At 51.7% G+C, this 56402-nt stretch carries 60 protein-coding genes (2 of these 60 running past the window's edge); 29 read left to right on the top strand and 31 right to left on the bottom strand.

From position 1 onward, the window contains the following. A protein-coding gene (locus LH86_RS05675) for a bifunctional aspartate kinase/homoserine dehydrogenase II (protein WP_039299195.1) crosses the window boundary here: on the bottom strand, positions 1-311 show its 5' end (the start). 2122 nt of this gene lie to the left of the window's left edge; the window shows 311 of its 2433 coding nt (coding positions 1-311); it begins with the start codon at positions 309-311; the stop codon falls past the left edge of the window. A 2-nt stretch (positions 312-313) separates the two neighbouring features. After that, positions 314-1474 (bottom strand): cystathionine gamma-synthase, encoded by a 1161-nt coding sequence (gene metB, locus LH86_RS05670; RefSeq protein WP_039299193.1) that lies wholly within the window; start codon positions 1472-1474, stop codon positions 314-316. A 276-nt stretch (positions 1475-1750) separates the two neighbouring features. On the opposite strand from metB, the gene metJ reads away from it, so the two are divergent. Continuing rightward, positions 1751-2068 carry a met regulon transcriptional regulator MetJ gene (gene metJ, locus LH86_RS05665; protein ID WP_008457553.1) on the top strand — a complete coding sequence of 106 codons (318 nt, stop codon included), beginning with the start codon at positions 1751-1753 and terminating at the stop codon, positions 2066-2068. A gap of 105 nt (positions 2069-2173) precedes the next feature. Here the strand turns inward: metJ and rpmE are convergent, their stop codons facing one another. Next, complete coding sequence (gene rpmE, locus LH86_RS05660; RefSeq protein WP_008457552.1) at positions 2174-2389, bottom strand: 50S ribosomal protein L31; 216 nt, start codon at positions 2387-2389, stop codon at positions 2174-2176. Between the two features lie 206 nt (positions 2390-2595). Between rpmE and priA the strand changes: the two genes are divergently transcribed. The 7 genes from priA (at position 2596) to rraA (ending at position 10632) form a co-directional block, all read left to right on the top strand. After that, on the top strand, positions 2596-4794 hold the full coding sequence (gene priA / locus LH86_RS05655; protein ID WP_039299190.1) for a primosomal protein N': 2199 nt from the start codon (positions 2596-2598) through the stop codon (positions 4792-4794). 161 nt (positions 4795-4955) lie between these two features. Continuing rightward, positions 4956-5990, top strand: a complete 1035-nt coding sequence (gene cytR, locus LH86_RS05650) for a DNA-binding transcriptional regulator CytR (protein WP_008457548.1) — start codon at positions 4956-4958, stop codon at positions 5988-5990. 89 nt (positions 5991-6079) lie between these two features. After that, entirely contained in the window at positions 6080-7084 is a 1005-nt protein-coding gene (gene ftsN, locus LH86_RS05645) for a cell division protein FtsN (RefSeq protein WP_039299179.1), read from the top strand. Between the two features lie 89 nt (positions 7085-7173). Then, a complete protein-coding gene (gene hslV / locus LH86_RS05640) occupies positions 7174-7704 on the top strand; it encodes an ATP-dependent protease subunit HslV (RefSeq protein WP_008457544.1) in 531 nt (176 codons plus the stop codon). Between the two features lie 9 nt (positions 7705-7713). Next, positions 7714-9048, top strand: a complete 1335-nt coding sequence (gene hslU, locus LH86_RS05635; protein ID WP_008457542.1) for an HslU--HslV peptidase ATPase subunit — start codon at positions 7714-7716, stop codon at positions 9046-9048. A gap of 76 nt (positions 9049-9124) precedes the next feature. Next, positions 9125-10051 (top strand): 1,4-dihydroxy-2-naphthoate polyprenyltransferase, encoded by a 927-nt coding sequence (gene menA, locus LH86_RS05630; RefSeq protein WP_039299177.1) that lies wholly within the window; start codon positions 9125-9127, stop codon positions 10049-10051. A gap of 95 nt (positions 10052-10146) precedes the next feature. Continuing rightward, on the top strand, positions 10147-10632 hold the full coding sequence (gene rraA, locus LH86_RS05625; protein WP_008457535.1) for a ribonuclease E activity regulator RraA: 486 nt from the start codon (positions 10147-10149) through the stop codon (positions 10630-10632). A gap of 63 nt (positions 10633-10695) precedes the next feature. On the opposite strand, the gene zapB is transcribed toward rraA, so the two are convergent. Then, the gene (gene zapB, locus LH86_RS05620; protein WP_008457532.1) at positions 10696-10935 is read right to left on the bottom strand and encodes a septal ring assembly protein ZapB; all 240 of its coding nucleotides are present in this window, start codon (positions 10933-10935) and stop codon (positions 10696-10698) included. A gap of 436 nt (positions 10936-11371) precedes the next feature. On the opposite strand from zapB, the gene LH86_RS05615 reads away from it, so the two are divergent. From LH86_RS05615 to fpr, 4 genes are all read left to right on the top strand, one after another. Next, positions 11372-12226, top strand: a complete 855-nt coding sequence (locus LH86_RS05615; RefSeq protein ID WP_039299175.1) for an MIP/aquaporin family protein — start codon at positions 11372-11374, stop codon at positions 12224-12226. 21 nt (positions 12227-12247) lie between these two features. Continuing rightward, positions 12248-13762, top strand: coding sequence for a glycerol kinase GlpK (glpK, locus tag LH86_RS05610; protein WP_008457520.1), 1515 nt, complete (start codon positions 12248-12250; stop codon positions 13760-13762). Positions 13763-13868: 106 nt separating this feature from the next. Beyond that, entirely contained in the window at positions 13869-14879 is a 1011-nt protein-coding gene (gene glpX / locus LH86_RS05605) for a class II fructose-bisphosphatase (protein ID WP_039299172.1), read from the top strand. Between the two features lie 99 nt (positions 14880-14978). Continuing rightward, entirely contained in the window at positions 14979-15725 is a 747-nt protein-coding gene (fpr, locus tag LH86_RS05600) for a ferredoxin--NADP(+) reductase (protein WP_039299168.1), read from the top strand. A gap of 1 nt (position 15726) precedes the next feature. Here the strand turns inward: fpr and LH86_RS05595 are convergent, their stop codons facing one another. Then, the gene (locus LH86_RS05595; protein ID WP_008457512.1) at positions 15727-16146 is read right to left on the bottom strand and encodes a DUF805 domain-containing protein; all 420 of its coding nucleotides are present in this window, start codon (positions 16144-16146) and stop codon (positions 15727-15729) included. A gap of 117 nt (positions 16147-16263) precedes the next feature. Here LH86_RS05595 and LH86_RS05590 point away from each other — a divergent pair, with 117 nt between their 5' ends. Both LH86_RS05590 and tpiA read left to right on the top strand, forming a co-directional pair. Next, positions 16264-16863 carry a DUF1454 family protein gene (locus tag LH86_RS05590; RefSeq protein ID WP_039299165.1) on the top strand — a complete coding sequence of 200 codons (600 nt, stop codon included), beginning with the start codon at positions 16264-16266 and terminating at the stop codon, positions 16861-16863. A 108-nt stretch (positions 16864-16971) separates the two neighbouring features. After that, positions 16972-17739 carry a triose-phosphate isomerase gene (tpiA, locus tag LH86_RS05585; RefSeq protein WP_039289174.1) on the top strand — a complete coding sequence of 256 codons (768 nt, stop codon included), beginning with the start codon at positions 16972-16974 and terminating at the stop codon, positions 17737-17739. A 112-nt stretch (positions 17740-17851) separates the two neighbouring features. Here tpiA and LH86_RS05580 read toward each other — a convergent pair whose 3' ends face one another. The 6 genes from LH86_RS05580 to cpxP form a co-directional block, all read right to left on the bottom strand. Then, positions 17852-19324 (bottom strand): DASS family sodium-coupled anion symporter, encoded by a 1473-nt coding sequence (locus tag LH86_RS05580; RefSeq protein WP_039299162.1) that lies wholly within the window; start codon positions 19322-19324, stop codon positions 17852-17854. 173 nt (positions 19325-19497) lie between these two features. Beyond that, the gene (locus LH86_RS05575) at positions 19498-20802 is read right to left on the bottom strand and encodes an SLC13 family permease (protein WP_039299160.1); all 1305 of its coding nucleotides are present in this window, start codon (positions 20800-20802) and stop codon (positions 19498-19500) included. Between the two features lie 100 nt (positions 20803-20902). Next, entirely contained in the window at positions 20903-21892 is a 990-nt protein-coding gene (locus LH86_RS05570) for a sulfate ABC transporter substrate-binding protein (RefSeq protein WP_039299158.1), read from the bottom strand. Positions 21893-22043: 151 nt separating this feature from the next. Next, entirely contained in the window at positions 22044-23006 is a 963-nt protein-coding gene (gene pfkA / locus LH86_RS05565; protein WP_008457500.1) for a 6-phosphofructokinase, read from the bottom strand. A gap of 182 nt (positions 23007-23188) precedes the next feature. Next, a complete protein-coding gene (gene fieF / locus LH86_RS05560; RefSeq protein ID WP_039299155.1) occupies positions 23189-24091 on the bottom strand; it encodes a CDF family cation-efflux transporter FieF in 903 nt (300 codons plus the stop codon). Between the two features lie 123 nt (positions 24092-24214). After that, a complete protein-coding gene (gene cpxP / locus LH86_RS05555; RefSeq protein ID WP_039299152.1) occupies positions 24215-24724 on the bottom strand; it encodes a cell-envelope stress modulator CpxP in 510 nt (169 codons plus the stop codon). A 151-nt stretch (positions 24725-24875) separates the two neighbouring features. Here cpxP and cpxR point away from each other — a divergent pair, with 151 nt between their 5' ends. The 3 genes from cpxR (at position 24876) to trmL (ending at position 27517) form a co-directional block, all read left to right on the top strand. Beyond that, a complete protein-coding gene (gene cpxR / locus LH86_RS05550; RefSeq protein ID WP_039299149.1) occupies positions 24876-25574 on the top strand; it encodes an envelope stress response regulator transcription factor CpxR in 699 nt (232 codons plus the stop codon). Then, on the top strand, positions 25571-26941 hold the full coding sequence (gene cpxA / locus LH86_RS05545) for an envelope stress sensor histidine kinase CpxA (protein WP_008457485.1): 1371 nt from the start codon (positions 25571-25573) through the stop codon (positions 26939-26941). The genes cpxR and cpxA overlap by 4 nt, the downstream gene beginning before the upstream one ends. A gap of 102 nt (positions 26942-27043) precedes the next feature. Then, positions 27044-27517, top strand: coding sequence for a tRNA (uridine(34)/cytosine(34)/5-carboxymethylaminomethyluridine(34)-2'-O)-methyltransferase TrmL (gene trmL / locus LH86_RS05540; protein ID WP_008457484.1), 474 nt, complete (start codon positions 27044-27046; stop codon positions 27515-27517). On the opposite strand, the gene cysE is transcribed toward trmL, so the two are convergent. From cysE to LH86_RS05515, 5 genes are all read right to left on the bottom strand, one after another. Then, positions 27514-28329, bottom strand: coding sequence for a serine O-acetyltransferase (gene cysE, locus LH86_RS05535; RefSeq protein WP_008457483.1), 816 nt, complete (start codon positions 28327-28329; stop codon positions 27514-27516). The genes trmL and cysE overlap by 4 nt on opposite strands. A 78-nt stretch (positions 28330-28407) precedes the next feature. Next, positions 28408-29427, bottom strand: a complete 1020-nt coding sequence (gene gpsA / locus LH86_RS05530) for an NAD(P)H-dependent glycerol-3-phosphate dehydrogenase (RefSeq protein WP_039299145.1) — start codon at positions 29425-29427, stop codon at positions 28408-28410. Continuing rightward, on the bottom strand, positions 29427-29894 hold the full coding sequence (gene secB / locus LH86_RS05525; protein WP_008457481.1) for a protein-export chaperone SecB: 468 nt from the start codon (positions 29892-29894) through the stop codon (positions 29427-29429). Before secB ends, gpsA begins: the two co-directional genes overlap by 1 nt. A 56-nt stretch (positions 29895-29950) precedes the next feature. After that, positions 29951-30202 (bottom strand): glutaredoxin 3, encoded by a 252-nt coding sequence (gene grxC / locus LH86_RS05520; RefSeq protein WP_008457480.1) that lies wholly within the window; start codon positions 30200-30202, stop codon positions 29951-29953. Positions 30203-30223: 21 nt separating this feature from the next. Next, on the bottom strand, positions 30224-30655 hold the full coding sequence (locus LH86_RS05515) for a rhodanese-like domain-containing protein (protein WP_039299143.1): 432 nt from the start codon (positions 30653-30655) through the stop codon (positions 30224-30226). Positions 30656-30902: 247 nt separating this feature from the next. Between LH86_RS05515 and gpmM the strand changes: the two genes are divergently transcribed. The 3 genes from gpmM to LH86_RS05500 are packed head-to-tail and all read left to right on the top strand — an operon-like array spanning position 30903 to position 34661. After that, positions 30903-32450 carry a 2,3-bisphosphoglycerate-independent phosphoglycerate mutase gene (gene gpmM, locus LH86_RS05510; protein ID WP_039299141.1) on the top strand — a complete coding sequence of 516 codons (1548 nt, stop codon included), beginning with the start codon at positions 30903-30905 and terminating at the stop codon, positions 32448-32450. A 9-nt stretch (positions 32451-32459) separates the two neighbouring features. Then, positions 32460-33722 carry a murein hydrolase activator EnvC gene (gene envC / locus LH86_RS05505; RefSeq protein ID WP_039299139.1) on the top strand — a complete coding sequence of 421 codons (1263 nt, stop codon included), beginning with the start codon at positions 32460-32462 and terminating at the stop codon, positions 33720-33722. Between the two features lie 48 nt (positions 33723-33770). After that, the gene (locus LH86_RS05500; RefSeq protein ID WP_231562727.1) at positions 33771-34661 is read left to right on the top strand and encodes a divergent polysaccharide deacetylase family protein; all 891 of its coding nucleotides are present in this window, start codon (positions 33771-33773) and stop codon (positions 34659-34661) included. Positions 34662-34700: 39 nt separating this feature from the next. Here the strand turns inward: LH86_RS05500 and tdh are convergent, their stop codons facing one another. Together tdh and kbl are read right to left on the bottom strand one after the other, a co-directional pair. Next, the gene (gene tdh, locus LH86_RS05495) at positions 34701-35726 is read right to left on the bottom strand and encodes an L-threonine 3-dehydrogenase (protein WP_008457475.1); all 1026 of its coding nucleotides are present in this window, start codon (positions 35724-35726) and stop codon (positions 34701-34703) included. Between the two features lie 10 nt (positions 35727-35736). Next, entirely contained in the window at positions 35737-36933 is a 1197-nt protein-coding gene (kbl, locus tag LH86_RS05490; RefSeq protein ID WP_039299134.1) for a glycine C-acetyltransferase, read from the bottom strand. Between the two features lie 215 nt (positions 36934-37148). Between kbl and rfaD the strand changes: the two genes are divergently transcribed. The 3 genes from rfaD to rfaC are packed head-to-tail and all read left to right on the top strand — an operon-like array spanning position 37149 to position 40112. Then, complete coding sequence (rfaD, locus tag LH86_RS05485; RefSeq protein WP_039299133.1) at positions 37149-38081, top strand: ADP-glyceromanno-heptose 6-epimerase; 933 nt, start codon at positions 37149-37151, stop codon at positions 38079-38081. Positions 38082-38097: 16 nt separating this feature from the next. Further along, positions 38098-39147 carry an ADP-heptose--LPS heptosyltransferase RfaF gene (gene rfaF / locus LH86_RS05480; protein WP_039299131.1) on the top strand — a complete coding sequence of 350 codons (1050 nt, stop codon included), beginning with the start codon at positions 38098-38100 and terminating at the stop codon, positions 39145-39147. Continuing rightward, positions 39147-40112, top strand: coding sequence for a lipopolysaccharide heptosyltransferase RfaC (gene rfaC / locus LH86_RS05475; protein ID WP_039299129.1), 966 nt, complete (start codon positions 39147-39149; stop codon positions 40110-40112). Before rfaF ends, rfaC begins: the two co-directional genes overlap by 1 nt. 39 nt (positions 40113-40151) lie before the next feature. Here the strand turns inward: rfaC and LH86_RS05470 are convergent, their stop codons facing one another. The 6 genes from LH86_RS05470 to rfaQ all read right to left on the bottom strand — a co-directional run bounded on the left by LH86_RS05470 (position 40152) and on the right by rfaQ (position 46800). Then, positions 40152-41099, bottom strand: a complete 948-nt coding sequence (locus LH86_RS05470; protein ID WP_231562720.1) for a glycosyltransferase family 9 protein — start codon at positions 41097-41099, stop codon at positions 40152-40154. A 233-nt stretch (positions 41100-41332) separates the two neighbouring features. Beyond that, positions 41333-42352 carry a glycosyltransferase family 9 protein gene (locus tag LH86_RS05465; RefSeq protein ID WP_039299125.1) on the bottom strand — a complete coding sequence of 340 codons (1020 nt, stop codon included), beginning with the start codon at positions 42350-42352 and terminating at the stop codon, positions 41333-41335. Next, positions 42349-43587, bottom strand: coding sequence for an O-antigen ligase family protein (locus tag LH86_RS05460; RefSeq protein WP_231562719.1), 1239 nt, complete (start codon positions 43585-43587; stop codon positions 42349-42351). The genes LH86_RS05465 and LH86_RS05460 overlap by 4 nt, the downstream gene beginning before the upstream one ends. Before the next feature lie 234 nt (positions 43588-43821). Further along, positions 43822-44619, bottom strand: a complete 798-nt coding sequence (rfaP, locus tag LH86_RS05455) for a lipopolysaccharide core heptose(I) kinase RfaP (RefSeq protein WP_039299119.1) — start codon at positions 44617-44619, stop codon at positions 43822-43824. Then, the gene (locus LH86_RS05450) at positions 44612-45736 is read right to left on the bottom strand and encodes a glycosyltransferase family 4 protein (RefSeq protein WP_039299116.1); all 1125 of its coding nucleotides are present in this window, start codon (positions 45734-45736) and stop codon (positions 44612-44614) included. The genes rfaP and LH86_RS05450 overlap by 8 nt, the downstream gene beginning before the upstream one ends. Before the next feature lie 11 nt (positions 45737-45747). Further along, entirely contained in the window at positions 45748-46800 is a 1053-nt protein-coding gene (gene rfaQ / locus LH86_RS05445; protein WP_039305943.1) for a lipopolysaccharide core heptosyltransferase RfaQ, read from the bottom strand. Between the two features lie 391 nt (positions 46801-47191). Between rfaQ and waaA the strand changes: the two genes are divergently transcribed. Together waaA and coaD are read left to right on the top strand one after the other, a co-directional pair. Continuing rightward, positions 47192-48469, top strand: a complete 1278-nt coding sequence (waaA, locus tag LH86_RS05440; protein WP_039299113.1) for a lipid IV(A) 3-deoxy-D-manno-octulosonic acid transferase — start codon at positions 47192-47194, stop codon at positions 48467-48469. 8 nt (positions 48470-48477) lie between these two features. Beyond that, entirely contained in the window at positions 48478-48957 is a 480-nt protein-coding gene (gene coaD / locus LH86_RS05435) for a pantetheine-phosphate adenylyltransferase (protein ID WP_039299110.1), read from the top strand. On the opposite strand, the gene mutM is transcribed toward coaD, so the two are convergent. From mutM to radC, 4 genes are all read right to left on the bottom strand, one after another. Further along, positions 48958-49767 (bottom strand): bifunctional DNA-formamidopyrimidine glycosylase/DNA-(apurinic or apyrimidinic site) lyase, encoded by an 810-nt coding sequence (gene mutM, locus LH86_RS05430; protein WP_039299107.1) that lies wholly within the window; start codon positions 49765-49767, stop codon positions 48958-48960. Positions 49768-49835: 68 nt separating this feature from the next. Next, positions 49836-50003 carry a 50S ribosomal protein L33 gene (rpmG, locus tag LH86_RS05425; RefSeq protein WP_002436700.1) on the bottom strand — a complete coding sequence of 56 codons (168 nt, stop codon included), beginning with the start codon at positions 50001-50003 and terminating at the stop codon, positions 49836-49838. 20 nt (positions 50004-50023) lie between these two features. Next, positions 50024-50260: a 50S ribosomal protein L28 gene (gene rpmB, locus LH86_RS05420; RefSeq protein WP_008457442.1), complete on the bottom strand. Its 237-nt coding sequence runs from the start codon at positions 50258-50260 to the stop codon at positions 50024-50026. 214 nt (positions 50261-50474) lie between these two features. Beyond that, the gene (gene radC, locus LH86_RS05415; protein WP_039299105.1) at positions 50475-51152 is read right to left on the bottom strand and encodes a RadC family protein; all 678 of its coding nucleotides are present in this window, start codon (positions 51150-51152) and stop codon (positions 50475-50477) included. A 165-nt stretch (positions 51153-51317) separates the two neighbouring features. Here radC and coaBC point away from each other — a divergent pair, with 165 nt between their 5' ends. The 3 genes from coaBC to slmA all read left to right on the top strand — a co-directional run bounded on the left by coaBC (position 51318) and on the right by slmA (position 53682). Then, entirely contained in the window at positions 51318-52529 is a 1212-nt protein-coding gene (gene coaBC / locus LH86_RS05410) for a bifunctional phosphopantothenoylcysteine decarboxylase/phosphopantothenate--cysteine ligase CoaBC (RefSeq protein WP_156107060.1), read from the top strand. Beyond that, complete coding sequence (dut, locus tag LH86_RS05405; RefSeq protein ID WP_034808728.1) at positions 52507-52965, top strand: dUTP diphosphatase; 459 nt, start codon at positions 52507-52509, stop codon at positions 52963-52965. The genes coaBC and dut overlap by 23 nt, the downstream gene beginning before the upstream one ends. 120 nt (positions 52966-53085) lie before the next feature. Beyond that, complete coding sequence (gene slmA / locus LH86_RS05400) at positions 53086-53682, top strand: nucleoid occlusion factor SlmA (protein WP_039289144.1); 597 nt, start codon at positions 53086-53088, stop codon at positions 53680-53682. Between the two features lie 35 nt (positions 53683-53717). Here the strand turns inward: slmA and pyrE are convergent, their stop codons facing one another. Further along, positions 53718-54359: an orotate phosphoribosyltransferase gene (gene pyrE / locus LH86_RS05395; protein ID WP_008457428.1), complete on the bottom strand. Its 642-nt coding sequence runs from the start codon at positions 54357-54359 to the stop codon at positions 53718-53720. Between the two features lie 65 nt (positions 54360-54424). Further along, positions 54425-55141 (bottom strand): ribonuclease PH, encoded by a 717-nt coding sequence (rph, locus tag LH86_RS05390; protein WP_008457427.1) that lies wholly within the window; start codon positions 55139-55141, stop codon positions 54425-54427. 125 nt (positions 55142-55266) lie between these two features. Between rph and LH86_RS05385 the strand changes: the two genes are divergently transcribed. Continuing rightward, positions 55267-56130, top strand: coding sequence for a YicC/YloC family endoribonuclease (locus tag LH86_RS05385; protein ID WP_039289143.1), 864 nt, complete (start codon positions 55267-55269; stop codon positions 56128-56130). Positions 56131-56175: 45 nt separating this feature from the next. Here the strand turns inward: LH86_RS05385 and LH86_RS05380 are convergent, their stop codons facing one another. Then, a protein-coding gene (locus LH86_RS05380; RefSeq protein WP_039299099.1) for a hypothetical protein crosses the window boundary here: on the bottom strand, positions 56176-56402 show its 3' portion. 163 nt of this gene lie beyond the right edge of the window; only the last 227 of its 390 coding nucleotides appear in the window; its start codon lies beyond the right edge, outside the window; its stop codon occupies positions 56176-56178.

The following is a 56402-nucleotide window of genomic DNA, read 5'->3' as shown; positions in this document are numbered from 1 at the left end:
TGGATAAACCCGGCAATCAGGCCATCGGCCACTTCCGGCGGCAGCAGACCGCTAATAAGATCGCTCTGATAGCGGCGCAGCGTTTGCTGCACCTGATGCGCGGAAAGCCTGTCGCTCTGGCTCAGCTTGAGCCAGTTAATCAACTGGTTAGTGGTACTGCCGGCGGCCGAAACCACCATCATGTCACCCGGTCTGGAATATTCGGTCATGATACCCGCCACGCGCAGGTAACATTTCACATCGGCAAGACTGCTGCCCCCAAACTTGTGCAGTTGACGAACCGGCGTCCCTGCTGGTGCTGAAACACTCATGCTTACCCCTCGGCAGCGACCCGGAAGGCATTTTCCAGATCGGCAATTAAATCTTCACTATCTTCTATACCTGTTGAAACGCGTAGCAGCGTCTCAGAAATTCCGGCGGCGGCCCGCGCCTCCGGTGCCATGCCCGCATGGGTCATGGTTGCGGCGTGAGAAATCAAACTTTCCACGCCCCCCAGCGATTCTGCCAGGGTAAACAGCGACAGCGCCCCCAGGAAACGACGCAGCGTTTGCTCGTCACCGTCCAGCTCAAAGCTCAGCATCGCGCCAAACCCTTTTTGCTGACGGGCGGCAATCTCGTGGCCCTGGTTTTCCGGCAGTGAAGGATGATACAGCTTTTTCACCAACGGTTGCTGCTTGAGAAACTCAACAATGGCCTGAGCATTACGCTGAGCCACTTCCATACGCGGCGACAGAGTGCGCAGGCCACGCAACAGCAGGTAGCTGTCAAATGCACTGCCTGTCACGCCAATGTTATTCGCCCACCATGCCAGTTCGGTGACCGTGGCCGGATCTTTTGCAATCACCACGCCAGCAACGACGTCTGAATGGCCGTTGAGATACTTGGTGCAAGAGTGCAGAACCAGGTCGGCGCCAAGCGCCAGCGGGTTTTGCAGTGCCGGGCTCAGGAAGGTGTTATCCACCACGCTGATTGCGCCCGCTTCACGCGCTGCGGCACAGATTTTCGCAATATCCACGACGCGCAACAATGGATTACTTGGACTTTCTACCAGAACCAGCTTGGGTTTTTCCGCCAGCGCAGAGTTTAAAGCGTCTTCATCGTTCTGATCGACGAATAAAACGCGATAAGCCCCACGTTTTGCAAGACTATCGAACAGGCGATAGCTGCCCCCATAACAGTCGTGAGGCGCAACCAGCAGGTCGCCAGGTTTCAGGAATACTGTGGTGACCAGGTGAATGGCTGACATGCCGGTATTGGTCATGACTGCCCCTGCGCCACCTTCCAGTTCCGCTAACGCCCGCTGTACTACGTCGCGCGTTGGGTTACCCCGGCGTGAATAGTCATGGGCACGCGGTTCATTAAAGCCGGTAAAGTTATAGGTGCTGGAGAGGTGGATAGGTGGAACGACGCAGCCGTATTGCTCGTCATCATTCAAACCGCTACGAACTGCGATGGTTGCCTGTTTACGCGTCATTGTATGTCCGATCCTTGCTGGTCGAATAAAAGTCAGGCCTCAGAGTAAACAACCGCAGTATAGACGTCAATACATCTGGACATCTAAACCTCTTTGCGTATAGATTGAGCAAAAGGCAAATAGCCGTTAAAATTATGCGTTTTAGAGTGTATATGTCTGAGTTTCGCGCTCAGGAAAGGGTTATCCTGTGCTGTACACTAAAAGAGATAATCGTCAACGCCGCGGATTTACCCGGCTTTGGCACGTTTTCATAGATTAAGAGGATTAAGGTATCTCATGGCTGAATGGAGCGGCGAATATATCAGCCCCTACGCTGAGCACGGTAAGAAGAGTGAACAAGTAAAGAAAATTACGGTTTCCATTCCTCTGAAAGTGTTGAAGATCCTCACCGATGAGCGCACGCGTCGCCAGGTGAATAACCTGCGTCATGCGACCAACAGTGAACTGCTGTGCGAGGCTTTTCTGCACGCTTTCACCGGCCAGCCGCTGCCGAACGATGCTGACCTGCGCAAAGAGCGCAGCGATGAAATCCCGGAAGATGCTAAGGTCATCATGCGTGAACTGGGGATCGATCCGGATACGTGGGAATATTAAGATCTGGTGTTAAGGCGTCTGCGGGCGCCTTTTCTTATTGTTTTACCGGATAACAGACACAAAAAAGGCGCCTTCAGGCGCCTTTCTCTTTCCAGAGTGCGAAACTTATTTTTTCGCGCCTGGTACGCTGAAGCGCTTGTTGAAGCGATCAACACGGCCGCCGGTAGCAACATCACGCTGTTTACCAGTGTAGAACGGGTGGCACTGACCACATACGTCCAGGTTCAGATCGTGACCTACGGTGGAGCGGATCTTGATAACATTACCGCAAGAGCAGTTTGCAGTAATTTCTTCGTATTTAGGATGGATATCTTTTTTCATGGTAAACCTCGGTAAAGGCCGCGTCGCTCTTCCAGCCCTAACGCCAGACACCACGCGATGTTAATAAATTAGGTTTTTTGATACCAAAACTGCGCATCAAAGGCGGCGAATCATACAGAAATTGCTCACCCGGTGCAAACTGATCCGCAATTTTGCAAGCGCACAGTGTACACTAATACGTCATTTTTTTCAGCCTGGATGCTTTCATGCCCGTAGCCCACGTTGCACTGCCGGTTCCGCTGGCCCGTACCTTCGACTATCTGCTGCCAGACGGCGTGCAGGTTAGCGCAGGCTGCCGCGTGCAGGTGCCGTTTGGCAAGCAACGCGAAGCTGTCGGTATCGTCATGTCGGTCAGCCAGTCGAGCGATCTGCCGCTGGAAAAACTCAAACCCGTTGGCGAAATTCTCGATGGTCGCTCGCTGTTCACGCCCTCACTCTGGCGCGTGCTGCTGTGGGCTGCGGAGTATTATCATCACCCGATTGGCGAAGTGCTCTTTCATGCTCTGCCTATTCTTCTTCGCCAGGGGAAACCCGCGCACCACGCTCCACTCTGGTACTGGTTTGCTACGGAAGAAGGCAAAGCCGTTGACCTGAACAGTCTCAAACGCGCCCCTAAACAGCAGCAGGCGCTGGCGGCGCTGCGGCACAATATTGTCTGGCGGCATCAAATCAGCGAGCTGGAAATCAGTGAACCTGGGTTACAGGCGCTGAGAGCAAAAGGCCTGTGTGATTTAAAAAGCGCAGCGCCTGCGGAAGAAGACTGGCGGTCAAGCTATGCCGTGGCTGGTGAACGGCTGCGACTGAATACGGAACAGGCCACCGCCGTGGGGGCTATCCACAGCGAATCAGACCATTTCTCCGCCTGGCTGCTCGCCGGCATCACCGGCTCCGGCAAAACTGAGGTTTACCTCAGCGTGCTTGAAAATGTGCTGGCGCAGGGCAAGCAGGCTTTAGTGCTGGTGCCCGAAATTGGCCTGACGCCGCAAACCATCGCCCGCTTCCGGGAACGTTTTAACGCGCCGGTTGAAGTCTTGCATTCCGGGCTAAATGACAGCGAAAGGCTCAGCGTGTGGCTAAAAGCACGCAGCGGTGAGGCAGCCATCGTCATCGGTACCCGTTCTTCTCTGTTCACGCCGTTCTGCCGTCTCGGCGTCATCGTCATCGATGAGGAGCATGACAGCTCCTACAAACAGCAAGAAGGCTGGCGCTACCACGCTCGCGATTTAGCCGTTTACCGGGCGCATGCTGAAAACATTCCGATCATTCTCGGCTCGGCAACGCCAGCGTTAGAAACTCTGCACAATGTTCAGGTGGGAAAATATCGCCAGTTACGCCTGACTAAACGTGCAGGAAACGCACGCCCGGCTCACCAGCAGGTTGTTGACCTGAAAGGGCAGCAGCTCAAAGCAGGTTTAGCCCCAGCGCTGCTAAAAAAGATCGGCGAGCATCTTGCCGCGGATAACCAGGTGATCCTTTTCCTCAACCGCCGCGGATATGCCCCTGCCCTGCTCTGCCACGAATGCGGCTGGATTGCGGAATGCGCACGGTGCGATCATTACTACACGCTGCACCAGGGCCAGCGCCACCTGCGCTGCCACCATTGCGACAGCCAGCGCGCGATCCCGCAGCAGTGCCCGCAGTGCGGCTCCACGCATCTGGTTCCGGTGGGGATGGGGACCGAGCAGCTTGAACACAGCCTTGAGCCTCTATTCCCGAACGTACCGATTTCCCGTATCGACCGCGATACCACCAGCCGCAAAGGCGCGCTGGAACAACAGCTGGCCGAAGTGCACCGGGGCGGCGCACGAATTCTAATCGGCACACAAATGCTGGCTAAAGGGCACCACTTCCCTGATGTCACGCTGGTCGCCTTACTCGACGTAGACGGCGCGCTTTTCTCCGCAGATTTCCGTGCTGCCGAACGCTTTGCCCAGCTCTACGTCCAGGTTTCTGGCCGAGCGGGGCGAGCCGGTAAGCAAGGTGAAGTCCTGCTGCAAACGCACCATCCGGAACACCCTTTGCTGCAAACGCTGCTGACCAAAGGCTACGACGCGTTTTCCAGCCAGGCATTGAGCGAGCGCCAAACGGTATTTTTGCCGCCGTACACCAGCCATGTGTTGATTCGGGCCGAAGATCAGACCAACCACCAGGCGCCGCTATTTTTGCAGCAGTTGCGTAATTTGCTGGAAGCCAGCCCGCTGCGCGATGAGCAGCTCTGGATCATGGGGCCGGTTCCTTCGCTGCAGCCAAAACGCGGCGGGCGTTTTCGCTGGCAAATTTTGCTGCAGCACCCGTCACGCGGGCGCCTGCAAAAACTGGTCAGCCATTCACTCACGCTGATCAACACGCTCCCCGAAGCCCGGAAAGTGAAATGGATGCTGGATGTCGATCCTATCGACGGGTAGCACAATCGGGCTGGTTATGCGAAGCCGATCGAAAAATCTAATACTCATCACATTTCTTGTGAAAAATTTGTAACCGCTTACAGCCAACTTCTGCTAAGAATGTGATGACTGTCAGACACACAGGAGTGTTGACGATAGCGGCGTGCATGTGAGGAGAAGAAGTGAAGCCGAAGAAACCGGTGGTGAATGCCACCATGAAAGATGTCGCCGTGCAGGCAAAAGTGTCTACTGCAACGGTATCCCGCGCCTTAATGAACCCGGACAAAGTTTCACAAAGCACCCGTAATCGCGTGGAACAGGCGGCGATTGAAGTGGGGTATTTGCCTCATTCTCTGGGGCGTAACATCAAACGCAGCGAATCACGCACTATTCTGGTCATCGTGCCGGATATCTGCGATCCGTTTTTCAGCGAAATCATTCGCGGGATTGAAGTCACCGCAGCTTCACACGGCTACCTCGTGCTGATTGGCGATTGCGCCCACCAAAATCAGCAGGAAAAAACCTTCATCGACCTGATCATCACCAAACAAATTGATGGCATGCTGCTGCTGGGCTCACGCCTGCCGTTTGACGCCAGCAAAGAAGAGCAGCGCAATCTGCCGCCGATGGTCATGGCCAATGAGTTTGCCCCTGAGCTGGAACTGCCCACGGTGCATATCGACAATCTGACCGCCGCCTTTAACGCCGTTTACTATCTGCAAGAGCTCGGGCATCAGCGCATTGCCTGTATTGCCGGGCCTGAAGAAATGCCGCTCTGCCATTATCGCTTACAGGGATACGTTCAGGCGCTGCGCCGCAACGGCATCGTCGTCGATCCTCACTATATTGCACGCGGTGATTTCACCTATGAAGCAGGCGCCGCAGCGCTGGCACAGCTTATTGCCCTGCCCGAACCGCCAACCGCCATTTTCTGCCATAGCGACGTGATGGCGCTAGGGGCGCTGTCTCAGGCGAAGCGCAGCGGGCTTAAAGTGCCGGAAGATTTATCGATTATGGGCTTCGACGACATTGCCCTGTCGCAGTTCTGTGACCCGCCCCTCACCACCGTAGCGCAACCCCGTTTCGATATTGGTAAGGAAGCTATGCTGCTATTGCTGGACAACATGAACGGCCAAAACGTTAACAGCGGCTCACGCCTGCTGGATTGCGATCTTATTGAGCGAGGCAGTACCGCCGCGCCCGGCAGCAGAAATTGAGCCGTTTTTAAGACTGCATAAACTGGTCAAAGCCCCGCCCCTTAAGTAACATGGCGGACTGATAAACGAATAAAGACAGCGAAACGATAGTGGCACAACGAGATTATGTAAGCCGCGGGCAATCGGCAGGGACGCGGCGCAAAAAAAGTACACCCCGCAAAAAGCAACGTAGTCTGCCCTCCGTCTCTCCAACGATGGTTGCCATTGCGGCCGCAGTCGTGGTGGCCTTTGTTGGCGCTCTTTACTTTATTACTCACCATAAGAAAGAAGAGATTGACGCGCTCCCTGGCCACAAAGTGACCGGCAATGGCTTGCCGCCAAAACCAGAAGAGCGCTGGCGTTATATTAAAGAGCTGGAAAACCGCCAGCCCGGCGTCCGTGCGCCTACCGAACCTACCGCCGGCGGCGAAGTCATGAATCAAAGTCAGCTAACCAACGAACAGCGCCAGTTGCTCGAGCAAATGCAGGCGGATATGCGCCAGCAGCCAACGCAGCTGAATGAAGTCCCGTGGAATGAGCAAACGCCTGCCCAGCGCCAGCAAACGCTGCAGCGCCAGAAACAGATTGTGCAGCAAACTCAGCCCGTGCAACAGCAGCAGTGGAACACGCAAACGCAGCAGCCTCGGGTTCAGCAGCGTGTAGCGGAACAGCCATACCAGCAGCCAAAAACTGTGCCGCAGCAACAGCCGAAAACCTCAACGGCAAATAACCAGCAGCCGTATCAGGATCTGCTGCAGACGCCGCCGCACAGCCAGCAAAAAGCGCCACAACAAACCAAACCGGTTCAGCGTGAAGCTCAGCCTGCGCCAATTACGCGTGAGCCGGAAGTAGCTAAGCAGGCTCCTGCTGCTCAGGAGAAAAAAGACGAAAAACGCTGGATGGTGCAGTGTGGTTCGTTTAAAGGCAGCGAGCAGGCAGAAACAGTTCGTGCTCAGCTGGCATTTGAAGGGTTTGACTCCCGCATTACCACCAATAACGGCTGGAACCGCGTCGTCATTGGGCCAATCAAAGGTAAAGACAATGCCGACGGTACCATCAATCGGCTGAAGATGGCTGGCCATACCAGCTGTATTCGTCTTGCCGCCGGGGGTTGAAACCCCAAAATTGCCCCCCATTTATAATGGCATTAGGCCCTGCGCACCGCGCAGGGCTCCTGTTTAGCTGATGCAAAAGGGGTCCGATCGTGACAACAATAGTAAGTGTACGTCGTAACGGCCATGTGGTTATTGCCGGCGATGGCCAGGCCACGCTGGGTAATACCGTCATGAAAGGTAACGTCAAAAAAGTACGTCGCCTGTACAACGATAAAGTGATCGCAGGTTTTGCCGGCGGTACTGCGGATGCCTTCACGCTGTTCGAACTGTTTGAGCGCAAGCTGGAAATGCATCAGGGTCACCTGGTTAAAGCCGCCGTTGAGCTGGCAAAAGACTGGCGTACCGACCGCATGCTGCGCAAGCTTGAGGCGCTGCTGGCCGTGGCCGACGAAAGCGCGTCGCTGATCATCACCGGTAACGGGGACGTCATCCAGCCTGAAAACGATCTGATTGCCATTGGCTCCGGCGGCCCGTACGCCCAGGCTGCAGCCCGTGCCCTTCTGGAAAATACCGAAATGGGCGCGCGCGATATCGCTGTGAAAGCGTTGGATATTGCAGGTGATATCTGCGTCTATACCAACCACTTCCATACCATCGAAGAATTACCGTCTAAAGCGTAAGGATCTCCCATGTCTGAAATGACCCCACGCGAAATTGTTAGCGAGCTGAATAAACACATTATCGGCCAGGACAACGCTAAGCGCTCCGTCGCTATCGCCTTACGTAACCGCTGGCGCCGTATGCAGCTTGATGAAGAGCTGCGCCATGAAGTTACCCCTAAAAACATTCTGATGATCGGCCCGACCGGCGTGGGTAAAACCGAAATTGCCCGCCGCCTGGCAAAACTGGCCAACGCGCCGTTCATCAAAGTTGAAGCGACCAAATTCACCGAAGTCGGCTATGTGGGCAAAGAAGTGGATTCCATTATCCGCGATCTGACCGATGCCGCAGTCAAAATGGTACGCATGCAGTCTATCGAGAAGAATCGCTACCGCGCTGAAGAGATGGCCGAAGAGCGCATTCTCGACGTGCTGATCCCACCGGCGAAGAACAACTGGGGTCAGGCGGAAGCCCAGCAGGAACCTTCCGCAGCTCGCCAGTCGTTCCGCAAGAAACTGCGCGAAGGGCAACTGGATGATAAAGAGATCGAAATCGATCTCGCCGCTGCGCCGATGGGCGTTGAAATTATGGCTCCTCCTGGCATGGAAGAGATGACCAGCCAGCTGCAGTCCATGTTCCAGAACCTGGGCGGCCAGAAGCAAAAACCACGCAAGCTGAAAATCAAAGATGCGATGAAGCTGCTGGTGGAAGAAGAAGCGGCGAAGCTGGTGAACCCGGAAGAGCTGAAGCAGGACGCCATCGACGCAGTTGAGCAGCACGGGATCGTGTTTATTGACGAAATCGACAAAATTTGTAAGCGCGGCGGCAACAGTTCCGGCCCGGATGTGTCCCGCGAAGGCGTACAGCGTGACCTGCTGCCGCTGGTAGAAGGTTGCACCGTTTCCACCAAGCACGGCATGGTAAAAACTGACCACATTCTGTTTATCGCGTCCGGCGCATTCCAGGTTGCCAGCCCGTCAGACCTTATTCCTGAGCTGCAGGGGCGCTTGCCTATTCGCGTTGAGCTGCAGGCGCTGACCGTGGACGATTTCGAGCGCATCCTGACCGAACCTAACGCCTCCGTGACCGTACAGTACAAAGCGCTGATGGCAACCGAAGGCGTGAACATCGACTTTACCGAAGATGGTATTCGTCGTATTGCTCAGGCGGCGTGGCAGGTGAACGAATCAACCGAAAACATCGGGGCGCGTCGTCTGCACACAGTCCTTGAACGTCTGATGGAAGATATCTCCTATGACGCCAGCGAGTTAGATGGTCAGTCCATCCTGATCGATGCCGAATACGTCGGTAAACATCTGGATGAGCTGGTTGCAGATGAAGACCTGAGCCGTTTTATCCTATAATCCGGCTAACGCATTTTCTTCATTTGAAATGGAGGGCTTATGCCCTCCATTTTTTATCTAAACTGGCAACCAAATAATGAGCGATTCGCAATCTACAAGTGTCACCCAGGCCTGGCTGGAAAGCCTTCGCCCACGCACGCTGCCTCTGGCGTTTGCTTCAATCGTCTGCGGTTCGGCCCTGACTTACTGGCAAGGTGTCTTTGACCCGGCAGTGGCGCTGCTGGCGCTGCTGACCGCCGGGCTTTTGCAGATCCTGTCTAACCTCGCCAATGACTATGGCGACGCGGTCAAAGGCAGCGACAAAGAAGACCGTCTCGGGCCATTACGCGGGATGCAAAAAGGGATGATTACTCAGGCGCAGATGAAACGTGCACTGGTCATCACCGTCATCCTCATTTGTCTGTCGGGTCTGTCGCTGGTCGCCCTTGCCTGCCATACTTTCTCCGACTTCATGGGCTTCTTGCTACTTGGGTTACTGTCTATCGTCGCCGCCATTACCTATACCGTCGGCACCCGTCCTTATGGCTACATGGGGCTGGGAGATATCTCAGTCCTGGTGTTCTTCGGTTGGATCAGCGTGGCGGGCACCTGGTATCTGCAGGCTAACTCGCTGGCAGCGCTGGTGATTCTGCCGGCCACGGCCTGTGGGTTACTCGCCACTGCAGTGCTGAATATCAATAACCTGCGTGATATCGATAGCGATCGTGAGAACGGTAAAAATACCCTTGCTGTGCGCCTGGGGCCAATTGTTGCACGCCGCTATCATGCCGCCCTGCTCATCGGGGCTTTGGCCTGTCTCGCCCTGTTTAACCTTATCTGGCTCAAGAGCCTGTGGGGATGGTTATTTGTTCTGGCCGCGCCGCTGCTGCTCAAGCAGGTTGTCTACGTCATGCGGGAGCAAGATCCCGTGGCGATGCGCCCGATGCTGGAGCGTACAGTCAAAGCCGCGTTGCTAACGAATTTGCTGTTTGCTCTGGGCGTCGTCCTCGCTACCGTCGCCTGAGGGCTGACAAATATCAATTAACAATTGATGATTTTGCCAACAGTTAACAGAACGCGATATACTGACAACTCCTGCAGCAAATGAACCTTAATCCTATGAAATACGATACTTCTGAGCTTTGTGACATCTACCAGGAAGAGGTCAACGTCGTTGAGCCGTTGTTCTCCAACTTCGGTGGCCGCTCGTCATTTGGTGGGCAAATCATCACGGTGAAATGTTTCGAGGACAACGGGTTGCTGTACGATCTGCTCGAAGAGAATGGCCGTGGGCGAGTCCTGCTGGTAGACGGCGGTGGTTCAGTACGCCGCGCGCTGATTGATGCGGAACTGGCTCGTCTTGCGCTGCAAAACGAGTGGGAAGGCATTGTAGTGTACGGCGCGGTGCGCCAGGTGGATGACCTGGAAGAGCTGGACATTGGCATCCAGGCGATTGCCGCTATCCCGGCGGGCTCCGCGGGAGAAGGCATTGGCGAAAGCGATGTGCGCGTCAATTTTGGTGGCGTGACCTTCTTCTCAGGCGATCATCTGTATGCCGATAACACCGGCATCATTCTCTCCGAAGATCCGCTGGATATTGAGTAATCCGGTCGATGAATAGCAAAACGGGCGCCTGAGGCGCCCGTTCTTTTTTGTCGGAAGCAGGAATTACACTTCTTCCATTTTGCCCAGCAGCGCGTGCAAACGCTCCTGCCAGACGTGCTGTTGTTCTTTCAGGCTGCTGTTTTCACGCACCAGCTCTTCGTGGTTGCTTTGTGCCTGCTGAACTTCCTGAGCCAGACCGTTATTTTTCTCTTTCAGCTCTTCGATTTCCATCTGTAACAACGTAATCGTGTCAACCGCCTGCTGAACTTTTGCTTCCAGTTTCTCAAACACTTCAAATGACATTTCGAACTCTCCTGAATGGCAAGGCGTTGATGGATGGCTATCCTCGTCCCGATTCTTCGGCGACGCCTTTATGAACGTATGCGCAACACGTAGCGTAACTCGATTGTAAGTAGCCCGGATGCCCGTGTCCAGCGGCTTACCGCGCTCTTTGCGTAACATGACGTTTTTCAGTCTATGCCGAAAGCAGCGTTTCCTGGCTGGCTCCAATTGTTAAAAAAACACATTAACAAAACGCCTAATTCCCCCAGCGTTCCCATGAAGCACCGCTCATTTTTTAGCGCGAAAACGCTCATTTTCTTGACGCACCACGCACATTTTAAGTTCGATATTTCTCGTTTGTGCTCGTTAACGATAAATTAACACCATGCCTACATGGCATAAAGGTGACAAGGATGCTCGACAACAATAATCATCAATTTGCCTTCAGGACCCCACTATGAGTCAGACCGCTACAACAACCTTAAAAGGCCAGTGCATCGCCGAATTCATGGGTACCGCGTTGTTGATCTTCTTCGGTGTGGGATGTGTTGCTGCATTGAAAGTGGCCGGTGCCACCTTCGGGCAGTGGGAAATCAGCATCATCTGGGGCTTAGGGGTGGCGATGGCCATCTATATGACCGCAGGGGTTTCCGGCGCACATCTTAACCCGGCAGTAACGATCGCACTCTGGCTGTTCGCTTGTTTTGACGGACGCAAAGTCGTGCCGTTTATTATTTCACAGTTCCTTGGCGCATTCTGCGCCGCCGCGTTGGTTTATGGCTTATATTACAATCTGTTCCTCGACTACGAACAAACGCACCATATGGTGCGCGGCAGCGTAGAAAGTCTGGATTTGGCAGGCATCTTCTCCACCTATCCGAACCCACACATTAACTTCGCACAGGCATTCGCCGTAGAAATGGTGATCACTGCCATTCTGATGGGCGTCATTCTGGCGCTGACCGACGATGGCAACGGCGTGCCGCGTGGCCCACTGGCTCCGCTGCTGATTGGCCTGCTGATCGCGGTGATCGGCGCGTCCATGGGACCACTGACCGGGTTTGCGATGAACCCAGCGCGTGACCTTGGGCCGAAGACCTTTGCGTGGCTGGCTGGCTGGGGCGACGTCGCCTTCACCGGTGGGAAAGATATTCCTTACTTCCTGGTGCCGCTGTTTGCGCCTATTCTCGGCGCTTCCCTTGGCGCATTCGGTTACCGTAAATTGATTGGTCGCCACCTGCCATGCGACGTCTGCGTTGTCGAAGAAGACAAGCCAGACAGCAAGGTGACCTCTCAGCAAAAAGCACTGTAATACTGACTTCAGGACTTGATTATGACTACAGAAAAAAAGTACATCGTCGCTCTCGACCAGGGAACAACCAGCTCGCGTGCCGTCGTCCTGGATCATGACGCCAACATCATTAGCGTTGCACAGCGTGAGTTTGAGCAAATCTATCCTAAGCCAGGCTGGGTAGAGCATGACCCGATGGAAATCTGGGCCACCCAAAGCTCCACGCTGGTAGAAGTGCTGGCGAAAGCCGACATCAACTCCGACGAAATCGCGGCCATCGGCATCACCAACCAGCGTGAAACCACGGTAGTCTGGGAGCGTGAAACCGGTAAGCCAATTTACAACGCTATCGTCTGGCAGTGCCGCCGTACCGCTGATATCTGTGAAGAGTTGAAGCGCAACGGTATGGAAGAATACGTGCGTCATAACACCGGTCTCGTGGTGGACCCGTACTTCTCCGGCACTAAAGTTAAATGGATCCTCGACCACGTCGAAGGCTCCCGCGAACGTGCACGCCGCGGTGAACTGCTGTTCGGTACCGTAGATACCTGGCTCATCTGGAAGATGACTCAGGGGCGCGTACACGTCACCGACTACACCAACGCCTCTCGTACCATGCTGTTTAACATCCACGAGCTGGACTGGGATGACCGCATGCTGGAAGCGCTGGACATTCCTCGCGCTATGCTGCCGGAAGTGCGCAAATCTTCCGAAGTCTATGGCCAGACCAACATCGGCGGTAAAGGCGGCACGCGTATTCCTATTGCCGGGATCGCGGGTGACCAGCAGGCCGCGCTGTTTGGCCAGCTGTGCGTGAAAGAAGGGATGGCGAAGAACACCTACGGAACCGGCTGCTTTATGCTGATGAACACCGGTGAGAAAGCCGTGGCCTCCACCAATGGTCTGCTGACGACTATCGCCTGCGGCCCGAAAGGTGAAGTGAACTACGCGCTGGAAGGTGCAGTGTTCATGGCGGGTGCATCCATTCAGTGGCTGCGTGACGAAATGAAGCTGATTGGCGATGCGTTCGACTCCGAGTACTTCGCCAACAAGGTGAAGGATACCAACGGCGTATACGTTGTGCCTGCATTCACCGGCCTCGGCGCACCCTACTGGGATCCGTATGCACGTGGGGCCATTTTCGGCCTGACCCGCGGCGTGAACTCTAACCACATCATTCGCGCCACGCTGGAATCGATCGCCTATCAGACCCGTGACGTGCTGGAAGCAATGCAGGCAGACTCCGGTATTCGTCTGCATGCGCTGCGCGTGGACGGCGGTGCGGTAGCCAACAACTTCCTGATGCAGTTCCAGTCCGACATTCTGGGGACTCGCGTTGAACGACCTGAAGTTCGCGAAGTCACCGCGCTGGGTGCCGCTTACCTGGCCGGCCTGGCCGTGGGCTTCTGGCAGAACCTCGATGAGCTGCAGGAGAAATCCGTCATCGAGAAAGAGTTCCGTCCTGGAATCGAAACCACCGAGCGTAACTACCGCTACGCTGGCTGGCAGAAGGCGGTTAAACGCGCCCTTGCCTGGGAAGATCACGAAGAGAAGTAATCGCTACAAGGCCCCTGAAAAGGGGCCTTTCAGTCTCTGCCTTTCCCGCCCCATTCCTCGCCTGTGCTAAACTCCCCGGCAATTCTGTTTGCTAAATGAGTCTGCTATGAAACGTGAACTTGCCATCGAATTTTCCCGCGTGACCGAAGCCGCTGCCCTTGCTGGCTACAAATGGCTTGGCCGCGGCGATAAAAATGTCGCCGACGGCGCAGCGGTAAACGCCATGCGTATCGTCCTTAACCAAATCAATATCGACGGCGAAATCGTCATCGGTGAAGGCGAAATTGACGAAGCACCGATGCTCTACATCGGCGAAAAAGTCGGAACCGGCAAAGGCGACGCGGTCGATATCGCCGTTGACCCCATCGAAGGTACGCGCATGACGGCGATGGGCCAGGCCAACGCTCTGGCAGTGCTCGCGGTGGGCGATAAAGGTACATTCCTCAATGCGCCCGATATGTATATGGAAAAACTGATTGTTGGGCCGGGAGCCAAAGGCGTCATTGACCTTAACCTCAACCTCGAGGACAACCTACGCCGCATCGCCGCTGCGCTGGAAAAACCGCTTAGCGAATTGACAGTGACAATTCTGGCCAAGCCACGTCACGACGAAACGATCAAAGAGATGCAGAAGCTTGGCGTGCGCGTGTTTGCTATTCCCGATGGCGATGTTGCCGCCTCAATTCTGACCTGTATGCCGGACAGCGAAGTTGACGTTCTCTACGGCATCGGCGGTGCGCCGGAAGGTGTGGTTTCAGCGGCAGTGATCCGCGCGCTGGACGGCGATATGCAGGGCCGCCTGCTGGCTCGCCACCACGTAAAAGGCGACAGCGAAGAGAATCGTCGCATCGGCGAGCAGGAGCTGGCGCGCTGCAAAGCGATGGGGATTGAGGCTGAACGCGTGCTAAAACTCGATGAAATGGCGCGTAACGATAACGTTATTTTCTCTGCTACCGGCATCACCAAAGGCGATCTGCTGGAAGGGATCACCCGTAAAGGCAATATGGCCACCACGGAGACGCTGCTGATTCGCGGTAAATCACGCACGATTCGCCGCATTCAGTCTATCCATTATCTCGATCGTAAAGATACCGAGGTACAGAAGCATATTCTGTAACGTTTCTCGTTTGTTGGTTCGAGCTTTCCGGCTCGTTTGGGCTGGAAATGCTGCCACATTCTGGTGAAGATAGGTAAAAAGCAACAACGGGAGTACAACATGGCGGAGTGGGTTACAGGCAAAGTTACCAGAGTTCAAAACTGGACGGATTCTCTCTTCAGCCTGACGGTTCATGCGCCGGTGCATGCGTTTACCGCCGGGCAATTTACCAAGCTTGGGCTGGAAATTGACGGCGAACGCGTACAGCGCGCCTACTCCTACGTGAATGCCCCCAGTAATCCCGATCTCGAATTCTATCTGGTTACCGTTCCCGAAGGGAAACTCAGCCCTCGTCTGCATGCGCTCCAGCCTGGCGATGAAGTGCAGCTGGTCAGCGAAGCCGCCGGGTTCTTCGTGCTTGAGGAAATCCCTGAGTGTAAAACGCTCTGGATGCTGGCAACCGGCACCGCGCTGGGGCCTTATCTTTCTATCCTGCAGGAAGGCAAAGACCTTGAGCGTTTTGAGAATATCGTGCTGCTCCATGCGGTCCGCTATGCCAGCGATTTAAGCTATCTGCCGCTGATGCTTGAGTTACAAGAACGCTACCAGGGCAAACTGCGCATTCAAACCGTGGTCAGCCGCGAAACGGTCGCAGGTTCGCTTACCGGGCGTGTTCCGGCGCTGATCGAAAGCGGTGAGCTTGAGGCGACCGTTGGTTTACCGATGGATATTGAAACCAGCCATGTGATGCTGTGCGGTAACCCACAAATGGTGCGTGACACGCAACAGCTTCTGAAAGATACCCGGCAAATGGCCAAACACCTGCGCCGCAGGCCTGGCCACATGACCGCCGAGCATTACTGGTAAATCAGCGGAATTTAACTTCGCTGGTCTCTTTCCCGAAACGGTTTTCGCCCTGGGTGCCCACAAAAGCGCCCAGGTCCATCAGCACCATGACGAAAATCAGCGTCGGGATAAAACGCCCTAATCCCCACTGCCACAGGGTGCCAAAGGTTTCCCAGTTACCCGCCACCAACAGCCAGGCAGGGATAAACAGCAGCGCCCACCAGCCTTTTTTATCCCTGTCGTGCAGGCGCTTCACGATCACCGCCGCAGTCGGAATCAGCGAACCGGTGAGGAAGAAGCCCGCCGTGGAATACGGCATGATTTCGGCTCCGGCCAGGGTAAACAGAATAATCAGCCCGACTATCCACGCGCCGATCCAAATCCAAAAATCGCGGCGTCCAATACGCCCTTTAAAAGAGAACAACCATTGCTGTATGGTCATGGGTAAGGTCCTTATTATTTTATCGCGGCGTAGTGTACCCTGGTCACCGCCCGTTTTGACAAGCCAACGGATTGCCGATTTAATCGGGATGATGAACCCATCAGGAGAAGTGTGTCGATGAAATACCTGCTGCCTGCCCTCGTGCTGCTGGCGCTGCCTTTGGCGGTGAGCCGGGCAGATCCTGCGTCAGACGCAGTTTCTCAGCTTCCGGCAGCGCCTTATCTGCTGCCCGGCGCACCCACTTTCGATCTGACCATTACCCAGTTCCGTGGCAAATTTGATATTGATAATCCATCGCTGCCGCTGAACGAATTTCGCGCCGTGGAGAAGAGCCGCGACAAAGCCAATCTGACCCGCGCCGCCACCAAGATCAACGAAAACCTTTATGCTTCTGCGGCCCTGGAACTCGGCACCCTAAAAATTAAGTCGATGCAGATAACCTGGCTCCCCATTCAGGGGCCGGAGCAAAAAGCTGCCCGTGGCAAAGCGCTGGAGTACATGGCAGCGATTATCCGCAGCTTCACGCCAACGCTTTCAAAGGCGCAAAGCCAGCAGAAACTGACCAAACTACTCAGCGACGGCAAAAATAAACGCTATTTCGCGCAGAACGACGGTGCCATTCGCTATGTCGTGGCAGATAACGGCGAAAAAGGGCTAACTTTCGCCGTTGAACCGATTAAGCTAACGCTATCTGAGACGCTAAACAGCGGCGAATAAATGACAAAAAGCAAAGCCTTTCGCCCGCCGACTCTCTATACTGTTTCACAGACCAAGCTGCCCGACGGGCAGTGATTCTTTTTATTGCTTACCGCGTGGAGAATTAAAATGCGACATCCTTTAGTGATGGGTAACTGGAAACTGAATGGCAGCAAACACATGGTTAACGAGCTTGTAGCTAACCTGCGTAAAGAGCTGTCTGGCGTGGAAGGCTGCGGCGTGGCTATCGCCCCACCAACCATGTACCTGGACCTGGCGAAACACGCTGCTTCCGGTAGCCACATCATTCTTGGCGCGCAGAACGTAGACGTTAACCTGTCCGGCGCGTTTACCGGTGAAGTTTCTGCAGACATGCTGAAAGATATCGGTGCTAAATACATCATCATCGGCCACTCTGAGCGTCGTACCTATCACGCTGAGTCTGACGAGTTCATCGCGAAGAAATTCGCCGTGCTGAAAGCAGCAGGCCTGGTACCAGTTCTGTGCATCGGTGAAAGCGAAGCTGAAAACGAAGCGGGTAAAACCGAAGAAGTTTGTGCACGTCAGATCGACGCCGTGCTGAAAACTCAGGGCGCAGCAGCATTCGAAGGTGCGGTAATCGCTTACGAACCAATCTGGGCTATCGGTACCGGTAAATCTGCAACCCCAGCTCAGGCTCAGGCAGTTCACAAATTTATCCGTGACCACATTGCTAAAGCTGACGCGAAAGTGGCTGAGCAAGTGATCATCCAGTACGGCGGTTCCGTTAACGATAAAAATGCAGCAGAGCTGTTTGCTCAGCCGGACATCGACGGCGCGCTGGTTGGCGGTGCATCCCTGAAAGCTGACGCTTTTGCGGTTATCGTTAAAGCAGCGGCTGAAGCGAAAAAAGCGTAACACTTTGGCCCCCGCTCTTTACGGGGGCCATTTTCACCCAGGCATCTAGCAAAATTGCATGCCTGAAACTACCCGATGCCGTACCTGCCTGTTCAATAAAATCAGCGTACGTTTACCAATATCCTAATATCCGCCACCACCATCCCCCCACTATGCCCCAGATCAATAAATTCACAGCGCTAATCACTAATCCCGTTTTCCACCAATCGGCTAAGGTTACGTAGCCAGAGCCAAAGATAATCGGCGCAGTCCCCGTCCCATAGTGAGTGAGTGACATCATAAGCGACGAAGCGAACCCCAGCATCAGACCCAGCAATGCTGGAGGTGCCCCGAGCGCAAGACCAGCGGCAAAGAATGCCGCAAACATAGCGGTGATATGAGCGGTAGTACTGGCGAAAAAGTAGTGCGAATAAACGTAGATCAATATCAGTAAAAGCGTTGCCGTTGACCAGTGAAGTCCAAGATGCTCGATAGACCCTTGCACACTTACTGCCAGCCAGCTGACCAGCCCAAGTTTACTCAGAAAGCTGGCCATCATGACTAATGCGGCAAACCAAACAATTGTGTCCCAGGCACCACGGCACTTTAGAATATCCTCCCAACTCAATACGCCGCTCAGCAGTAAAATAGAAAGGCCAACCAGCGCTGCCGTTGTGGGATTCAACTGCCAGTTTTCACCCAGCATCAGCGCCAGGACATCTGCCCACAGGCACAGCAATAATATAAATACGCCAAGCGTAATTTTTTCAGCCCGCGATAACGGCCCTAACTGATCTAACTTCTGGCGAGCAAACTTTGGTGCATCCGGGGTCTGACGAATTGAAGGCGGATAGAGCCACCAAATAACCAGTGGCATAATAAAAAGAGAAACCAACGCAGGTAACAGAGCTGCTATTGCCCACATTCCCCACGTCATATTCACTACGCCGTCAGACCCCTGAGTCAACAGGTTTACAACCAGTGGATTAGGGGCAGTGGCTGTGATAAACATCGCCGATGTGATCGGATTCGTATTGTAGTTCACTAAAGCCAGATAGCGACCGGTGCTACCATTGGCCACATCACAAGGCTTTGACCCCAGGCTATCGGCAATAGCCCGCATTATCGGGTGTATAATACCGCCGCCGCGCGCCGTATTACTCGGCGTTACTGGCGCAATAACAGTTTCAGCCAGTGCCAACGCCCAGGCAATACCCAGCGTTCGTTTGCCGAACAGAGAGATAAATCTATAACCAATCCGTGCACCCAGCCCGGTTTTTAGCAGGCTTTGTGACAGCATGATTGAGAGTCCAATCAACCATATAAGTGAATTAGAAAAACCACTTAGTGCATCATTTAACGCTGCAGCGGGTTTATTCGGCTGAGTAACACCGGTAATGGCAACGAGCATAATCGCCACCACTGAAATAGCGCCTATCGGCATCGCTTTGCCAATAATGGCAGCAATGGTGCCGATAAACAGTGCCAACAGCTGCCAGGCGTTAGAGGAAACACCGTCAGGAACAGGAATAGCAAACCAAATAATTAATGCTAACGAGACGGCTAATAACAGAGGCCTGATACGAACAGGGGTTAGATTATCCATTTCATCATTCCTTGAAGAATTCAATGCTGCGGCACTGAAAATAGGATCTACCTGAGCAGTATTTACAGACTTAATCCTGATAAAAAAGCCTACCGCGTCACTAATCAAAGAATTTTTCCGATCATCTCCTTAGCCTGACTAAATTGCTTTAGCGGATCGCTACAAAGTTATTTTTAGAGTTTGTGCAGCAGCTGGAACCAGCCATAGTCCAGCGGCAGCAAAATCAAAAACGTCACCACGGCCAGCGCCAGGCAAAGCTTCATTCCTTCCCTTGCCGGCACTTTCCCCAGCCCCATAGCCACCACAATCGGCGATGCCATATACGGCAGAAGCGGCGTTGAGTAACCCAGCACCTGAATCATAATCACCGACAAAAGCGGGAAGCCGGTCGCCTGCGAGAAGCTTTCGGCAAAGGTGGTATAGAGCGCGGGAACGCCGTTCGCAGTGACGATAAAGTTGAGCAGGCTGGTGATACCGGTTAGCGCGGCAAAGCTGGTGAACGGCCTGCTGGCATCCAGCGGCATAATCGCCATTAGCTTCTCGCCCACAAGAGCCCCAAGACCGATATGCGTCACGGTCGTGGCTAGTGCCAAAATACCCGCCACATAGAAGCAAGTACGCACATTCACGCCGCTGGCAAACTCCTCACCGCTGATAAACCCAATACGCGGCAAGAGCGTCACGCAGGCGGCCATCAGCCCTATCCATGCAGGACCAATGCCGTGCCAGCTTTCCGTCACCCATAGCCCGAGCACCACGGCCAGCAGCCACGCCAGCCGCTTCTCTTCGCCACTCATCGGCCCTGGGTGCTCAATTTGCGTTGGTGGCAACGGCTTGCCGGGAAATAGCCAGGCAATCAGGCCTATCAGCACGACGCCTTTCAGAATACCGAGCACCGGGGTGTGCAGCAGCAAATAAGGCAGATAGTTAAGATGCAGGCCATAAGATCCTTCCGCCGCCCCGCTCATCACCAGATTCGGCACATTTGCGGGTAAGATCGTCGCCGATAGCTGGAAAGTACCAAACCCCACGGCCAGCGCCAGACCGTACCAGGCGCGGGTACCGTCACCGATGGACGCTCTTTTCGCCATTGCCGCAACAATCGGCATCAGTAAGGCAATGCGCCCCATATTTGAAGGCATAACAAATGCCAGCGCATAGCTTAGTAGCACGACGCTGCCGACCATATGGAGCCAGGAGTCCGTCAGCCGGGCGGACAGCGCCCGCGCAACTCGATCGGCCAGACCCGTTTTGCGAATCGCTATGCCTAATACAAAACCGCTGAATACCAGCCAGAAGGCCGACGAAGCAAAACCACTAAAAACCACTTCGGCCGGGGCTATCTTTGCCACCATCGCCGCGGCGAAAAATAACAGTGCAGTCAGGTATTCCGGCAGCACAGAAGTGGCCCAAAGAATAATGGTGATGAGAATAATAATGCCGGGCAGGATCAGTGGATCTGACAACCAGAGCGACATACCTGTCTCCTGTAGAGTTTTTCAGCACTCTACGGGAAGATATTCTGCGAGTAAATGTCAGACCGTGGAAACAAAAATGGCCCCGCGGGGCCATTTAACGTTAACGCTTGCTGATTTGGTCGAAACTGCCGCCGTTGGAGAAGTGATCCTGCTGTGCCTTCGTCCAGCCGCCAAACTCTTCATCGATGGTGTAAAGCTTCAGTTTCGGGAACACTTTTTCGTATTTCTTCGCGACTTCCGGATCGCGCGGACGATAGTAGTTCTTCGCCGCAATCTCCTGGCCTTCAGGTGAGTAGAGATATTTCAGGTAGGCTTCCGCCACGGCCTGAGTCCCTTTCTTCTCAACAACTTTATCCACTACGGACACTGTCGGTTCTGCGAGAATAGATTCGCTCGGGGTCACAATCTCAAATTTGTCTTTGCCCAATTCATTGGTAGCCAGTAACGCCTCGTTTTCCCACGCAATCAGCACATCGCCAATGCCGCGTTCAACAAAGGTGTTGGTCGAGCCACGAGCACCGGAGTCCAGTACCTCTACGTTTTTGAATAAGGCTTTAACGAAGTCCTGCGCTTTCGCCTGATCGTTATTGTTGTGGTGCAGCGCATAACCCCACGCAGCTAAATAGTTCCAGCGCGCGCCGCCGGAGCTTTTCGGGTTTGGCGTGATGACAGACACACCCGGTTTGATCAGGTCGTTCCAGTCATGAATTTGTTTAGGGTTGCCTTTGCGCACCAGGAACACGATGGTGGAGGTATATGGCGCAGAGTTGTCCGGCAGGCGCTTGATCCAGTTTTTATCAATGCGCCCGCGCTCGGCGATGGCATCAACGTCATAGGCCAGCGCCAGGGTGACGACGTCGGCTTCAATGCCATTAATGACTGACGTTGCCTGCTTCCCGGATCCGCCGTGTGACTGGCGCACGGTGACCGTATCACCAGTTTGCTGCTTCCAGTGAGCGCTGAACGCTTTGTTGTATTCTTCATACAGTTCACGAGTCGGATCGTAAGACACGTTGAGTAACTGAATATCCTTCGCCAGTACGCCACCAGAAGCCAAAAGTAATGTTAAACCCACGCCCCACTTGTTCATCGCCCGCTCTCTTTATGAAGTTTGATGCGACCAGCCTGCCAGAAACTATTTCAAGGATTAAAGAATAAAAAAAGATTGGCTATAACTTTTGGCGATATAACAGGCAATAAAAAACCGGGCCAGGCCCGGTTTTCAATGACAGCAATCTGGCTTAGTACAGCTTTTTAGCGCAATCCAGCCAGTCACCTTTGAACGGACGCTTCATGTTTTCAATCGCGTCGATAATGTCATGGTGAACCAGTTTTTCGTTCTGAATACCGACGCAGCGGCCGCCAAAGCCCTGTAGCAGCAGCTCGATGGAGTAAGCCCCCATGCGGGATGCAAGGATACGGTCATACGCTACCGGAGAACCACCGCGCTGAATGTGGCCCAGAACGGTCGCACGGGTTTCGCGTTTGGTTTCGGTTTCGATGTATTTAGCCAGTTCATCAACATCGCAAATGTGTTCGGTGATAGCCACAATGGCGTGTTTCTTACCTTTCGCAATACCGGCTTTGATTTCTGCCACCAGATCTTCACGGCTGAATTCAACTTCCGGCAACACCACAAACTCACAGCCGCCGGCGATAGCCGCAGCCAGGGTCAGATCGCCGCAGTAACGCCCCATCACTTCAACGATGGAGATACGCTGGTGTGAAGAGGAGGTATCACGCAGGCGGTCAATCGCTTCAACCACGGTTTCCAGCGCAGTGAAGTAACCGATGGTGTAGTCGGTGCCTTTAATATCATTATCGATGGTGCCTGGCAGGCCGATGCAAGGGAAGCCCATTTCGGTCAGGCGCATTGCCCCCATGTAAGAACCGTCGCCGCCGATCACCACCAGCGCATCAATGCCGCGTTTTTTCAGGTTTTCGATAGCCACAGCGCGAATGTTTTCATCGCGGAACTCAGGGAAGCGAGCGGAGCCAAGGAATGTACCGCCACGGTTGATCATATCGGACACGCTGTAGCGGTCCAGCTGCACCATGCGATCTTCGTACAGACCCAGATAGCCATCATAGACACCCATGACTTCCAGACCTTCTGACAGCGCTGCACGCACCACACCGCGGATAGCCGCGTTCATGCCCGGCGCATCACCGCCACTCGTCAACACACCAATTTTTTTGATCATGACTACCTCTGAACTTTGAAAGCAAAATTAATCCTGTTGCCGGAAAACGCTGCGGGCAATCCGAAGCTTCGACGCTGCCCAAATAGTATAACAACGGCTCCCAGCTGAATTGATTCAGGTCAGGCCAAATGGCGGTACATTATGCAAAAACTGCCAGTCAGCGCCAACTTTCCAACGTAAAACTAAAGCTCGAAATGCCCCTGCCGTCCCGTCGGAACAACAGAGCAAGGATCCTGGTGGATAATCACATCCGATCCTGGAAAACGATGCAGAATCGCCTGCTCCACCTGTTCAGCCACAACATGTGCCTGAACCAGCGGTAAATTATCTTCCATCTCAATATGAAGCTGTATAAAGCGGGTCGGCCCTGACTGCCGCGTTCGGAGATCGTGGGCCCCTCTGACACCGGGCCACGCATTCACGATATCAATAATAGCCTGACGTTCCTCGTCTGGTAACGCCCGATCAAGCAGCGATTGCACGGCTTCATAGCCCATTTGCAGCGCGCTATACAAAATGTACACGCCAATACCCAAAGCAAACAGCGAATCAGCTCGATGCCAACCATACCAGGAAAGGCCTAACGCAATAAGAATTGCGCCATTCATCATAACATCAGACTGATAATGAAGCATATCAGCCCGGACAGCCTGGCTTTGCGTTTTTCGCACCACCCAGCGCTGGAAGGTCACCAAAATTAAGGTGCTTATCAGTGCCACAACCGTTACCGCCACGCCAATCCCAGGCTCTTTCATTGGAGAAGGTTCAGCCAGGTGCTGAATACCGGTTAAAAACAGAAACAGGGCCGAGCCAGAAATGAACATGCTTTGTGCGAGAGCGGCCAGCGACTCCGCTTTACCGTGACCGAACGTATGTTCTTCGTCTGCGGGCTGGAGTGAATAGCGCACCACAAGCAGATTCGTCAATGAAGCAGCGATATCGACCAGTGAGTCCACCAGCGCCGCCAGGATACTGACCGAGCCGGTATACCACCAGGCGAAAATTTTTATTAACAGTAACAACGACGCCATGACGGTCGCCGCGATTGCAGCCCGGCTAACCAGCTGCCCATATTGTTGATTCATGGGGGCTCCCGCAGGTGAATGCCGGTAGTATAGCGGATCAGGCCTGAGCGTCGGGCAAAAAAAACCCGCCTGGTGAGGCGGGGAAGACAGGGATGGTGTCTATGGCAAGGAAAACAGGGTTTGTTACTGGTTACTACGGGTACTGCTACTACTCATGGCCTGCAGCGAAACGCCCTGCTGCAGTTCCGACAGTTCACGGAGATGGTCCATGCGCTGCTGGTGTTTCTCATTTAAAGCGGCTTGCTGTTCTGGACTGAGTAAGTGGTACATTTGGTTGCGTACTTTTGCCATCTCGACCTGGCGGGCAACCTGTTCTTGTGCCATTTTTTCAGCCTGAGCTTTCACTGCCACTTCATCAAATTTATCTGCGGTGATCAGGCGATGCATGATCTCCATTTCGCTAACATTAACGGGTGGGCTATCATGCCTTGCCCGGTGCATAAGATCTCGCATCTGTTGGCGCTGTTGCTCAGTCAAACTTATGCCGTCAAACATGTGATTCTGAGCGTTGTTTCGTTTCGCCAGATTGTCGCTTTGTGGCCAGTTAACGCCGGTCGGCAAATCAGCGGCCTGGCTGGCGAACGAGATAAATGCCAGTGTTGAGGCCATGACGACAGCGGTAACATTGCGCATCACTTGCTCCCAAAATCTGTGTGTGCTGCGATTCAACGAGAGCCAGTCTACGATTCCCGCTGCAAACTAGCGTCAGGGGGTGTAAAACAACGTAAAGTCATGGATTAGCGCGCCTTGATGACGTAATTTCTGCCTCGGAGGTAATTTCACAATGAATAAAATCCTGTTAGTTGATGATGACCGAGAGCTGACTTCCCTGTTAAAGGAATTGCTCGACATGGAAGGTTTTGACGTAATTGTTGCTCACGATGGTGAGCAAGCGTTGACGCTTCTGGACGACAGCATCGACCTGTTATTGCTTGACGTAATGATGCCTAAGAAAAACGGCATTGATACGTTGAAAGAACTTCGCCAGACACACCAGACACCGGTCATTATGCTTACCGCTCGCGGTAGCGAACTTGACCGTGTACTCGGCCTTGAACTGGGTGCCGATGACTACTTGCCAAAACCCTTTAACGATCGTGAGCTGGTCGCCCGTATTCGCGCCATCCTGCGTCGTTCACACTGGAGCGAGCAGCAACAAAACAACGACAGCAGTTCACCAACGGTAGAAGTCGATGGGCTGAGCCTCAATCCAGGTCGCCAGGAAGCCAGCTTCGATGGGCAAGCGCTGGACTTAACCGGCACCGAGTTCACGCTGCTGTATCTCCTTGCTCAGCATCTGGGTCAGGTCGTCTCACGTGAACACCTGAGCCAGGAAGTCCTGGGTAAACGCTTAACACCGTTTGACCGTGCTATAGACATGCATATTTCCAACTTGCGTCGTAAATTGCCGGATCGCAAAGACGGCCATCCGTGGTTTAAAACCTTACGTGGCCGCGGCTATCTGATGGTTTCCGCTTCATGATAAGTAGCCTTACCGCGCGCATTTTTGCCATCTTCTGGCTGACGCTGGCTCTGGTACTGATGTTAGTTTTAATGCTGCCGAAGCTGGATTCACGCCAGATGACCGAGCTGATGGAAAATGAGCAACGTCAGGGCTACATGATTGAGCAACACGTCGAAGCTGAACTGGCAACCGATCCACCGAATGATTTGATGTGGTGGCGGCGTCTGTTCCGTGCCATCGACAAATGGGCACCTCCAGGCCAGCGTTTGCTGCTGGTCACCAGCGAAGGGCGAGTCATTGGCGCCCAACGCAACGAAATGCAGATCATCCGTAACTTTATCGGCCAGTCCGATAACGCAGATCACCCCCAGAAAAAGAAATATGGCCGAGTTGAGCTTGTTGGCCCATTTTCGGTGCGAGATGGTGAAGATAACTACCAACTTTACCTGATTCGCCCGGCCAGTAGCTCGCAATCTGACTTTATCAACCTGCTGTTCGACCGCCCTCTCTTACTGCTAATTGTCACCATGCTGGTAAGTTCTCCGCTGTTACTTTGGCTGGCCTGGAGCCTTGCGAAACCAGCCCGTAAGCTGAAGAATGCCGCAGACGAAGTCGCCCAGGGCAACTTACGTCAGCATCCGGAACTCGAGGCTGGGCCACAGGAATTCCAGGCCGCGGGCGCGAGCTTCAACCAGATGGTAACCGCGCTGGAGCGAATGATGACGGCGCAGCAGAGGCTGCTGTCGGATATCTCCCACGAACTCCGCACACCGCTGACCCGCCTGCAGCTTGGAACCGCGCTACTACGTCGCCGCAGCGGTGAGAGCAAAGAGTTGGGGCGCATAGAAACAGAAGCCCAGCGTCTGGACGGCATGATTAATGACCTGCTGGTGATGTCGCGCAATCAGCAAAAAAATGCGCTGGTTAGCGAGACGATGAAAGCGAACCAAATCTGGGCAGAAATGCTGGATAACGCCGCTTTTGAAGCTGAACAAATGGGCAAATCGCTGGAAGTCACCTACCCACCGGGTCCGTGGCTGATGTACGGTAACCCAAATGCGCTAGAAAGTGCGCTGGAGAATATTGTTCGTAACGCCCTGCGCTACTCGCACACCAAAATAGCAGTCAACTTCTCAGTCGATAATCAAGGTATTACCGTCACCGTTGACGATGACGGCCCGGGCGTCAGTCCGGAAGACAGAGAGCAAATTTTCCGTCCGTTTTATCGTACGGATGAGGCGCGCGATCGCGAGTCCGGTGGTACAGGTCTCGGTCTGGCTATCGTGGAAACTGCCGTGCAGCAACATCGTGGCTGGGTAAAAGCTGACGACAGCCCACTGGGTGGTCTGCGCCTGACGCTCTGGCTGCCGCTTTATCACCGCTGATAAACAGGATAAACATTTGCAATAACAGGCTCTACGGAGCCTGTTTTCGTTTCTGCTCAGTAGCTATTTTGCTATTCTTCGCCCCTAGTTGATGGGGGTTATATGTTAAATATCGTTTTGTTTGAGCCAGAGATTCCGCCCAATACCGGCAACATTATCCGCCTGTGCGCCAACACTGGTTTCCGCCTGCATATCATTGAACCAATGGGTTTTCCCTGGGATGATAAACGCCTGCGCCGCGCCGGGCTGGATTATCACGAATTTACAACAGTGCTGCGCCATCGCGACTATAACGCCTTTCTGGAAGCCGAAAACCCTCAGCGCCTGTTTGCTTTAACAACCAAGGGAACACCCGCCCACAGTGCTGTGAGCTATCAGGCTGGGGATTATTTGATGTTTGGCCCGGAAACTCGCGGGTTACCCGCTGAGATACTCAACGCCATGCCGCCAGAACAAAAGATTCGCATTCCCATGATGCCAGACAGCCGCAGCATGAACCTCTCTAACTCGGTGTCCGTGGTGGTCTATGAGGCCTGGCGCCAGTTAGGGTATCAGGGCGCTGTGCTCAGAAGCTAAATGCCGTCGCCGTATTCAAAGCCTGCGCCATTGAAGTGCTGATCCATATCTATCGCTGGCTTGTCACTTCCAGGCGTGCCCACGATTCGCGCCGGCACGCCAGCTGCCGTTGTATGCGGAGGAACAGGTTGTAGCACGACGGAACCTGCGCCAATTTTCGCGCCGGTTCCGACCTCAATATTGCCGAGGATCTTGGCACCTGCGCCAATCATTACGCCTTCACGGATTTTCGGATGACGATCGCCACTGGTTTTACCGGTACCGCCCAATGTGACCGATTGCAGAATAGAGACATCGTTTTCAACGACCGCCGTCTCACCAATGACAATCCCGGTGGCATGGTCAAGCATGATCCCACACCCAATTTTTGCTGCAGGGTGAATATCAACCTGGAAAGAAACGGATACCTGGTTCTGCAGGAAGATAGCCAGAGCCTGTCGCCCCTGCAGCCAAAGCCAATGGCCAATGCGATACGCCTGCAGCGCATGAAAACCTTTAAGATAAAGCAGCGGCGTTGAATACTTGTCTACTGCCGGGTCACGGGTGCGAACAGCCTGAATGTCACAAGCCGCAGACGCAATCATCTGTGGATCGGCCGCGTAGGCCTCTTCAACCACTTCGCGAATGGCAATGGCCGGCATAATCGGCGAAGCCAGCTTATTGGCCAGCATGTAACTGAGCGCGTTTCCAAGATTATCGTGCTTGAGGAGCGTCGCATGATAAAAACTGGCCAACATGGGTTCACAATCCGCAAGCGCTCGCGCTTCGGCTTTAATATTGCTCCACACCAAATCCAGTTCTTCAGACGACATTGCTCTCTCCAGACAGAAAAACAACGCCCGACACCAGGGTCGGGACGTTTCAGTTATTGCGGTGTATTAGGCGATCCTTCATTTGCCGCTTCGTTCATCCTTACGAGTACGACCAAGCAACGTTAATGCTGCCTCGCGCGCATTTTTTCCGCAATACAATACCTGATAAATTTCCTCGGTTATTGGCATTTCGACGCCTACCCGAGCCGCCAGCTCGCGAACTTCTTTGGTATTGCGATAGCCTTCAACCACCTGGCCAATCTTTTGCTGTGCACCATCCACATCCATTCCCTGACCGAGCATCATGCCGAAGCGACGGTTGCGGGACTGGTTGTCGGTACAGGTCAGTACCAGATCGCCCAAACCGGCCATACCCATAAAGGTTTCCGGCGAAGCACCGAGCGCGCTACCAAGGCGAGTCATCTCCGCAAGACCACGGGTGATAAGCGCGGTACGCGCGTTAGCACCAAAGCCGATGCCGTCCGACATCCCCGCGCCAATAGCGATAACGTTTTTAACCGCACCGCCAAGCTGAACGCCGATGAAATCGGGATTGCTGTAGACGCGGAAACTTTTACCGCAGTGCAGAAGATGTTGGAGATCATCCGCAAACTGGTCATCGGTTGCCGCAAGCGCAATCGCCGTCGGTAAACCTGCTGCCAGCTCTTTCGCGAATGTTGGGCCAGAAATGACCGCCAGAGGAACATCATCCCCCAGCGCCTCACGGGCAACATCCTGCAGTAGACGACCCGTTTCAGCTTCCAGCCCTTTTGTCGCCCACACAATACGTGCGTCCGGGCGCATCAGCGGCTTGATTTGACGCAACACTTGCCCGAACACATGGCTCGGTACAACCACCAGAATATTACGGCTGGCAGCCAATGCTACGGCTAAATCACGCTCAAGATGTAGGGTGTCGGGAAAAGGGACATCGGGCAGGAAAGCCGCATTGCAGCGATCGGCCTGCAGCGTGGCAATATGTTTGGCATCATGACCCCACAACACAACGTGGTGGCCATTTCTCGCAAGGGTAATTGCGAGAGCGGTGCCGTAAGAGCCGGCACCGATAACAGTCATTGAAGCATTAAGGCTGTTCATCAGGCATCCTGATGGTTTTCAGCACCTTCGCCAGCTTGCTGCTGCAGATAGTTCATGAACAACGCATCGAAGTTAACCGGTGCAAGGTTCAGCTGCGGGAAAGTGCCGCGAGAAACCAGGCTAGTAATACATTCACGCGCATATGGGAACAGAATGTTCGGGCAGTATGCGCCCAGGCAATGCGCCAGCTGCGTGCCTTCGATACCGTCAACGGAGAAGATACCCGCCTGCTGAACTTCACACAGGAAAGCAGTGTCTTCGCCCAGCGTAGCGGTCACGGTTACGCGCAGCACAACTTCATAAACATTTTCAGCCAGCTGGCTGGATGCAGTATCCAGATCCAGTTTTACTTCCGGCTGCCAGTCTTTCTGGAAAACGTGCGGTGCGTTAGGTGCTTCGAAAGAGACATCCTTGGTGTAAACACGCTGAATCTGGAAACCCATTTCTGTATTGTTTTGTTCTGACATTGTTAACCCTTAAATTTAAACGTCCTTACTCTGCGATACACGGCAGACAAACCGCACTAGCTCAGCAGGGGATCGAGTCCACCACGCGCGTCCAGTGCGTACAAGTCATCGCAACCGCCAATGTGCTGTGCGTCAATAAAAATCTGCGGTACCGTGGTGCGACCACTGCGTTTGATCATCTCTTCCCGCTTAGCGGCATCACCATCAATAGGCAATTCCTGGAACGCCACGCCTTTTTCGTTCAGCAGGGCTTTTGCGCGGTGGCAAAAAGGACAAGTCGCTTTGGTATAGATCTCAATATTCGCCATGGTTTACCTCAGTTTTCCAGATTATTTACCGCGAACCAGCGGCAGGTTTTCCCCGCTCCAGCCGGCAATACCTTCTTTTAGCAGCGCAACCTGCTCAAAACCAGCCTTGTGCAACAAAGCCGCTGATTCTTGTGAAGAAACACCGTTAGCGCATACCACAATAATGGGCTTCGTTTTGTGTTTTTCAAGTTCACCCAAGTTGCCGCTTTTGATTTCAGTTGGCAGCACGTTCAGTGAATTTGCAATGTGGCCTTTACGGAAGTCGTCGCGCTGGCGTATATCAACCACCACCGCATCTTCTTTGTTAATTAAGCGAGTGGCTTCACCACGAGTGATCACTTTGACTTTAGAAGCCAGGCCTTTAAAGGTCATGAAAAGTACCGCGGCCAGCAGGCCAACCCACGCCAGACTAAGTATGGGGTGGCGACCTACGAATTGCATAATTTCTTGCATGGGGGGTAATAACTCCCGACTAAGTAATGATGAGAAAACCAGGTGGGGAGTATACCTTCGCGTTGTGGCAATTACAGCCAGTCTGAATAATGTTATGTGGATTCTGCGGGCTGTTACGGAAAAAAAGAACCAGACTGATGAAATCCGATCGCCATCCAACCTCTTTCTTTGATCTTCTGCGGCTATTCGCCCGGATCGGCTGTAGTAAAATTACGCAAATTTTGTCTTAGACTCAGAGGTTGTTGCAATGTCGGTTACTAAAAAACCTATGGTCCTGGTTATTCTCGATGGCTATGGCCACCGCGAAGAGCAGCAGGATAACGCGATTCTTAATGCTAAAACGCCGGTGATGGATAGCCTGTGGGCCCAGCGTCCGCATACCCTGATCAACGCATCAGGCCTGGAAGTGGGCCTGCCTGATGGGCAAATGGGTAATTCCGAAGTGGGCCACGTCAACCTCGGTGCTGGCCGCATCGTCTACCAGGATCTGACTCGCCTGGACGTTGAAATTAAAGAACGTGCTTTCTTTGCTAATCCAGTTCTGACCGGTGCGGTAGACAAAGCCGTTGCCGCCGGTAAAGCGGTACATATCATGGGCCTGGTTTCCCCTGGCGGCGTTCACAGCCATGAAGACCATATTCTGGCGATGATCGAGCTGGCGGCCGAGCGAGGCGCTGAAGCTATTTATCTGCATGCTTTCCTTGATGGCCGTGACACGCCGCCACGCAGCGCAGAATCTTCCCTGAAGAAATTTGCCGACAAGTTCGCTGAGCTGGGCAAAGGCCGCGTTGCCACCCTGATTGGCCGTTACTACGCCATGGACCGCGACAACCGCTGGGATCGTGTTGAGCTGGCTTACGACCTGATGACTCAGGCCAAAGGCGAATTCCAGGCAGACAATGCGGTTGCCGGTCTGGAAGCAGCTTACACTCGCGACGAAAACGATGAATTCGTTAAGCCAACCGTGATTCGCGCCGCAGGCGAAGCCGAATCTGCTATGAATGACGGCGATGCATTGATCTTCATGAACTTCCGCGCTGACCGTGCCCGCCAGATCACTCGCGCCTTTGTTAACGCCGATTTCGACGGTTTTAGCCGCAAAAAAGTAGTGCAGTTTGGCGACTTCGTGATGCTGACTGAATATGCCGCAGACATTAAAACGGCCTGCGCTTACCCACCTGCTTCGCTGACCAATACCTTCGGGGAGTGGATGGCGAAACACAATAAAACCCAGCTGCGCATCTCCGAAACCGAGAAATACGCTCACGTGACCTTCTTCTACAACGGCGGCGTTGAAGAGCCGTTCGCGGGTGAAGACCGCGTCCTGGTGAATTCTCCGAAAGTGGCGACCTACGATCTGCAGCCTGAAATGAGCTCTGCTGAACTGACCGATAAGCTGCTGAGCGCCATCAACAGCGGCAAATACGACACCATCATCTGCAACTATCCGAACGGTGACATGGTCGGCCATACCGGCGTTTATGATGCTGCGATTTCCGCCGTTGAAGCCCTCGACAACTGCGTCGCTCAGGTGGTTAAAGCCGTTGAGGCCGTTGGCGGTCAGCTGTTGATCACTGCAGACCACGGCAACGCAGAGCAAATGCGCGACCCGGCTACCGGCCAGGCCCATACCGCGCACACCAGCCTGCCGGTTCCGCTGATCTACGTAGGTGAGAAAAACCTGAAAGCTGTCGCTGGCGGCAAGCTTTCTGACATCGCGCCAACCATGTTGAGCCTGATGGGAATGGAAATCCCGCACGAGATGACTGGCAAGCCGCTGTTCATCGTGGAATAATCCCTCCCCATGAGGGGAAAGGCGATTTTTTCAAAGACATGGGCTGTGAAGCCCGTTATCTACGCCAGCGTGTTCAGCGCTGGCGTCTTGTTATGGCCTTTTTCCAGCCATGCTGACGACAAACAGCAGCTGCAATCCATCCAACAGGATATCGCCGCCAAAGAACGTGCGGTGCGTCAGCAGCAGCAGCAACGCTCCGTTTTACTCGCTCAGCTAAAAGCGCAGGAAGAAGCAATTTCTGCGGCCAGCCGCAAGCTGCGTGAAACCCAGAACACTCTCGCGGATTTAAACAATCAAATCGCGACGCTGAACAACTCCCTCGCCAAACTGCAAAAACAACAGGCAACCCAGGAACGTAACCTGGCTGCCCAGCTGGATGCGGCGTTTCGTCAGGGCCAGCATACCGGCATTCAGCTGATTCTTAGCGGCGAAGAAAGCCAGCGTGGCCAGCGGCTACAGGCCTATTTCGGCTACCTTAACGCTGCACGCCAGCAGACTATCGAAGAGTTAAAACAGACCAAAGCGGAAGCCGCACAGCAAAAAATCGAGCTGGAAAGTAAGCAAAGCGAACAGCAAACCTTGCTGTACGACCAGCAGGCGCAGCAGGCCAAGCTGGAGAGCGCCCGCAACGAACGTAAAAAGACGCTGGCAGGCCTGGAATCCTCCATTCAGCAGGATCAGCAGAAGCTGAGTGAAATGCGCCAGAACCAGGCGCGCTTACAAAATCAGATAGCCCGTGCAGAAGCCGCAGCAAAAGCTCGAGCCGAGCGTGAGGCACGCGAAGCAGAGCAGGTTCGCAATAAACAGCAGGAAGCCTCCAACAAAGGCACAACCTACAAGCCAACCGAAAGCGAGCGTTCATTGATGTCGAGAACAGGTGGCCTGGGTGCGCCACGTGGGCAGGCATACTGGCCGGTTCGCGGTTCGTTACTGCATCGCTATGGCGAACAGCTGCAAGGTGAACTACGTTGGAAAGGTATCGTTATTGCGGCTTCGGAAGGCACGGAAGTTAAAGCCATTGCCGACGGACGCGTGATCCTTGCCGACTGGCTTCAGGGCTATGGTCTTGTTGTCGTCATTGAACACGGTAAGGGCGATATGAGTCTCTACGGCTACAACCAGAGCGCGTTAGTCAGCGTCGGCACCCAGGTACGTGCCGGGCAACCTATTGCGCTGGTCGGTAGCAGTGGCGGTCAGGGCCGTCCGTCACTCTATTTCGAAATTCGTCGCCAGGGCCAGGCAGTGAATCCACAACCGTGGTTGGGAAGATAAGTTTTGCCTCAGTTCCGCACCGTTTTTTTCGCCGCCGCCAGCGGGCTAATGCTGGCCACCTCCGCATGGGCCGGTAAGCTCTCAATAGTCATTGATGACTTTGGCTATCGCCCTCAGCAGGAAAACCTGGTGCTGGCCCTGCCGACTAACGTCTCCGTCGCCGTGCTTCCCAACGCGCCACACGCTCGCGAAATGGCCACCAAAGCCCATAACGCCGGGCATGAAGTTCTGATCCATCTGCCGATGGCACCACTCAGCAAACAACCGCTAGAGAAAGATACGCTCCGCCCGGACATGAGCAGCGGCGAAATCGAGAGAATTATCCGCGACGCGGTGAACAAAGTCCCTTATGCCGTTGGGATGAATAACCATATGGGCAGCGCAATGACCTCCAGCCTGTTCGGCATGCAAAAGGTGATGCAGTCGCTGGAGCAGTACAATCTCTATTTCCTGGACAGCATGACCATCGGTAACAGCCAGGCCACGCGCGCCGCGGCAGGCACTCGTGTCAAAGTGATTAAACGGAAAGTGTTCCTCGACGATACTCAGAACGAGGCGGATATTCGCTTTCAGTTCAATCGCGCTATCCAGCTTGCTCGCAAAACGGGGTCAGCGATCGCCATTGGTCATCCTCACCCTTCAACCGTTCGCGTTCTCCAGCAAATGGTGTACAACCTGCCACCGGACATCACGCTGGTGCGTCCAAGCAGCCTGCTTAATGAACCGCAGGTAGATACCTCAACGCCGAATAATACTCAGCCAGGCAAACAGCCGCCGCCGCGTAACCCGTTCCGTGGCGTGAAGGTGTGTAAACCGAAGCAGCCTCTCGAACCGGTGTACGCTACCGCCTACTTTAAAGTCATCAGTGAAAGTATTGCCGAGAGCGCGCTGGTGAAATATCTCCAGCATCAGTGGCAGGGTTGGGACAAACAGGCCTGATTGAAAAACCAGAGGGCGCGATGCCCTCTGGCTTAATGATTAATCCCAGCTCAGGATAACTTTGCCGGACTGCCCGGAACGCATCGCGTCAAAGCCTTTCTGGAACTCATCTATAGAGAAGCGGTGGGTGATAATCGGGGACAGATCCAGGCCAGACTGAATCAGGGCGGCCATCTTGTACCAGGTTTCAAACATCTCTCGCCCATAGATACCTTTAATAAACAATCCTTTAAAGATAACTTTGGTCCAGTCGATAGACATATCTGACGGCGGGATCCCCAGCATCGCAATACGGCCACCGTGGTTCATGGTATCCAGCATTGTGCGGAATGCTGGAGGCGCCCCGGACATCTCCAGGCCCACGTCAAATCCTTCGGTCATCCCCAGCTCGCTCATTACGTCCTGCAAGCTTTCTTTGCTGACGTTAACCGCACGGGTAATACCCATTTCGCGCGCCAGCTCAAGACGGTATTCGTTCACGTCGGTAATCACCACGTTACGCGCGCCGACATGCTTCGCTACTGCCGCCGCCATGATCCCGATAGGGCCCGCACCGGAGACCAGCACATCTTCGCCCACCAGGTCGAACGAAAGTGCCGTGTGCACTGCGTTACCGAACGGGTCGAAGATGGAAGCCAGGTCGTCTGAGATATTGTCCGGGATCTTGAACGCATTAAACGCCGGGATAACCAAATACTCAGCAAAACAGCCAGGGCGGTTCACACCCACGCCGGTAGTGTTACGACACAGGTGGGTACGCCCGCCGCGGCAGTTACGGCAGTGCCCACAGGTGATATGCCCTTCGCCGGAAACGCGGTCGCCAATCTTGAAGCCTTTCACTTCCTGGCCAATGCCGACCACTTCACCCACGTATTCGTGGCCTACAACCATAGGAACAGGAATAGTTTTTTGCGACCATTCGTCCCAGTTGTAAATATGGACGTCGGTCCCGCAAATCGCCGTTTTACGAATTTTGATCAGCAGATCGTTATGACCCATTTCCGGCTTGGGAGCATCCGTCATCCAGATGCCTTCTTCCGCCTTCAGTTTTGCTAATGCTTTCATGACCGCTCCCTTAAGCGATAACGCCTAATTGCTTACCGATGCGCGTAAACGCATCTACCGCACGTTCGATTTGCTCAGGGGTATGCGCCGCCGACATTTGGGTGCGAATACGCGCCTGACCTTTTGGCACCACCGGATAGAAGAAACCGGTGACATAAATACCTTCTTTTTGCAGCTCGCGCGCAAAGTTTTGCGCCACAACCGCTTCACCAAGCATCACTGGAATAATCGCGTGATCGGCACCAGCAAGCGTAAACCCGGCAGCGCTCATTTTTTCACGGAACAGACGTGCGTTGGACCACAGACGCTCACGCAGCTCTGCACCTGACTCCAGCATTTCCAGGACCTTGATAGAGGCGGAAACGATGGCTGGTGCGAGTGAATTCGAGAACAGGTAAGGACGGGAACGCTGGCGAAGCCATTCGATAACTTCTTTGCGACCAGCGGTGTAGCCACCTGAAGCACCACCCAGCGCTTTACCCAGCGTGCCGGTAATAATATCAACCCGGTCCATAACATCGCAGTATTCGTGCGTACCGCGCCCATTGGCACCTACAAAGCCCACAGCGTGGGAGTCATCGACCATAACCAGCGCATTGTACTTATCCGCCAGGTCACAAACGCCCTGCAGGTTGGCAATCACGCCGTCCATTGAGAACACGCCGTCGGTGGCGATCATCACGTGGCGAGCACCCGCAGCGCGAGCCTCTTTCAGACGAGCTTCCAGCTCCTGCATATCGTTGTTGGCATAGCGATAACGCTGGGCTTTGCACAGGCGAACCCCGTCAATAATTGAAGCATGGTTTAACGCATCAGAAATGATGGCGTCTTCCGGCCCAAGCAGCGTCTCAAACAGGCCGCCATTGGCGTCGAAGCAGGAGGAGTAGAGAATCGCATCGTCCGTTCCCAGGAAATCGGCCAGCTTGCTTTCCAGCTGTTTGTGGCTGTCCTGAGTACCACAAATGAAGCGGACCGAAGCCATACCAAAACCGTGTTTATCCATCCCCTGTTTAGCCGCTTCAATCAGCTGCGGATGGTTAGCGAGGCCCAGATAGTTGTTGGCGCAGAAGTTAATAACGTGGCTACCGTCCGCGACGGTGATGTCCGCCTGCTGGGCGGAGGTGATAATACGCTCTTCTTTAAATAACCCTTCCGCACGAGCCGTCTCGAGCTGGGAGGTCAACTGCTTGTAAAAATCTTCGCGCATCGCGATTCTCCAGGCATGGCAAATTTCGGCATATATTACCCAAACCTATACCAGGAGACGAGATTACGCTTCAGGGAATATGATTTTTGCAGGATAAATCACGAGGGTGAAAAACTTCCGCTCATTAGGCGGGTCTTTAATTGTAATGGTATGATAAGAGCCATTAGCGCATCAGGTCTATGGCCTGAAAGCTCCACTTTTTAAAGGTTAAACTTATGATTATCGTTACTGGCGGCGCCGGCATGATCGGCAGCAACATTGTTAAGTCACTGAATGAGCAAGGCTACCGCGATATCCTGGTAGTGGATAACCTCAAAGACGGGACTAAATTTGTTAACCTGGTTGATCTGGACATCGCCGACTACATGGATAAGGAAGACTTCCTGATCCAAATTATGGCCGGGGAAGACTTCGGTGATATCGACGCCATCTTCCATGAAGGTGCCTGCTCCTCCACCACCGAGTGGGACGGCAAGTACATGATGGACAACAACTATCAGTACTCTAAAGAAATTCTGCACTACTGCCTGGAGCGTGAAATTCCGTTCCTCTACGCCTCTTCCGCCGCGACCTACGGTGGACGCAATAAAGACTTCATCGAATCACGCGAATATGAACAGCCGCTGAACGTATATGGTTACTCAAAATTCCTGTTTGATGAATATGTGCGCCAAATCCTGCCAGAAGCGAACTCTCAGGTGACCGGCTTCCGCTACTTTAACGTCTACGGGCCGCGTGAAGGCCACAAAGGCAGCATGGCGAGCGTCGCCTTCCACCTCAACACCCAATTGAATAACGGTGAAAATCCTAAACTCTTTGAAGGCAGTGACGGCTTCAAGCGTGACTTCATCTATGTGGGTGATGTGGCCGCCGTTAACCTCTGGTTCTGGGAAAATGGTGTTTCCGGTATTTTCAACTGCGGTACCGGCCGTGCGGAATCCTTCCAGGCCGTGGCAGATGCAGCGCTGGCGTATCACAACAAAGGCAGCATCGAGTACATTCCTTTCCCGGAAAAGCTAAAAGGTCGCTATCAGGCTTATACTGAAGCCGACTTAACCAATCTGCGCGCTGCGGGTTACGACAAGCCGTTCAAAACCGTTGCCCAAGGGGTTGCGGAATACATGAAATGGTTAAATCGCGACGCATAAGCTGCACAGGAAAAGCATGAAAATTCTGGTGATTGGCCCGTCATGGGTGGGCGACATGATGATGTCGCAAAGTCTCTATCGCACGCTCAAGGCGCGTTATCCCCAGGCGATCATTGATGTGATGGCACCCGCGTGGTGCCGTCCGCTATTATCACGTATGCAGGAAGTGAACGAGGCGATCGCTATGCCGCTAGGTCACGGGGCGCTGCAAATCGCAGAACGCCGCCGTCTGGGTCATAGCCTTCGGGATAAGCGCTATGATCGTGCTTACGTCCTGCCCAATTCCTTTAAGTCCGCACTAGTTCCTTTTTTTGCCAACATTCCTCATCGCACGGGTTGGCTGGGCGAATTGCGTTACGGCCTGCTGAATGACAGCCGCAAGCTGGACAAACAAGCCTGGCCTTTAATGATAGAACGCTACGTCGCTTTAGGTTACGACAAGGGCGTAATGCAGTCGGCGAAAGATCTCCCACAGCCACTCCTTTGGCCTCAACTTCATGTCAGTGAAGGTGAGAAAACACAGGCCTGCGCTGCCTTTAATCTCGAGTCACAGCGTCCGATGATAGGTTTCTGCCCCGGAGCAGAGTTCGGCCCGGCAAAGCGTTGGCCGCACTATCATTACGCCGCGCTCGCAGCAAAACTCATTGATGCTGGCTATCAGGTTGTGCTCTTCGGCTCTGCCAAGGATAAGGACGCTGGTAAAGATATTCTTGCTGCCCTCACCACTGAGCAGCAGGCATGGTGCCGTAACCTTGCCGGGGATACCCAGCTTGAACAGGCCGTGATATTGCTTGCCGCTTGCGAGGGCGTGGTCACCAATGATTCCGGCCTGATGCATGTTGCAGCCGCACTCGACCGTCCGCTGGTGGCACTTTACGGCCCAAGCAGTCCAGACTTCACGCCACCGCTTTCCCATAAAGCGAAGGTTATTCGCCTGATCAGCGGCTACCATAAAGTGCGTAAAGGCGATGCCGCTGAGGGCTATCATCAAAGCCTGATCGATATCACGCCCGAGAGCGTGCTGGTTGTATTGACTGAACTGTTAACCCGCAGCAAGGAAGACTGATGCGTGTTCTTCTCGTTAAAACATCTTCGATGGGTGATGTTCTTCACTCTCTTCCTGCGCTTACGGACGCGATGCATGCCATTCCGGGTATCAAGTTCGATTGGGTTGTTGAAGAAGGCTTTGCCCAGATCCCGAGCTGGCATCCGGCCGTGGATAAAGTATTCCCGGTGGCGATCCGTCGCTGGCGTAAAAGCTGGTTTGCTTCTAAAACACGCGCTGAACGAGAAGTGTTCTATAAGGAGCTGAAGGCCAGAGAATATGACTGCATTATCGATGCTCAGGGGCTGGTAAAAAGTGCCGCGCTGGTCACTCGCAAGGCGCATGGCATAAAGCACGGCATGGATTGGCACAGCGCACGTGAGCCACTGGCCAGCCTGTTCTACAACGTTAGACACAGCGTGGCTAAGCAGCAACACGCGGTTGAGCGCGTGCGTGAGCTTTTTGCTAAGAGCCTGGGATATCCCCAATCAGAGCGGCAGGGTGATTATGCAATCGCATCCCATTTTCTGAACTCTCTGAAGGCGAATAATGGCCAATATGCCGTATTCTTACATGCGACGACACGAGATGATAAACACTGGCCAGAAACTCACTGGCGTGAGCTGATTAGCCTGCTGAAGGGTTCAGGGGTTCGCATTAAGCTTCCGTGGGGAGCACCGCATGAAGAAGCAAGGGCAAAGCGGCTGGCAGAAGGGTTTGATTTTGTTGACGTCTTACCGAAAATGACGCTTGAAGAAGTGGCTAAAGTATTGGCGGGGGCAAAATATGTGGTTTCCGTTGATACAGGATTAAGCCATCTTACCGCCGCATTAGACCGCCCGAATGTAACGCTTTACGGACCGACAGATCCGGGGCTGATTGGGGGGTATGGGAAAAATCAGGAGGTGTGTAACGCCCCTGACGACAAGATGTCAAAACTCTCCTCAAGAGAAGTACTAGAAAAAATTAAGAACACATTCAAATAAACACCCCGAATGCCTGTGCAACATCAGGGTGTCTAGTCTTTATACTTTCTGACTAAAATAGACTGTGATTCGGCTGAGTACTTCATCACAGCTAATTTTCTCTAACGCCGACTTATACTTCAACTCATCCAGAGCGGTATAGGCTTTATAAATAACTGAATGTAATTGTGGATCCTGGAAAGGTCCATACAGGTATGGGGAGGTAATAACAAACATACTCACGGTAGGTATCTGCATCGCCACCGCAAGGTGCATAGGCCCGGTGTCAGAAGTCACCAACAGATCCATATTTTTAACTTCCTGAATTAATTCTTTCAGCGACGTTTCGCCAATTAAAGGTTTTACTCTGTTATGGAAGCCAGGATCCAGATTTTGCATGAATTCATCTTGCAAAGGGCGTTCATTTGGGGCGCCTATAAGCACAATTCTCACATCAGGAGAAGTAAAGAGTTGGCTTGCAAGTGTGACAAATCGCTGAACAGGCCAACATTTTTTATAGGATGAAGCCCCCATCTGGAAACCAATCCACCTATAGCTAGCGTCATTTTCACTAAGGGTCTTTTCAACCGGAAAGGGAAGACGCATCCTGTTATCAGGATTTGTGTCTAACAGCGGAGAAATTAATTCCAACTTCCGCTGAATGGTATGCCCTACGAATTTACTAATATGATTCGTCGCCCATTTGCTGACTAGCGGTAAGTCTTGTTTATCATTATCTACGAAAATAAACTTCGTGCCTGACAATATAGCACTTAAGAAATCATATGGCGTATGCGAATGGAGAATAACGGTTAATTCTGGGGAGCCATGCTTTTTAATTTCCTTTACTAACTGAAAAAGCGTAGTAAATTTATTATCCCAACTGATTAAATTATCCCACTCTGTTCCTTCTTTAAGAAAACTATACATTTTCTTATTACACACTAAGGTAATATTTGCAGAAGGAAATCTTTTCCTAATCTCATGAATAGCAGGGGAATTCATCATAAAATCCCCAAGAGCGGTAGAAGAGTATATTAGTATATTAGTAAAATCGCTCTTATCATCGAGTTCAAATACACGTCGGCTTGAATACAGGTTCTTTTGACGAGTGTAAATAATTAGGAAAAAATTAACCAGCCATAGCTGGATCCTTTTCCTTAATGCTCTAATCATTAAGCAATACCCATTTAAATTATTCTAAAACAGAATGAGATACCATTGCCTTATCAGGCATGGTTTTATGACTCTTTCACGCGCTCACGTAATGTAACAAAGCGATTTATCACATCATCGACACTGATGTTTCTGACATCATAATCTCTGCCCTGCAACATTTCGAATGGAACACCCCACGGTGTCCACAGCCATTCAGCCCTATTGCCAAACAATGCAACGATAGGTTTTTTCACACCTGCAGCAATATGCAATGCTCCGCCATCACTCGTGACAATCTGGTCGCATAACGTCATTCCGGCCATTAACTCACGTACGTTTTTTGTTTTTACCGCAATAATGGAAAGATCGGCACATTGCTCAAGAATAAAGTCAGCTTTCTCATCATCACCAGGATGCTGTTGATTATCAGATTTTCCTGGTGACCAAAACAGAAGAATATGGCAAGACTCTCTTTCCGCTAATCTACGAGCAAATTCGACAAAAAGCTCTTTTGGCCACTGCTGTTCGATTCTACGAGAACTAATCTGTAATCCATAAACTGGCAGATGATCTTCAGGAAAGTTTATTTTTGACTTTATCGCATTAACTTCTTCTTCCGTGACATACAACTCTAATGGACCCGGTGCCGATGTACATCCAAGAGGGGTACCCAGCATGGCCAATAAGTTAACTAAATGAAGCTTCTCTTCCGTTTCTGGAATTGCATCAGTGATGCTATCTGGACAATTATTACCTATCGCGATAACTCTTTTCGCTCCAGACAACTTAGCCCACAATAATGGACGTTTATCCCACCGCTCTTTCGCAATGATCGCAACATCATATTTCTCACGGCGTAAGTTAATCATTGTTTTCAGTCTTTGGAAGAGAACATTTATTTTTGACGTCCCCTCCTTACGATGATGAAGCTTACTGTATAAAAAAACCTTTTCCACATTGGGATTATGCTCAAGAATAGATTCATTATAAGTATTAACTAATAAACCCACCTTACAACCAAGGTCTTTTGCAAGCGTAGAAATGAGTGGTGTTGTTAATATCAAATCACCGATATTATCCCTACGAATAATTAATACTTTCATTTTTCATCTCGAGAAATTTTTGGAGTAAAAATCAAACCAAGCATCAGTCCAGTCAGAGCCAAATTTTGTTCAAGGAAATGATCTCGCATCATATTATCCACACCAGAACGGAATAAGAAGCTCACCGTAAATAATGAAAGATACAAACCAATAATATTTGACTCACGTGAAAACTTTCGCCATCCAATCAGGATCATAGAAAAAACAAAAGCTAGCCAAATAATTAGTCCGATAATACCATTCTGAAGCGAAACATCGATTAACCCATAATGACTGTTGGATTGTTTAATAATTGGATCATTAAATTCTTTTTGTAAGAGCACTAAGAAGGCATCTTTACGCGGGCCGCTACCAAATGGATTTTCTTTAATTAACTCAATTCCCTGATGGAAGAAAGATGCTCGACAACTATTCGAATCATCCATAATGCGTCCATCTTTATCCTGCATCAGTGGACCCTCAAAACCATTATAACAGCGGCTATGCATATCTACGCTCCAGCCGGCCACCATATCCATCCTCAGGGTTTTCCAACGACTGTCCTGATGCCATGACGTGTAACCTATAACGCCAACGGTGATAACTATTAATACGAATGCTGAAAGCAGCTTAGGTAGGTTTTTTTTACTCAATTCTTTTAACGCAATAAAACAGCAAATAGAAATTGTGCTACCAATCATCCCGACAGTCCCCCAGCGGGTTTTAATGATAGCTGAGCAAATAAAACACAAAATAATAGCAGTGGCAATTAACCAAGTTTTAAATATTAGAAACTGACGATGAAGGAATACCCTGCAAGCTATTTCGGCCAACAGCAAACCTGTCACAAGATTGATCTGGAAGCTCATTTCAGTACGTGTTGGAACAATCCATGTTTCTCCCCACAAAAGCTCACCAGTCTTGAAGAAATAATATAAAAATTGTAGTAACTGAATAAAAACTATAATCAATGAAAAAAGTATAACATATGAGAATAGCCTGTTTTTGTTTAAACCCTTAAAGTGAAAACTACAAATTGGAAACAAATACAGCCCAACAAAGAACAACAACCCAGCTCGTAAATACTGTCCTTGCCAACTTCTGACCATTTCTATGAGATCAGGTGCAACAAATAATCCGTTGAGTAATGTAAATACCAAAAAGGAAATAAGTAAATAGAGACCATATTTTCCGCTCGGGTCTAATTCATATCGAATATATTTTTTCTTACAATATAAAAATAGCGTAAGGATCACACTGAGATAAATTATAAAATTCCTGTTTGCAGGCAGGATATTACTTTGGATAGGCCAAATAAAGCATAGAATCAAGAATGACAAAAGCAATACACATACAGTATATTTATTCTTATAACACTGTACACTAGCACTTGAGAACATATAAGCCCTATAAATTAAAAATTCAACTAGTGATGTAAAAATCTAACCTCACCATTTAAACTGTAGATTTTTCATCATCAAAAACTGACATTACAAAGATTTACGCACAGTACGCTCTGCAATATGCTTAGCTTTCTCAGATGCCTGGCGAATAAATGAATGTTCTCTTTTCAAGATTTCTCTCAAACTACTATTGAAATAAACCTTTAAGAATCTATATACATCGCGATCAGTTATATTAATTTTTGACGATGAAAAATACAGACCAATTAAATCTTTATTGCGCCAACGCAAAGGTACTTTTTTTCTTATTTGTGCCCGATGTAAATCTATGATAGATATTTTCAAATTCTCTGCATTAGCACCAAGGGGTGAATGTAAAAGGAAATGACAGAGGTAACAGTCCCGGTGATTGACTCCGCCCAAATGCATCTTGCGAACCATCTCAGCAATACGCTGTATTAGTTGGATTTTAATACCTAAACGAGGAGGGTTATCACTCCAACTATCACAATAATCTTCCAGACTCACCGTTGGCGTCAGTGCTTCAGTAATAATAAATGATGTTTTTTTAACAGGATTCCATCCCATCTCACCGTAGGCAACACCCTGCATAGTGTCGACGCCCAACTCAGCCAGGCGATGTATTGCTTTCCATTCCCTATCAGCACCAAGAACGGGTAAGCGAAAAGAAAGTAAATTCTTAAAGACCTCATGGTAAGTCGTACCAGAGTGCCATTTAAGAAAATATTCTTTTTCCTCACAGACAAAACGCAGTGTACGGCGGGTCTCTAATTCACGAAAAACTTCGCCTTGAAGCTTTTTCACCTCAACAAATGGATTTTTTCCCTGCCACAGCGTGGCAAACGGCTCTTTTAATTCAACCATCAATTTTACCTGTGATTATATCTGCTACACGCTCTGGTAAGCTAAAAAGGTCTTGAGTATCAGTGTAATGCCTTGCATTTTTTCTCCATGCTTCCCGAAGAGAGGAGTCAGACAGCGCTTTATACATTGCCTGATTCAGGACATCCTGCTGGAAGGGCTCACTGCACACCACACCACACTGTGCTGAAGCAATATAATGTGCATAACCACAACATTCGGTCACCAATACAGGTAAACCAGCGGCAATCGCTTCTACCAATACAATTCCGGCAGCTTCTTGTTTGGCGGGATGAATTAATAGATCTGCCGCTGTCATTAAACCGGCAACATCATCACGGCCGGCGAAGAAATGTACGTTAGCTGTTACCCCTAATTTTTCGGCTAACGCGGCAAATGCACGGGGTTCATCCTGGCCAACAACAAATAAACTGGTTTGCTTACGTATTTCTTCAGGCAGTGCTGCAAGTGCTATTATAGACCGATCGACACCTTTTCTTGAGAAATCAGATCCTACCTGCAGCACCAAAAAACAGTCATCGGCTATGCCATTTTTTTCGCGATAAATACTTCTGCTATTATTTTCCTGATTACTGTATTTTCTATCCGGATAAACACCCGGCGGGAGATGCTGAAAACGCTCTGACTCGGTATTATAAAAGCGTTTAAAATCACTTATTTGATTACCGGTAAGCATAAGCAGTTTTGTTTTTCCGCCCCGATGAAACACAGCATTCTCAAATTGAGAGTAATGTTTATATCGCCCAGTCAGACGATAAAAGAAACCTTTTTCTTTTGCGACTTTTGCAACATAACAAATATCCGCAGCATAATAATAATCCAGCCCAGGCATTTTATTGAAACCAAGAACACAATCTACAGGATGCCGGGATAAATGCGCTAATACCCATTCTGAATACTGCTTATCACGTTTATGATTTGAATATGCTGAAACAGGGACATCAACATATTCAAAGTCAGGGGAACGTTCTCCTTGCCACGAGCGAGTATAAACTCTAACGTGATGCCCACGATTCGCAATAGTTGAGGCGATTCGCATAAAATCACGCTGCAATCCACCATAAGGAAAATATTTATAAAGACAAATTGCAATGACCATAATAAATTTCCCTATACGTGAATATATTCGCCATTTAAAACCTGATTCGCAGCATTAATGACATCTTCCACTGGAATAACCGAAAGATACTTTTTACTACGATCGAGATTATCTCTTGAAGGCATGGCCTGATAGTTTCCAGCCCAAAGCAAAATCATGTTATTAGTCCAAGGACGCCATGCAATATGATCTGTTGCCCCAAATAAGCATATAATGGGCGTATTCACAGCCGCCGCAATGTGCATAGGCGCAGAGTCGACACCGATGAATAAAGCAGCATGTTGAATCAGAGCTGCCAATTCAGGAAATGTTGTTTTACCTGCCAACGCTGTCACGGGAGTTATTTTGCATTCAGTAGCGATATCATGAATACAATCCAAATCTTCATTACCAGGCCCGGAAGTCAAAACAACTGAGTAACCACGATCGTGAATATGGTCAATTAACTGACTAAACTTAATGTTATCCCAACATTTAAAGATCTGTCTTGCTGTAGGCTGAATAACAATGTATCGCTGCGTGACATCAAGCTTATTCAATTGATCCTGAATATTATCCCAGTCAGCTTTTTTATAATGCATTGAAAGCTCAGTAACATAGTCCTTAATTCCCAAAGGAGCTAGCACAGACAAATTCCGCTCAACAACATGATCGCCAACAACTGGAACGAGATGAGTAAAACTATTTACCCAGAAAGCCTTTTGGCGATGCGGAAAATCGTGAGAAAGCTTTATACCTGCAGGAAGGAAACGAACTAATAAAGCAATTAACCATTGATCGGTTAAATTTATCACTAAATCATATTTATTTTTACGTAAAATTTTTAACAAGTGATAAAAATTATGTACCTTATTTCTTAATGATTCTTTTTTCTTACTAACACCCAGCAGCGTATTTATTTCTGAGTTTTCTGACAAAATTGGTTTTGTATCATCATACAGTAACACATCAATTTTAGCGTCGGGGTAGTTACGTTTTACCGTACTGATTACTGGCGTTGTCAGCAACATGTCCCCATGAAATCGCATTTTAATGATCAAGACATTTTTGAATCGCTTTTCCACAAGAGGCTCTTTTGGTATGAGGTTCAGAAATTGTTTAAACAAAAAAGCACGCTACCGCCCCAGGCTCTACAGCTACCTGTTCACTGACAACGTGTCCATTTTCGTGCGTAGTGTATCACTTATCGCTACCCATGCCGAAGGATACACACAACAGCATAAATCAATGATAAATAATATAATTAAATCAATCCTCACTTATTCAGCCCAACTATCACTTCACTTTTGACTCTCGCACTATTCACCAGTTCAAAAACTTAGCTGCAATACATACTTTACGTATCGTCGACTGAAGGTATCCATCCGGTTTTCGCCCAAAACCCGCAAAAGTAATGGCAAAGCTCAGGTTAAATACATAGAATCCCCAGCACATTCATAATGCCAGCCGTATCCTATGCTCCAATTGCTTTACACCATACTGCTTTACCTCATACAGCCACTCATTTGGCTGCGATTGTGGGTGCGCGGTCGTAAAGCCCCGGCATACCGCAAACGCATTGGCGAGCGCTACGGCTTCTATAAAAAGCCGCTCAAACCAGGTGGCATTATGTTGCATTCGGTTTCCGTTGGGGAAACGCTAGCCGCCATCCCTCTGGTTCGCGCGCTTCGCCACCGCTATCCAGAATTGCCGATTACAGTTACGACAATGACGCCAACCGGCTCAGAAAGGGTCATGTCCGCTTTCGGAGAAGACGTCCAGCACGTCTATCTGCCATACGACTTGCCCTGCGCATTAAATCGCTTCCTTGATAAAGTCGATCCAAAACTGGTGCTTATCATGGAAACCGAACTTTGGCCAAACCTGATAGCCGCGCTGCACAAACGCTATATCCCGTTAGTGATTGCCAATGCCAGACTTTCTGCTCGCTCGGCAAAGGGCTACGCAAAACTTGGTGATTTTGTCCGAACGCTGCTGCAGCGCATTACGCTGATCGCCGCACAGAACGAAGAAGACGGTGAACGCTTCATCTCACTAGGTGCAAAACGAAGCCAATTGACGGTCACCGGGAGCCTTAAATTTGATATCTCCGTGACACCGCAGCTTGCTGCTCGTGCCGTGACGCTTCGCCGGCAGTGGGCACCGCACCGCCCGGTCTGGATAGCCACCAGCACGCACGAAGGTGAAGAAAGCATCGTAGTGCAGGCTCATCAATCGCTTTTAAAGCAGTTTCCTAATTTATTGCTGATCCTTGTACCACGCCACCCGGAACGCTTCCCTGATGCCATTAACCTTGTCAGAAATGCCGGATTAAGCTACATCACTCGCTCTTCCGGAGAGGTGCCGTCTTCCAGTACGCAGGTCGTCATTGGCGATACTATGGGTGAATTGATGTTGCTGTACGGAATTGCCGATCTGGCTTTTGTTGGCGGCTCTTTAGTTGAGCGAGGTGGCCATAATCCCCTCGAACCAGCCGCACACGCTATTCCAGTATTAATGGGTCCACATACCTTCAACTTCAAAGATATCTGCGCGCGCCTGTCGCAGGCAGACGGCCTAATCACCGTGACGGACGAGCAATCATTAGTAAAAGAGATTGCGTCTTTGCTCACAGATGAGGATTATCGTAACTTCTACGGGCGCCATGCTGTGGAAGTGCTTTATCAGAATCAGGGTGCATTACAGCGCCTGTTACAGCTACTGGAACCTTATCTCCCCCCTAAAACACACTAAGGTCAGATATGCAAAAGCGGGCAATCTATCCGGGGACTTTCGATCCCATCACCAACGGCCATATTGATATTGTTACCCGTGCAGCCAGTATGTTTGACCAGGTGATACTTGCCATTGCAGCAAGCCCCAGCAAGAACGCTTTGTTTACGCTGGATGAACGCGTTGCGCTGGCACAGCAGGCGCTGGCGCATTTACCCAACGTTCAGGTTCTCGGTTTCAGCGATTTGATGGCAAGCTTTGCACGTACCCAGCAGGCAAACGTGTTGGTGCGTGGGTTGCGTACCGCGGCTGATTTTGAATATGAAATGCAGTTGGCCCACATGAACCGCCATCTCATGCCTGAACTGGAAAGTGTATTTCTGATGCCATCTAAAGAGTGGTCGTTTGTCTCTTCTTCTCTGGTCAAAGAAGTGGCGCGCCATCACGGAGATGTCGCTCACTTCCTGCCAGAGCATGTCTGCAACGCACTTATCGAAAGGCTTAAATAACTATCGCTGGCAGTGACGACAATAGTAAGTGCTTCGCTGGGCGTGCTTAGCGGCGGCAATCGGTGTACCACATACCCTGCAAGGCTCTCCTTCCTGGCCGTATACCTGCAGTTCCTGAGCAAAATAGCCTGGTTTGCCATCGGACTGAAGGAAGTCTTTTAAGGTGGTTCCACCTTGCTCTATTGAGCGTTGCAATACCGCCTTGATCGCTGCGACCAGAGTTTCAGACTCTTTTTTTGATAGCGACTGCGCGCTGCGGTCAGGATGGATCCCCGCCGCGAACAAAGATTCACTGGCATAGATATTCCCTACCCCAACAACCAGTTTGTTATCCATCAGCCAGGGCTTAATAGCCGTTTTCTTTTTGGCCGATTTTTCACGCAGGTATTCCGCACTGAATGCATCGCTCAAGGGCTCCGGGCCAAGATGAGACAATACATTGCTACCCTCAAGCTCTTTGACCCACAGCCAGGCACCAAAACGACGAGGATCGGTATAGCGCAGTACTTTGCCGTTACTCATGATCAGATCGACATGATCGTGCTTTTCCGCAGGAAGCTCTTCTGCGAGGATCCTCAGACTGCCGGACATCCCCAGATGAATGATGATCCAGCCATCCGGCAGCTCCAGCAGTAAATACTTTGCTCGCCGCTGCACGCTCAACACGGGCTTATCGCTCAGAGCATGTATTTCATCAGAAACCGGCCAGCGCAGCCGGGCATTGCGCACAACAGCATACAGGATGGTTTCACCCACCAGGTGCGGCTCAATACCGCGACGACTGGTTTCTACCTCTGGTAATTCAGGCATCTCTCCTCCGGGAAGCAGGCATAAAAAAACCCGGCCTGAGCCGGGTTTCTTCAACAAAGTTACCAGAATTATTTAATTTTGGCTTCTTTGTATACAACGTGCTGACGGACAACTGGATCGAACTTTTTCAGTTCCAGTTTTTCCGGCTTAGTACGTTTGTTCTTCGTGGTGGTATAGAAGTGACCAGTACCAGCAGAAGAAACCAGCTTGATTTTCTCACGAATACCTTTAGCCATGATTTATTTCCTCTAAGTACTTAGTACTTTTCGCCACGGGCACGCAGTTCGGACAGAACTGTATCGATGCCTTTCTTATCGATTACACGCATACCTTTAGCAGATACACGCAGGGTGACAAAACGCTTCTCGCTCTCAACCCAGAAACGGTGAGAGTGCAGGTTCGGCAGGAAACGGCGTTTAGTCGCGTTCAGTGCGTGGGAACGGTTATTACCGGTCGCCGGACGCTTGCCAGTAACTTGGCAGACTCGGGACATGTCTATTCTCCAAAAATCAAATTAGCTCGAGCTTCGTATAGGGTTAGGCGCCTCGTCAGGCTGCAAGCCTGGTCCCTGGCGGTTCAATGTGAACCACAGTGCCAGGCGCATAATGCCAAACCCGAGATTCTCAAAGGTGGCGTAGTATACGCTGTGTGAGGCATGTGCTCAAGTCCCGAACAGACAAAGATCCCAATGGATCGCGCCTGATGGCTTAAATCCACCCTCGTTCAGCGAAAGAAACGTATTCTCCGTGACCAATAACCAGATGATCAAGCACTCGAATTTCCATAAACAGGCAAACTTTCACGATGCGTTCCGTAATAGCCCGGTCTGCTTTACTGGGTTCGGCCTTACCTGATGGGTGGTTGTGCGCCAGTATAATGGCACCGGCGTTGCATTTCATCGCTTCGCGGACAATTTCTCTCGGATGAACTTCAACGTGGCTTAACGTTCCGGCGAACAAACGCTCACATTTAATCACCTGGTGCTGATTATTCAAAAACAGCACCATAAAGATTTCACGCTGTTCGGTCGTCAACTGGCTCTGAACGTACTCCCGCACCTTCCCTGGCGTAAGCAAAGAGAGTTCTTTGACACCCTGAGACGAGTAATAACGCCTCGCCAGCTCGGCAATCGCGTTGAGTTGGGTGTATTTTGCTTCACCAATCCCCTTCACGTTCTTGAAATGGGAATAGTCTGCCGACAACAAGCGGTGCAGGGAACCAAACTCACGTAATAGCATGTTGGCGAAAACAAGAACGTGCATTCCCTGGTGGCCCGTGCGCAAAAAGAGTGCCAACAGCTCAGTGTCCGTGAGAGAACCAACGCCAAATTGCAGCAGTTTTTCCCTGGGTAAATATGCGTTTTCAATCTCATTATCCCTGTCCATCACACCTCTCCATCTCTTAACCCTCCCATAATGCGGCCTTTTTTATTATCAGGCGATGAGTGGGTTTTGGTCTTGCGTAGCGCCTCGCAAACTGCAAAAAGGCGCATGTCAGGGATTGTGATAAAATGGCCATTCGACTGTGACTTCCAACGGATAAAAATCATGATGGGACTTTCCGGCAAGAAAATTGTTCTTGGTGTCAGTGGCGGTATTGCTGCCTATAAAACACCTGAGCTGGTTCGTCGTCTGCGCGATCGCGGAGCGGATGTACGAGTGGTAATGACCGAGGCGGCGAAGGCCTTCATCACGCCACTAAGTTTGCAAGCAGTTTCCGGTTATCCGGTGTCCGACAGTTTGCTAGACCCCGCAGCAGAAGCCGCCATGGGCCACATCGAACTCGGCAAATGGGCAGATTTAGTGATACTCGCACCTGCGACAGCAGACCTGATTGCGCGCGTGACTGCGGGCATGGCAAACGACCTGGTCAGCACTATCTGCCTGGCAACAGCCGCCCCGGTTGCCGTTGTTCCGGCAATGAACCAACAAATGTTCCGCGCGGCAGCTACTCAACATAATTTGGACGTGCTAAGCGCTCGTGGCCTTCTGATTTGGGGCCCGGATAGCGGGAGCCAGGCCTGTGGCGATATTGGACCAGGCCGCATGTTGGATCCGCTAACGCTGGTTGATATGGCCGTTGAACATTTCTCCGTAGTCAAAGATCTGCAACATCTGAACGTCATGATTACCGCCGGCCCAACGCGCGAACGCCTTGATCCCGTCAGGTACATTACAAACGACAGTTCTGGAAAGATGGGGTTTGCTATCGCAGCAGCAGCGGCAGCACGTGGGGCAAACGTCACCTTGATTTCAGGCCCGGTAAATCTGCCCACTCCGGCATGGGTAAACCGCATTGACGTCACTACAGCGCTAGAAATGAACGAGGCGGTCCAAAAACACGTCTCCGGGCAGCATATATTCATTGGCTGTGCCGCCGTTGCCGACTACCGAGCCGCCGTAGTTGCTGACGAGAAAATTAAAAAGCAAGGCGATGAAATTACGCTAAAAATGGTCAAAAACCCGGATGTTGTTGCGGGTGTTGCGGCGCTTTCTGAAGGACGTCCCTATGTTGTAGGGTTTGCCGCCGAAACAAATAATGTGGAAGAATACGCCCGGAAAAAGCGTGCCGCTAAAAACCTGGATCTGATCTGCGCTAATGACGTATCTCAGAATAATCAAGGATTTAATAGCGATAATAACGCATTGCACCTTTTCTGGCAGGAGGGAGACAAAGTCTTACCGCTTGAGCGTAAAGCACTCCTTGGCCACCTTTTACTGGACGAGATCGTTACCCGCTATGATGAAAAAAATCGACGTTAAAATTCTGGACCCGCGAGTTGGTCAGCAATTCCCATTACCAACTTACGCCACCTCCGGCTCTGCCGGTCTTGACCTGCGCGCTTGCCTGGATGACGCCGTAGAACTTGCGCCTGGTGCAACAACGCTGCTGCCAACCGGCCTGGCTATTCACATTGCTGACGCCTCTCTGGCTGCGGTCATCCTGCCTCGTTCCGGTTTGGGCCACAAACACGGCGTTGTGCTGGGTAACCTGGTGGGGCTGATTGATTCCGATTATCAAGGCCAGTTGATGGTTTCTGTCTGGAACCGCGGCCAGGATAGCTTCACCATTCAACCAGGTGAGCGCATTGCGCAGATGGTCTTTGTACCTGTTGTGCAGGCCGAATTTAACCTGGTCGAAGATTTTGACGCCAGCGATCGTGGCGAAGGCGGCTTTGGCCATTCAGGCCGCCAGTAATACCGTTTTATCAACGTAACCCTAGCGCGCAGATAACGTTAAAACAGACCGCAAACCACGCGTTTGCGGGCGCGGTTCGGTGCTTACCTGACAAGGTATTTTTCAGGGGTATTTTAGAACATGGCAGAAAAACAGACCGCGAAAAGGAATCGTCGCGAGGAAATACTTCAGTCTCTGGCCCAGATGCTCGAATCCAGCGACGGCAGTCAACGCATTACGACCGCTAAACTAGCGGCAACCGTTGGCGTGTCCGAAGCCGCACTTTATCGTCATTTTCCCAGCAAAATGAAAATGTTCGATAGCCTGATTGAGTTTATCGAAGATAGCCTGATTACCCGTATTAACCTGATTCTGAAAGATGAAAAAGACACGCTGGCTCGCCTGCGGTTGATCGTACTTTTGGTGTTGGGTTTTGGTGAACGGAACCCGGGTCTGACGCGTATTCTCACCGGGCACGCGCTGATGTTTGAACAGGATCGTCTGCAGGATCGCATCAACCAGCTTTTTGAACGCATTGAGGTTCAGCTCCGCCAGGTTATGCGTGAAAAGAAAATGCGCGAAGGCGAAGGGTTTAGCACCGATGAAGCCTTACTGGCGAGCCAGTTGTTGGCTTTCTGTGAGGGAATGCTGTCACGCTTTGTGAGAAGCGATTTCCGTTATCTGCCCACGGATGATTTTGATACCCGCTGGCCGCTGATTGCCGCTCAGCTTTACTAGTAAAAAGGGCCCACCGGCCCTTTTTACTTTTCGACTTAGACGCCAAACTCTTCGCGATATTTACGCACTGCAGCCAACTTGTCCGCCATTTCTGGTTTCTCTTCCAGATAAGAAATCAGGTCTTTGAGCGTGATGATCGAAATGACTTTGCACTGATAGTCGCGCTCAACTTCCTGAATGGCGGAGATATCCGCACGGCCACGCTCCTGGCGGTCGAGTGAAATAAGCACCCCGGCAAGGCTCGCACCGTTCGCGGCAATGATCTCCATTGACTCACGAATCGCTGTCCCGGCAGTTATCACGTCGTCCACCAGCATAACGCGGCCCTGAAGCGCGCTGCCCACCAAATTACCGCCTTCACCATGATCTTTCGCTTCTTTGCGGTTAAAGCAGTAAGGCACATCGCGTTCGTGATGCTCGGCCAGCGCTACAGCGGTCGTTGTCGCGATAGGAATGCCTTTATAGGCCGGGCCAAAAAGCAGATCAAAATCGATGCCGGAGTCCATCAGAGCAGCGGCATAGAAACGCCCTAATAACGCCAGGTCACGCCCGGTATTAAACAGTCCGGCGTTGAAGAAATAGGGGCTTGTACGCCCGGATTTCAGCGTAAATTCGCCAAACTTGAGTACCTGTTTGTTAAGCGCAAACTCAATAAACTGGCGCTGATACGGTTTCATGGATTTGCTCCTTAGCATTGTGACACGGACATAAAAAAAGCGACTTCTCAGTCGCTTTTAAAAAATTAATTTTCTAACGCCGCCTTCTGCGACGCGATGATGGAATCAATTCCCCCTCGAGCCAACGCCAGGAGCGCCAGGAGCTCTTCGTGGGAGAACGGCTCACCTTCCGCGGTGCCCTGCACCTCAATCATGCGCCCGTCTTCCATCATGACAACATTCATGTCAGTTTCGGCCGCAGAGTCTTCGACATATTCCAGATCGCAGAGAGCTTCACCATTGACGATACCAACGGAAACCGCCGCAACCATCCCTTTCATAGGGTTAGTTTTCAGCTTGCCAGAAGCGACCAGGCCGTTTAACGCATCGGCCAGCGCTACGCAGGCACCGGTGATAGAAGCGGTTCGAGTACCGCCATCGGCCTGCAGAACGTCGCAGTCCAGGGTGATGGTAAATTCACCCAATGCTTTTAGGTCCACCGCTGCGCGTAATGAACGGGCGATAAGACGTTGAATCTCGAGAGTACGGCCACCCTGTTTGCCTTTTGCCGCTTCACGGGCATTGCGGCTATGGGTTGCACGCGGCAGCATGCCGTATTCAGCGGTGATCCAGCCCTGGCCCTGGCCTTTCAGGAAGCGAGGCACGCCTTCTTCAAGGGTCGCGGTGCACAGCACTTTGGTATCACCGAACTCGACAAGCACGGAGCCTTCAGCGTGTTTAGTGTAATGACGGGTCAGGGTAACTGGGCGCACTTGTTCTGCGCTACGACCTGATGGACGCATGGGCTTCTCTCCGGCTAAAACGAATGTGGCTGCGCATTATACGGACTTCAGGCGCTTATTCCTATCCTGCAAGTCCCCTGATGGCTATAATCCCCCCATACATTAGCTGAAAACGGGTACGTACTATGATCCGCAGTATGACCGCCTACGCCCGGCGTGAAGTAAAAGGTGAATGGGGCTCCGCCTCCTGGGAATTACGCTCGGTAAACCAGCGCTATCTCGAAACGTATATCCGCATGCCGGAACAGTTCCGTAGTCTTGAGCCCGTTGCTCGTGAGCGCATTCGTAACCGCCTCACCCGTGGCAAAATTGAGTGCAACCTGCGCTTTGAACCAGATGCTCGTGCACAAGGCTCGTTGATTCTCAATGAAAAACTGGCTAAGCAGCTGGTTGAGGCCGCTAACTGGGTCAAAATGCAAAGCGATGAAGGAGAAATCAACCCGGTTGATATTCTTCGCTGGCCAGGCGTGATGGCAGCTCAGGAACAAGATCTTGATGCTATTACCGCTGAAATTCTTTCCGCTCTTGATGGCGCGCTGGACGACTTTATTGTTGCCCGTGAGACAGAAGGCCAGGCCCTGAAAGGGCTGATTGAACAACGCCTGGAAGGCGTCAGTGCCGAAGTGGTTAAAGTCCGAGCTCAAATGCCAGAAGTGGTGAAATGGCAGCGCGAGCGCCTGGTTAACAAGCTGGAAGAGGCCGAAGTTCAGCTTGAAAACAACCGCCTTGAACAAGAATTGGTGCTGATGGCACAGCGCATTGACGTCGCGGAGGAGCTGGATCGCCTGGAAGCTCACGTCAAAGAGACTTACAACATCCTGAAAAAGAAAGAAGCCGTTGGCCGTCGCCTCGACTTTATGATGCAGGAGTTTAACCGCGAGTCGAATACGCTGGCCTCTAAGTCTATCAATGCCGACGTGACCAATTCAGCTATCGAGCTGAAAGTCTTAATCGAGCAGATGCGCGAGCAGATTCAAAACATCGAGTAACATTCCATAAGCCTGCGTTCAGCAGGCTTTTTCTTTTGAACCGTACTACGTATACGCCAACAGTTGCTCCGCAGTGATAAGCCCCATCTTTTCAAGCTGAATAGCTACCGCTCTCGGAGAACGTTCGAACTCATCCCCCAAGGTTTCGATCGCGCCAGTTTGCTCAAAGCGCTCTGCGAGGATCAGTTTCTCTTCTTCGGCCCAGGGAAAGTGAGACTTAGCCGGACGCCCTTCTGCAAGATTACGTTGCTGTCTCTCCTCAGGCGTTAACC

The sequence above is a fragment of the Cedecea neteri genome (assembly GCF_000758325.1).
Classification (GTDB): Bacteria; Pseudomonadota; Gammaproteobacteria; order Enterobacterales; family Enterobacteriaceae; genus Cedecea; species Cedecea neteri_B.
Note: the sequence above shows the minus strand (reverse complement) of the source record. Positions and strands in the feature narration are given on the sequence as shown.

Coding starts and splice junctions, on each gene's coding strand:
- metB (WP_039299193.1), bottom strand. CDS start 1,474: ATGACGCGTAAACAGGCAACCATCGCAGTTCGTAGCGGTTTGAATGAT.
- metJ (WP_008457553.1), top strand. CDS start 1,751: ATGGCTGAATGGAGCGGCGAATATATCAGCCCCTACGCTGAGCACGGT.
- rpmE (WP_008457552.1), bottom strand. CDS start 2,389: ATGAAAAAAGATATCCATCCTAAATACGAAGAAATTACTGCAAACTGC.
- priA (WP_039299190.1), top strand. CDS start 2,596: ATGCCCGTAGCCCACGTTGCACTGCCGGTTCCGCTGGCCCGTACCTTC.
- hslU (WP_008457542.1), top strand. CDS start 7,714: ATGTCTGAAATGACCCCACGCGAAATTGTTAGCGAGCTGAATAAACAC.
- menA (WP_039299177.1), top strand. CDS start 9,125: ATGAGCGATTCGCAATCTACAAGTGTCACCCAGGCCTGGCTGGAAAGC.
- rraA (WP_008457535.1), top strand. CDS start 10,147: ATGAAATACGATACTTCTGAGCTTTGTGACATCTACCAGGAAGAGGTC.
- zapB (WP_008457532.1), bottom strand. CDS start 10,935: ATGTCATTTGAAGTGTTTGAGAAACTGGAAGCAAAAGTTCAGCAGGCG.
- LH86_RS05615 (WP_039299175.1), top strand. CDS start 11,372: ATGAGTCAGACCGCTACAACAACCTTAAAAGGCCAGTGCATCGCCGAA.
- glpK (WP_008457520.1), top strand. CDS start 12,248: ATGACTACAGAAAAAAAGTACATCGTCGCTCTCGACCAGGGAACAACC.
- glpX (WP_039299172.1), top strand. CDS start 13,869: ATGAAACGTGAACTTGCCATCGAATTTTCCCGCGTGACCGAAGCCGCT.
- fpr (WP_039299168.1), top strand. CDS start 14,979: ATGGCGGAGTGGGTTACAGGCAAAGTTACCAGAGTTCAAAACTGGACG.
- LH86_RS05595 (WP_008457512.1), bottom strand. CDS start 16,146: ATGACCATACAGCAATGGTTGTTCTCTTTTAAAGGGCGTATTGGACGC.
- LH86_RS05590 (WP_039299165.1), top strand. CDS start 16,264: ATGAAATACCTGCTGCCTGCCCTCGTGCTGCTGGCGCTGCCTTTGGCG.
- tpiA (WP_039289174.1), top strand. CDS start 16,972: ATGCGACATCCTTTAGTGATGGGTAACTGGAAACTGAATGGCAGCAAA.
- LH86_RS05580 (WP_039299162.1), bottom strand. CDS start 19,324: ATGGATAATCTAACCCCTGTTCGTATCAGGCCTCTGTTATTAGCCGTC.
- LH86_RS05575 (WP_039299160.1), bottom strand. CDS start 20,802: ATGTCGCTCTGGTTGTCAGATCCACTGATCCTGCCCGGCATTATTATT.
- LH86_RS05570 (WP_039299158.1), bottom strand. CDS start 21,892: ATGAACAAGTGGGGCGTGGGTTTAACATTACTTTTGGCTTCTGGTGGC.
- pfkA (WP_008457500.1), bottom strand. CDS start 23,006: ATGATCAAAAAAATTGGTGTGTTGACGAGTGGCGGTGATGCGCCGGGC.
- fieF (WP_039299155.1), bottom strand. CDS start 24,091: ATGAATCAACAATATGGGCAGCTGGTTAGCCGGGCTGCAATCGCGGCG.
- cpxP (WP_039299152.1), bottom strand. CDS start 24,724: ATGCGCAATGTTACCGCTGTCGTCATGGCCTCAACACTGGCATTTATC.
- cpxR (WP_039299149.1), top strand. CDS start 24,876: ATGAATAAAATCCTGTTAGTTGATGATGACCGAGAGCTGACTTCCCTG.
- cpxA (WP_008457485.1), top strand. CDS start 25,571: ATGATAAGTAGCCTTACCGCGCGCATTTTTGCCATCTTCTGGCTGACG.
- trmL (WP_008457484.1), top strand. CDS start 27,044: ATGTTAAATATCGTTTTGTTTGAGCCAGAGATTCCGCCCAATACCGGC.
- cysE (WP_008457483.1), bottom strand. CDS start 28,329: ATGTCGTCTGAAGAACTGGATTTGGTGTGGAGCAATATTAAAGCCGAA.
- gpsA (WP_039299145.1), bottom strand. CDS start 29,427: ATGAACAGCCTTAATGCTTCAATGACTGTTATCGGTGCCGGCTCTTAC.
- secB (WP_008457481.1), bottom strand. CDS start 29,894: ATGTCAGAACAAAACAATACAGAAATGGGTTTCCAGATTCAGCGTGTT.
- grxC (WP_008457480.1), bottom strand. CDS start 30,202: ATGGCGAATATTGAGATCTATACCAAAGCGACTTGTCCTTTTTGCCAC.
- LH86_RS05515 (WP_039299143.1), bottom strand. CDS start 30,655: ATGCAAGAAATTATGCAATTCGTAGGTCGCCACCCCATACTTAGTCTG.
- gpmM (WP_039299141.1), top strand. CDS start 30,903: ATGTCGGTTACTAAAAAACCTATGGTCCTGGTTATTCTCGATGGCTAT.
- envC (WP_039299139.1), top strand. CDS start 32,460: ATGAGGGGAAAGGCGATTTTTTCAAAGACATGGGCTGTGAAGCCCGTT.
- LH86_RS05500 (WP_231562727.1), top strand. CDS start 33,771: ATGCTGGCCACCTCCGCATGGGCCGGTAAGCTCTCAATAGTCATTGAT.
- tdh (WP_008457475.1), bottom strand. CDS start 35,726: ATGAAAGCATTAGCAAAACTGAAGGCGGAAGAAGGCATCTGGATGACG.
- kbl (WP_039299134.1), bottom strand. CDS start 36,933: ATGCGCGAAGATTTTTACAAGCAGTTGACCTCCCAGCTCGAGACGGCT.
- rfaD (WP_039299133.1), top strand. CDS start 37,149: ATGATTATCGTTACTGGCGGCGCCGGCATGATCGGCAGCAACATTGTT.
- rfaF (WP_039299131.1), top strand. CDS start 38,098: ATGAAAATTCTGGTGATTGGCCCGTCATGGGTGGGCGACATGATGATG.
- rfaC (WP_039299129.1), top strand. CDS start 39,147: ATGCGTGTTCTTCTCGTTAAAACATCTTCGATGGGTGATGTTCTTCAC.
- LH86_RS05470 (WP_231562720.1), bottom strand. CDS start 41,099: ATGATGAATTCCCCTGCTATTCATGAGATTAGGAAAAGATTTCCTTCT.
- LH86_RS05465 (WP_039299125.1), bottom strand. CDS start 42,352: ATGAAAGTATTAATTATTCGTAGGGATAATATCGGTGATTTGATATTA.
- rfaP (WP_039299119.1), bottom strand. CDS start 44,619: ATGGTTGAATTAAAAGAGCCGTTTGCCACGCTGTGGCAGGGAAAAAAT.
- LH86_RS05450 (WP_039299116.1), bottom strand. CDS start 45,736: ATGGTCATTGCAATTTGTCTTTATAAATATTTTCCTTATGGTGGATTG.
- waaA (WP_039299113.1), top strand. CDS start 47,192: ATGCTCCAATTGCTTTACACCATACTGCTTTACCTCATACAGCCACTC.
- coaD (WP_039299110.1), top strand. CDS start 48,478: ATGCAAAAGCGGGCAATCTATCCGGGGACTTTCGATCCCATCACCAAC.
- mutM (WP_039299107.1), bottom strand. CDS start 49,767: ATGCCTGAATTACCAGAGGTAGAAACCAGTCGTCGCGGTATTGAGCCG.
- rpmG (WP_002436700.1), bottom strand. CDS start 50,003: ATGGCTAAAGGTATTCGTGAGAAAATCAAGCTGGTTTCTTCTGCTGGT.
- rpmB (WP_008457442.1), bottom strand. CDS start 50,260: ATGTCCCGAGTCTGCCAAGTTACTGGCAAGCGTCCGGCGACCGGTAAT.
- radC (WP_039299105.1), bottom strand. CDS start 51,152: ATGGACAGGGATAATGAGATTGAAAACGCATATTTACCCAGGGAAAAA.
- coaBC (WP_156107060.1), top strand. CDS start 51,318: ATGGGACTTTCCGGCAAGAAAATTGTTCTTGGTGTCAGTGGCGGTATT.
- dut (WP_034808728.1), top strand. CDS start 52,507: ATGATGAAAAAAATCGACGTTAAAATTCTGGACCCGCGAGTTGGTCAG.
- slmA (WP_039289144.1), top strand. CDS start 53,086: ATGGCAGAAAAACAGACCGCGAAAAGGAATCGTCGCGAGGAAATACTT.
- pyrE (WP_008457428.1), bottom strand. CDS start 54,359: ATGAAACCGTATCAGCGCCAGTTTATTGAGTTTGCGCTTAACAAACAG.
- rph (WP_008457427.1), bottom strand. CDS start 55,141: ATGCGTCCATCAGGTCGTAGCGCAGAACAAGTGCGCCCAGTTACCCTG.
- LH86_RS05385 (WP_039289143.1), top strand. CDS start 55,267: ATGATCCGCAGTATGACCGCCTACGCCCGGCGTGAAGTAAAAGGTGAA.